Origin of the sequence: Limisphaera sp. VF-2 (assembly GCF_049537125.1) — a bacterium.
Lineage (GTDB): Bacteria > Verrucomicrobiota > Verrucomicrobiia > Limisphaerales > Limisphaeraceae > Limisphaera.
The window spans coordinates 57,672-103,950 of sequence record NZ_JBMVQY010000006.1 but is presented as its reverse complement, the minus strand read 5'-3'; the positions used below and the strand labels follow the sequence as shown (position 1 = coordinate 103,950).

The 46,279-nt window shown below is 65.5% G+C and carries 33 protein-coding genes and 1 tRNA gene (1 of these 34 running past the window's edge); 20 read left to right on the top strand and 14 right to left on the bottom strand.

All coding sequences use genetic code 11. The features are described 5' to 3' along the window. Positions 1-1,346, bottom strand: a 1,346-nt coding sequence (locus tag ACPDIT_RS14740) for an Ig-like domain-containing protein (protein ID WP_423444761.1), incomplete at its 3' end; no start/stop codon positions are given. Between the two features lie 269 nt (positions 1,347-1,615). Between ACPDIT_RS14740 and ACPDIT_RS14735 the strand changes: the two genes are divergently transcribed. The 4 genes from ACPDIT_RS14735 to ACPDIT_RS14720 all read left to right on the top strand — a co-directional run bounded on the left by ACPDIT_RS14735 (position 1,616) and on the right by ACPDIT_RS14720 (position 6,313). Continuing rightward, positions 1,616-3,139, top strand: coding sequence for a S8 family serine peptidase (locus ACPDIT_RS14735; RefSeq protein WP_423444769.1), 1,524 nt, complete (start codon positions 1,616-1,618; stop codon positions 3,137-3,139). Between the two features lie 221 nt (positions 3,140-3,360). Further along, entirely contained in the window at positions 3,361-4,116 is a 756-nt protein-coding gene (locus ACPDIT_RS14730; protein WP_423444767.1) for an adenylate kinase family protein, read from the top strand. Between the two features lie 208 nt (positions 4,117-4,324). Continuing rightward, on the top strand, positions 4,325-5,044 hold the full coding sequence (locus tag ACPDIT_RS14725; RefSeq protein WP_423444759.1) for an AAA family ATPase: 720 nt from the start codon (positions 4,325-4,327) through the stop codon (positions 5,042-5,044). A 396-nt stretch (positions 5,045-5,440) separates the two neighbouring features. Then, positions 5,441-6,313, top strand: coding sequence for a L,D-transpeptidase family protein (locus ACPDIT_RS14720; protein ID WP_423444757.1), 873 nt, complete (start codon positions 5,441-5,443; stop codon positions 6,311-6,313). 52 nt (positions 6,314-6,365) lie between these two features. On the opposite strand, the gene ACPDIT_RS14715 is transcribed toward ACPDIT_RS14720, so the two are convergent. Next, the gene (locus tag ACPDIT_RS14715; protein ID WP_423444755.1) at positions 6,366-7,223 is read right to left on the bottom strand and encodes a sulfite exporter TauE/SafE family protein; all 858 of its coding nucleotides are present in this window, start codon (positions 7,221-7,223) and stop codon (positions 6,366-6,368) included. A 48-nt stretch (positions 7,224-7,271) separates the two neighbouring features. Here ACPDIT_RS14715 and ACPDIT_RS14710 point away from each other — a divergent pair, with 48 nt between their 5' ends. Continuing rightward, complete coding sequence (locus tag ACPDIT_RS14710) at positions 7,272-7,826, top strand: hypothetical protein (protein WP_423444753.1); 555 nt, start codon at positions 7,272-7,274, stop codon at positions 7,824-7,826. 1 nt (position 7,827) lies between these two features. Then, positions 7,828-8,787, top strand: coding sequence for a glycosyltransferase family 9 protein (locus tag ACPDIT_RS14705; RefSeq protein ID WP_423444751.1), 960 nt, complete (start codon positions 7,828-7,830; stop codon positions 8,785-8,787). Between the two features lie 51 nt (positions 8,788-8,838). On the opposite strand, the gene ACPDIT_RS14700 is transcribed toward ACPDIT_RS14705, so the two are convergent. Then, the gene (locus tag ACPDIT_RS14700) at positions 8,839-9,936 is read right to left on the bottom strand and encodes a sugar phosphate isomerase/epimerase family protein (RefSeq protein WP_423444749.1); all 1,098 of its coding nucleotides are present in this window, start codon (positions 9,934-9,936) and stop codon (positions 8,839-8,841) included. Between the two features lie 682 nt (positions 9,937-10,618). Between ACPDIT_RS14700 and ACPDIT_RS14695 the strand changes: the two genes are divergently transcribed. Continuing rightward, complete coding sequence (locus ACPDIT_RS14695; RefSeq protein ID WP_423444747.1) at positions 10,619-11,614, top strand: YncE family protein; 996 nt, start codon at positions 10,619-10,621, stop codon at positions 11,612-11,614. A gap of 29 nt (positions 11,615-11,643) precedes the next feature. On the opposite strand, the gene ACPDIT_RS14690 is transcribed toward ACPDIT_RS14695, so the two are convergent. Next, on the bottom strand, positions 11,644-12,663 hold the full coding sequence (locus ACPDIT_RS14690) for a DUF3616 domain-containing protein (RefSeq protein ID WP_423444745.1): 1,020 nt from the start codon (positions 12,661-12,663) through the stop codon (positions 11,644-11,646). A 204-nt stretch (positions 12,664-12,867) separates the two neighbouring features. Here ACPDIT_RS14690 and recF point away from each other — a divergent pair, with 204 nt between their 5' ends. Beyond that, positions 12,868-13,959, top strand: coding sequence for a DNA replication/repair protein RecF (recF, locus tag ACPDIT_RS14685; RefSeq protein ID WP_423444743.1), 1,092 nt, complete (start codon positions 12,868-12,870; stop codon positions 13,957-13,959). A 181-nt stretch (positions 13,960-14,140) separates the two neighbouring features. Here recF and ACPDIT_RS14680 read toward each other — a convergent pair whose 3' ends face one another. Next, positions 14,141-14,374 carry an FmdB family zinc ribbon protein gene (locus tag ACPDIT_RS14680; protein WP_423444741.1) on the bottom strand — a complete coding sequence of 78 codons (234 nt, stop codon included), beginning with the start codon at positions 14,372-14,374 and terminating at the stop codon, positions 14,141-14,143. 294 nt (positions 14,375-14,668) lie between these two features. On the opposite strand from ACPDIT_RS14680, the gene ACPDIT_RS14675 reads away from it, so the two are divergent. Continuing rightward, positions 14,669-15,589, top strand: a complete 921-nt coding sequence (locus tag ACPDIT_RS14675; RefSeq protein ID WP_423444739.1) for a serine O-acetyltransferase — start codon at positions 14,669-14,671, stop codon at positions 15,587-15,589. 226 nt (positions 15,590-15,815) lie between these two features. On the opposite strand, the gene ACPDIT_RS14670 is transcribed toward ACPDIT_RS14675, so the two are convergent. Then, positions 15,816-15,889 (bottom strand) — tRNA-Gly (locus ACPDIT_RS14670). Between the two features lie 72 nt (positions 15,890-15,961). Between ACPDIT_RS14670 and ACPDIT_RS14665 the strand changes: the two genes are divergently transcribed. After that, positions 15,962-17,323 carry a dihydroorotase gene (locus ACPDIT_RS14665; RefSeq protein WP_423444737.1) on the top strand — a complete coding sequence of 454 codons (1,362 nt, stop codon included), beginning with the start codon at positions 15,962-15,964 and terminating at the stop codon, positions 17,321-17,323. 358 nt (positions 17,324-17,681) lie between these two features. Here ACPDIT_RS14665 and ACPDIT_RS14660 read toward each other — a convergent pair whose 3' ends face one another. Beyond that, positions 17,682-18,581: a PfkB family carbohydrate kinase gene (locus tag ACPDIT_RS14660; protein ID WP_423444735.1), complete on the bottom strand. Its 900-nt coding sequence runs from the start codon at positions 18,579-18,581 to the stop codon at positions 17,682-17,684. A 1,065-nt stretch (positions 18,582-19,646) separates the two neighbouring features. On the opposite strand from ACPDIT_RS14660, the gene ACPDIT_RS14655 reads away from it, so the two are divergent. Next, positions 19,647-20,507, top strand: a complete 861-nt coding sequence (locus ACPDIT_RS14655; RefSeq protein ID WP_423444733.1) for a menaquinone biosynthesis protein — start codon at positions 19,647-19,649, stop codon at positions 20,505-20,507. Positions 20,508-20,761: 254 nt separating this feature from the next. Here ACPDIT_RS14655 and ACPDIT_RS14650 read toward each other — a convergent pair whose 3' ends face one another. Next, positions 20,762-21,532 (bottom strand): nucleotidyltransferase family protein, encoded by a 771-nt coding sequence (locus ACPDIT_RS14650; protein ID WP_423444731.1) that lies wholly within the window; start codon positions 21,530-21,532, stop codon positions 20,762-20,764. Positions 21,533-21,711: 179 nt separating this feature from the next. Further along, positions 21,712-22,947: a DEAD/DEAH box helicase gene (locus ACPDIT_RS14645; RefSeq protein ID WP_423444729.1), complete on the bottom strand. Its 1,236-nt coding sequence runs from the start codon at positions 22,945-22,947 to the stop codon at positions 21,712-21,714. 191 nt (positions 22,948-23,138) lie between these two features. Between ACPDIT_RS14645 and hisH the strand changes: the two genes are divergently transcribed. The 4 genes from hisH to glnE all read left to right on the top strand — a co-directional run bounded on the left by hisH (position 23,139) and on the right by glnE (position 29,194). Further along, complete coding sequence (gene hisH / locus ACPDIT_RS14640; protein WP_423444727.1) at positions 23,139-23,762, top strand: imidazole glycerol phosphate synthase subunit HisH; 624 nt, start codon at positions 23,139-23,141, stop codon at positions 23,760-23,762. Positions 23,763-24,066: 304 nt separating this feature from the next. Beyond that, positions 24,067-24,693, top strand: coding sequence for a superoxide dismutase (locus ACPDIT_RS14635; protein ID WP_423444725.1), 627 nt, complete (start codon positions 24,067-24,069; stop codon positions 24,691-24,693). A gap of 398 nt (positions 24,694-25,091) precedes the next feature. Continuing rightward, positions 25,092-26,099, top strand: a complete 1,008-nt coding sequence (locus ACPDIT_RS14630) for a glycosyltransferase (protein ID WP_423444723.1) — start codon at positions 25,092-25,094, stop codon at positions 26,097-26,099. Beyond that, positions 26,096-29,194: a bifunctional [glutamate--ammonia ligase]-adenylyl-L-tyrosine phosphorylase/[glutamate--ammonia-ligase] adenylyltransferase gene (glnE, locus tag ACPDIT_RS14625; RefSeq protein ID WP_423444721.1), complete on the top strand. Its 3,099-nt coding sequence runs from the start codon at positions 26,096-26,098 to the stop codon at positions 29,192-29,194. The genes ACPDIT_RS14630 and glnE overlap by 4 nt, the downstream gene beginning before the upstream one ends. Here glnE and ACPDIT_RS14620 read toward each other — a convergent pair. Further along, positions 29,191-31,215 (bottom strand): 1-deoxy-D-xylulose-5-phosphate synthase, encoded by a 2,025-nt coding sequence (locus tag ACPDIT_RS14620; protein ID WP_423444719.1) that lies wholly within the window; start codon positions 31,213-31,215, stop codon positions 29,191-29,193. The genes glnE and ACPDIT_RS14620 overlap by 4 nt on opposite strands. Positions 31,216-31,274: 59 nt before the next feature. Next, on the bottom strand, positions 31,275-31,550 hold the full coding sequence (gene xseB / locus ACPDIT_RS14615; protein WP_423444717.1) for an exodeoxyribonuclease VII small subunit: 276 nt from the start codon (positions 31,548-31,550) through the stop codon (positions 31,275-31,277). Positions 31,551-32,394: 844 nt separating this feature from the next. Here xseB and ACPDIT_RS14610 point away from each other — a divergent pair. The 3 genes from ACPDIT_RS14610 to ACPDIT_RS14600 all read left to right on the top strand — a co-directional run bounded on the left by ACPDIT_RS14610 (position 32,395) and on the right by ACPDIT_RS14600 (position 40,237). Then, on the top strand, positions 32,395-34,083 hold the full coding sequence (locus ACPDIT_RS14610) for a ThuA domain-containing protein (protein WP_423444715.1): 1,689 nt from the start codon (positions 32,395-32,397) through the stop codon (positions 34,081-34,083). A 633-nt stretch (positions 34,084-34,716) separates the two neighbouring features. Further along, on the top strand, positions 34,717-39,309 hold the full coding sequence (locus ACPDIT_RS14605) for a LamG-like jellyroll fold domain-containing protein (protein ID WP_423444713.1): 4,593 nt from the start codon (positions 34,717-34,719) through the stop codon (positions 39,307-39,309). A gap of 103 nt (positions 39,310-39,412) precedes the next feature. Continuing rightward, complete coding sequence (locus tag ACPDIT_RS14600) at positions 39,413-40,237, top strand: type II secretion system protein (RefSeq protein WP_423444711.1); 825 nt, start codon at positions 39,413-39,415, stop codon at positions 40,235-40,237. 100 nt (positions 40,238-40,337) lie between these two features. On the opposite strand, the gene thrS is transcribed toward ACPDIT_RS14600, so the two are convergent. After that, on the bottom strand, positions 40,338-42,224 hold the full coding sequence (gene thrS / locus ACPDIT_RS14595; protein WP_423444710.1) for a threonine--tRNA ligase: 1,887 nt from the start codon (positions 42,222-42,224) through the stop codon (positions 40,338-40,340). Between the two features lie 75 nt (positions 42,225-42,299). Next, positions 42,300-42,860 carry a 3-isopropylmalate dehydratase gene (locus tag ACPDIT_RS14590; protein ID WP_423444709.1) on the bottom strand — a complete coding sequence of 187 codons (561 nt, stop codon included), beginning with the start codon at positions 42,858-42,860 and terminating at the stop codon, positions 42,300-42,302. A gap of 702 nt (positions 42,861-43,562) precedes the next feature. On the opposite strand from ACPDIT_RS14590, the gene carB reads away from it, so the two are divergent. Together carB and ACPDIT_RS14580 are read left to right on the top strand one after the other, a co-directional pair. Next, entirely contained in the window at positions 43,563-45,128 is a 1,566-nt protein-coding gene (gene carB / locus ACPDIT_RS14585; protein WP_423444707.1) for a carbamoyl-phosphate synthase large subunit, read from the top strand. A 120-nt stretch (positions 45,129-45,248) separates the two neighbouring features. Then, positions 45,249-46,076: an alpha/beta hydrolase gene (locus tag ACPDIT_RS14580; protein WP_423444705.1), complete on the top strand. Its 828-nt coding sequence runs from the start codon at positions 45,249-45,251 to the stop codon at positions 46,074-46,076. A gap of 73 nt (positions 46,077-46,149) precedes the next feature. Here ACPDIT_RS14580 and nusG read toward each other — a convergent pair whose 3' ends face one another. Continuing rightward, on the bottom strand, positions 46,150-46,279 hold the 3' end of the coding sequence (gene nusG, locus ACPDIT_RS14575) for a transcription termination/antitermination protein NusG (protein ID WP_423444703.1). It continues 458 nt past the right edge of the window; the window shows 130 of its 588 coding nt (coding positions 459-588); its start codon lies off the right edge, out of view — the gene reads right to left on this strand; the stop codon is at positions 46,150-46,152.

The window sequence follows — 46,279 nt, the reverse complement described above, 5'->3', positions numbered from 1 at the left end:
AACGACCCATCCGCACCCACCACCCCACCCACCCCCAACGACGTCCCACCCCAAAACGTGTCGTTCGAACGGTTCTCCACCTGAAAACTGCCGAGCCGTTCGAGGGTGAATTGCCGACTCAACGGGGGACTCAGCGGATTGCCGGCCCGATCCGTCACGGTGGCGGCGATGGTGAACCGCGTCGGCCCCAGCTGAAGGGGCCCATCCACGAGCGATACGCTCAGAGTGGTCCCTCCAGCATAGCTCAGCGTGACCGGGTAAAGCACATCATCGGCCGTATCGAATGTGTTGTCAGGCCCCGGCTGACGGAGGGAGTACGCGGAAAGATTGGTCACCGTCGACGGCCGCATCGGCTCGGAAAAGGTCACCGTAAACGCATTGATAATGTCCGAGCTGACGGATCCCTGGGCGGGCAGAGTGACATCCAGCACCGCCGGTGCCACGGAATCGGTCACGGCGATGGACAGGAGGTAACGTGCCATCAAATCCTGGTGTGAGGAAGCAGTGACCCGAGCCAGATAATCGCCCCTCTGCGAAACGGTGAAGGTGGTTTGCGTCGTGGTCTGTGTGACCGGATTGGTTTCGCCGGACCGGTAGAGCGCCACAAGCGCATCGCCGGGAACCAGGGTGCTCCAGGGTCCGGTTGTCAGTTGGAGCAAAACCGTGTTCCCCGGGTCCAGTGTACCGAGGGCGAACCAATCTCCGCTCGCATCATCCACAGGCAACGTGCCGGCGGCACGCAACTGAAAACTGCCGCCCAGGAAAACCGGGGGTGGGCTGTTCGCAGTGTTGGTGCTGTTGTTCGGCTCGGTCTCGAGGCCGGGCCCGCGGGTCAAATCGACCCGCAGGCGATAATCCGACACCTGATGATCCGTGTAAACGCGCACGCGGTAGCTGCCCGGCGCAGAAACGGCGGCATTATGGAATTCTGCGGTTCCGGTCACGCCGCCGTCGGCCGAGGCGATGATCTGGCCGGAGGGATTGACCAGGCGCAAGCGCGGCCGCGCCGCCCCGACGCTGGTTTCGATCCGGGCGCTGATCCGATCGCCCGCTTCCGCGTCAAACACCCAATCGTCTGCATTGGCCGTGCCCAGTCCGTCGAAACTGTTGGTTGCCCCGGCGACGAACCATGACGAAGCGGGAATCGCCTCGGTCAGCGTGAGCGACTCGACCCCGGCCTGCGTCCACAACACGGTCATGAACCCGTACAGCAGGCCTGGAAGCCACCGACACTTTTTCCGAAGTAAGGTCAGCGGCAGGCGTTGCCCGACCCCCTCGAGGAACGGCTTGCAATGCCGCCGAAACAAGGCCGCGGTGGCCAGTACCAGGCAAGGACGAGTGTTCATGGGATGTGGTGGTTCTGCAGGGAAAGCCAACGCCTCCCAAGCTGACTTGTCAAGATCCCGAGTTGGCATGCCGAGCTCGGAACAAACTCACTCTAGCTTCTCGTCCAGACTCTGCCCATCCGCAGATCATCGGAAGTTCCTTCCGTAGTCCACCCGACACTGCGGATCGGGTACACCGCCCCTCGTGCGGAGGGAAGGAACGCTCTCCGCGCGCCCGGATTTGCCGGGCGGACTGGCTAGGGAACGACAGTTTGCGTACCGTGGCGGCGATGCAAAAAGATGACACCCGCGTGGATCATGCACCACCGCTTCGGTGGTTGCTCGTCCTGGCACTGGCCTGTCTGCTGGTCTCGCGGGCCGATGGGTCCGTCGCTCCTGCTCCGAGCGCGTCCGCAACTTCCCGGCAACCGCGCAGCACACTGCCCGGGAGCGCGAATTCACGCCTGCTGGTGCTGCCGACTCCGGGAAAGGAAAGTGAGGCAGAAGCCCTCCACCAGACGTGGCGGGCCCGCGTGCTGCATCGTCTCCACCGGTTGGGGGGCTGGGAGGTGGTCGAACTGCCGAAGGACACGGAAGTGGTTCGAGCCCTGGAGACGTACCGGCGGAATCCCGCGATTCAATTCGTGGAACCCGATGCGCCCATTCGGGCGGCGCAAACCTTGCCCAACGATCCATTCTTCCAAAACGGGGCGCAATGGCATCTGAACAACTACGGCCAGAACGGGGGGCTGCCGGATGTCGACGTGGACGGGCCCGAGGCATGGGATGTGGTGCGCGAGGCCCCGGGCGTCATCGTGGCCATCCTGGACACCGGCATTCGATGGACCCACGAAGACCTGGCGCCCAACCTGTGGCGCAATCCGCGGGACGGATCGTTTGGCCTGAATCCGATTGGCCGCAGCCACGATCCCTGGGACGACAATGGTCACGGCACGCACGTGGCCGGGCTGATCGGAGCGGTGGCCAACAACCAACGCGGAGTGGCCGGAGTGGCATGGCGCGTCCAACTCATGGCCATCAAGGTGCTGGACAGCGCCGGGAACGGCTGGTTCAGCGATGCCGTGGTCGGTGTGGAGTTCGCGCTGACGAACGGTGCCCGGGTGCTGAACGTCAGTTGGACGAGCTCCACAAATTCCGCGGCGTTTTCGAACGCGCTTTGGCATGCCGGCCGGGCGGGGGCCGTGGTGGTGGCCGCGGCCGGCAACAGTCCCATCAACCTCGATATCATGCCCCTCTACCCCGCGGCGTTGCGGCTGCCGCACCAGCTGACCGTGGCCGCCTCGACGCGGAGCGACGATCGCTATCTCCAATCCGCCTACGGGCCGGCCACCGTGGACTTGTATGCCCCGGGTGTCACGATGTATTCCACTCTGGCCACGGGCAACGCCGCGTACGGAACCCTGAGCGGCACGTCGATGGCGGCCGCCGTCACCAGCGGAGCCGTCGCATTGACCTGCCAACGATTCCCCACCGCCCCTCCGGAGGAAATCGTCGCGCGCATCCGCGCCGCAGTGGAAGTGCGACCCGCGTTCGAGGGCCGGTGCCGCACAGGCGGCCGACTGAACCTGCGCAAAGTTGTGGACCTGCCAGGGCTGCGCATCCAGCCCGGTCCGACCCCTCTCCTGTGGGTGAGCGGCACAGCCGGCCACGCCTACGAGATCCACGCCACCACCAATCTGGTTCACTGGCAACCGGTGACCTCTCGCATCCTGACCGCCGCGGAAGAGCCGTGGATCGACCCGGAAGCAACGGCCTGGCCGGTCCGCTTCTACCGCGGAGTGCCCGCTCCCTAGGCCGAGCACGCCGGCCGTCCTCGGCCCGCAACCCCAGCCGTCCCTGCCGGCAGGCCCTGCCGCCTTCTGCAAACCCACCACGCCAACCGGCCCCTCACGCCCACAGTTGGCACTTGACGTTTTGGCCGTGCCAAGCTGCACTGGCGAGCGAGGCCGGATGGGCCGGCATCATTAGACGGGGCAAAAATACCATGGGTGAAAAAAGGATCGTCTCAGCATGGATCCGGGGGGGAGCGTGTGAATGGAATCCTGCCGACGCCACTCCGGCAAGACCCTGGCGTCTGGTCCTCCTGGGAGCGCCAGGGGTGGGAAAGGGAACCCAGGCAGAGCTGCTGGCCGACCATTTGGGAGCGGTCCATTTGTCCACGGGCGACCTGTTCCGGGCTGCCAAGCAGGCGGACAGTGCCCGCTCCGCAGCCATGGAGGAGGCCCTGCAATACATGCGACGCGGCGAGCTGGTGCCCGATGACATCGTCATCCGGCTGGTGGAAGAGCGACGTGCCTGTCTGCGACTGCCCTGCGGGTTTTTGCTGGACGGGTATCCGCGGACGGTCGCCCAGGCCGAAGCACTGGACCGGTTGCTCGAGCGCGAGGGACTGGTCCTGGACGGGGTGCTGGACTACGAGCTCCCCTTGGACGAGGTGGTGCGGCGGTTGAGCGGTCGACGGACCTGCGCCCGGTGCCAGGCGGTGTTCCATGTCGACACACGTCCGCCGCGACGCGAGGGCGTCTGCGATCACTGCGGAGGTCCCCTGTTCCAACGCGAGGACGACCGGCCCGAGGCCGTCCGGGTCCGCATGGAGGTGTATCAGCGCAGCACCGCCCCTCTCATCGACTACTATCGGCAGCGCAAACTGCTCATCCCCGTACCGGCCCACGGCACCCCGCAGGAGGTGTTTGCCCGAAGTCTGGAGCTGCTGAACGGACGCCACCCCGGAGCGGCCGTGACCGCGGCCACGCCCATTTCCGCCGCGTAGCTTTCGCCTCCGCCCCATCCGGCGGACCTCCCACCCCGGGCCCTCACCGGCGCGTCGCCCCATCGTTCCCAAGGACCGGCGCGCCGGTGGTCTCCCGGCGGCTTTCGCGAACACGGCGGTCGCATTGGCCGTTGGCTCAAGGATGGGTTAGATTGTCTCGGTCATGAGGCAGTTGTGATTCAACAATCCGCAACCTCCAAAGCATCTTATGAGCAAGCAACTCACCCTCGAGCAGTGCATGACCTTCCTGAACTGGCAGTGGAGCGGCAGTGGCCGATCCCGCCCGCCGGGCCCGCCGCTGACGCGCACCGCCATTACGATTTCCCGCCAGACCGGGGCCGGAGGACACACGATTGCGATGCGTCTGGCCGAGTGCTTGCAGGCGTTGTCCCCGGCCGGCAGTCCTCCCTGGACCGTCTTCGATCGGAACCTGATCGAGCAGGTCTTACAGGATCATCATTTGCCGGCCCGCCTGGCGGAGCATCTGCCCGAGGACACCGCCCCCCAACTGGAGGATATTTTGGACGATCTGTTTGGGCTGCGTCCCGATTCGTGGACGCTGGTGCAGCAGACAGCGGAGACCTTGCTGCGCCTGGCGATGTTGGGACACGTGATTCTGATCGGCCGGGCGGGCGCGGTCGTGGCTGCGCGTTTGCCTCACGTGCTCCACGTCCGGCTGGTGGCGCCCTTGGAGGTCCGCGTGGCAAGGGTTCAGGCGGATCGGAAACTGAGTCGCAAAGCGGCCGAGGAGACGGTCCTCCGCGAAGATCGGGGCCGGGCGCGTTACTGGAAGCGCTACTACAACGCCGACATCGAGGATCCCCTGCTCTATCACCTGGTGATCAATACCGGACGCCTAAGCTGCGACGAAGCCGTGGCACTGATCGTCCAGTCGATGCGCACGCGCCCCGAGGCCGGACGCACTTGACCCGCCCCTGCTGCTGAGGAATTGCTTCCCGGCATGGGCCGAAGGTCGGGTAGCCGTCAGCGGTCGCCCCGCAAAGCGCGGGGGCGGCGGAGGCCGGGCGCAGCGCGGTGGTGTCTGCTCATCATCAGCGCGGCGGCGGCCGCGATCGTTTGGTGGAACCGGTGGCCCGTGCCGGATCGGACAAAGCTCGTCTCCGGCACAGAGCGAGGATCTGCTGGTCACGCGATCCAGGCGGGGCGGGAAGACTCGGGATTGCACGTTCCTTCGGAACCTGATGCCCCTGCTGCCCCCGAAGCAGCCCGTGCTGAGTCGGCTCCTCTCGGCCCCCTGAGCAAAACGGAGCCCCAGCCCCCGCCGCCGGGGGTTCCGCCGGCCCTGGCGCACCGCGACGTCGGCGTGCAGGAAACGTATCCGCGCCCGGCCCGCACCATCCTGGAGGCCCAGGTCGCTCTGGCGCGCCAGGGGATCTCCCCGGGGTCCATCGACGGTGTCTGGGGCCAGAGCACGCGGCTCGCGGTGCTGGCCTTTCAAGAAAGGGAGGGGCTTTCCAGGACCGGCGAGTTGGATGAACCGACCCGGGCCCGGTTGTTGCTGGAGAGACCTGCTATCACCACCCACGTAGTGGACCCGGACGACTTCCTCGGGCTGCAGGCCCTGGCGCCCACTTGGGCGGGCAAAGCGCAACAGCCCGCTCTGGAGCACGAGACCCTCTTGGAACGCCTGGCCGAAAGAACCAAGGCGTCCCCGGGATTGTTGCAGAGATTGAACCCCGAGGTGGACTGGGACCGGCTGCGCGCCGGCGCCGTGGTTCGCGTGCCGGATGCCGCTTGTCCGGCGCCTGCGGGCCCGGCCGCGTACCTGGTCATTCGGTTAAGCGAGAAATGGGTGCGCGCCTACGATGCCGGGGGGCGGCTGCTGGCGCATTTTCCCTGCAGCATCGCGGCCCGGGCAGAAAAGCGTCCCGTGGGCCGGATGGAGATTGTGACGGTCGCAGAAAACCCCAATTACACCTTCGATCCGGCCATGTTTCCGGAGTCGGAGGAGGGTCGGGCTCTGGGGCGCAAGTTGATCCTGCCGCCCGGCCCCAACAATCCGGTCGGTTCGGCCTGGATCGGTTTGAGCCTGCCGGGTTACGGAATCCATGGCACGCCGCATCCGGAACGCATCGGCCGGACCGAATCGCACGGCTGTTTTCGGCTGACCAATTGGGATGCCGCGCATCTGCTGCGTTTGGTCCGGGTGGGGATGCCCGTGGAAGTGGAGCCATGAGAGGTCCGCCTTCGCTGCGCGCAAGGCGTGGCCGGGTGGCAATGGATGCGTGTCAGTGGCAACAGGGGGCGCCTCCAACCGCATCCCAATGCGGACTCAGGTAGGGGATGCCCAGCGACAATCCTCGCAACATCAGCAGCACGCCGGCCACAGCGACCGTCCACGGCACGAGTTGTTGCCAGCGCAACCGCCATGACCCGGGCAAACTTCGGGGAAGCAGGCTCAAGGCCAGCATCATGGGCAGTGTCCCCAACCCGAACGCAATCATGAAGCCAACGGCGTGGATCAAACTTCCGCTGGCGGTGGCCGCCGCTCCTGCCACGTAGACCAGACCACAGGGCAGAAACCCGTTGAGCAGGCCCAACCCATACATGGCCCCCAGCGAACGCTCGGCGAGCAACTCCTGCATCCCACGGGTGAGCCACGCGGGCGCGCTCCAGCCTCCCAGGACGCCGCGGCGCGATGTCTTCCAGACCACACCCAGCACCAGCGCCGCGCCGAGTGTCAGACACACCCAGCGCTGGACGCCCGCAGCGGCGAAGGTTCGCCCCAGGCCGCCGAACACACAACCCAGCCCTGCGTACGTGGTCACTCGGCCGAGGTGGTAGATCAGCCGGCTGGCGATCCAGGTCCCTCGGTGCCAGCCCTGCAGGGGCAACGCCATCATCAGCGGGCCGCACATGCCTGCACAATGGAGGCTGCCGGCCAATCCAAGCAGGAAGGCCGCGCTCGCGAGGGCCCAATGAGAACTCGTCTCCACGATTGTGGTCCAATGCCACCGGGGCTGGTGCGTGGGATGTCGGCCCCGGCGGATCGCATGTTGGGAAAGGTTCGGCCCCGCGGCAAGTACGGGAACACCCGGCGATTGCGAGCGCCGGCACGAGTGGGAACCGCCGATTGCGTCTTGCATCAGGCAGGCATTGCGGCATGCTCGGCGGGCCCGGTGCTCGGGCAGGCAATGAAACTCTCGTGGTTGGCGTTGGTTTTGGGACTGCTGTTGGGAGGCGCGGGGTGGTTCGGTTGGAAACGGCCCGCTGCTGCCGTGGCGGCGGCACGTCGGTTTCCCCGATCGGTGCCCTGGGGTACCGGATTGATGTTACTGGCCACTGTGTGGTTCCTCTACTACGTGGCGCAGGAGAACATCGCCGATTTCGCCGCGATCAAGCCCCATCTGATGGTGGCTTTCGGGGTGATCGGGATTGGCGCCTGTCTGTTTGTGAAGGACTATCTGGGGGCCCGTGGTCTGGCCGTCCTCTGGTTGTTGCTGGCCAAGCTGATGGTGGACACCGGCCGGCCTCACCTCGAAGATACGTCGTGGGTGTTGGTGAATCAGACACTGGCGTATGTGCTGGTGGTGGCGGGCATTTGGGTCACGATCTCGCCCCAGCGACTCCGGGACTGGATTCTTTGGGCGACGGCGACCGAAGCCCGGTGGCGGGGGACGTCTCTTGCGACGCTGGCCCTGGGAGCAGGGTTGGTGGTGCTGGCATTGACAGCCTATCGCGGACTGTGACGTGAGCGGGAAACAGGGAAAGATCCTGGTCATTCGCGGGGGCGCCATCGGCGATTTCATCCTGACCCTCCCGGCCATTGCCGCGCTGCGTCAGCATTTCCCCAGGGCGCACCTGGAGATCCTGGGCTATCCCCACATTGCGCAACTGGCCCTGGCGGGGGGGTGTGTGGACGCCGTACGCCCCATCGAAGCACGTGCCTTGGCGGGCTTTTTCGCCCGCAACGGCGAGCTGTCCGAGGAGCTGCGCGATTATTTCTCCGAGTTCGATCTGATCATCTCCTACCTCTACGACCCGGACCAGATTTTTCAAAGCAACGTGCGGCGCTGCACACCGGCGCAATTCATCGCCGGGCCCCACCGGCCGGACGAAGCCGCCGGCGTTCACGCGACCCGCGTCTTCCTTCGACCCCTGGAACGACTGGCGATTTTCGACGCCGACCCGGTGCCGCGATTGCGCCTGCCGCCGGACCCGGAGGGACCGACCGGGTGGCTGGCTCTGCATCCGGGGAGCGGCAGCGAGCGCAAGAACTGGCCGGAGGCACGCTGGGCGGATTTGTTCCGGCGCTTGTTGGAGGTACCGGAACGGCGCTTTCTCCTGGTGGGAGGCGAGGCGGAAGGAGGTCGCCTTCAACATCTGGCCGCCGCGGCCCCGCCCTCGCGGCGCCAGGTTTGCCAGAGCCTGCCCCTCGCCCAATTGGCCCGCCGGCTGCAAAGCTGCCGGGGCTTCGTGGGGCACGACTCGGGCATCACGCATCTGGCAGCGGCGGTGGGTTTGCCGGTGGTGGCGCTGTGGGCGGACACCTCGGAGGCGGTGTGGCGTCCCCAGGGAGAGCGGGTGCGATTGATCCGATGGCCCAAGGGCCTGCGCGCACTGCCGGTGGAGGAAGTCCAGAAGGCCGTGGAGGCCATGTTGGCAGAGCACGCCGGACAGGAGCACGCTCCGACGGCAACCCCCGGCTGAGCCGGACCCGGAGCCGAGCCGGCAGGTAACCCCAGGTCCCGGTGGCCCGGGCTAGCTGCGCCGCCCCATGCCCAGCTCTTGGCGACAATAGCGCAGGCTCCGTTCCAGTTCGGCCCGCTGGTAGGCACGCTCCTCTTCTGCATTGGCGAACCGCTGGCCCGGCAGCGCCCGACCCCGTTTGGCCAGGGCCAGGAACGCGGCAAAATCTGCGGCACGGGCTTTGGGGTACGCCTCCCAAAAGTCGGCCCGCAGATAGGGAAACTCGCGGGCAAAGCCGGAGATGGTCTCGATGTGGACGGGCACCTCGGGGCAAACCTCGGCAAACCGCTGGAACAGGGTCTTGAGATCGAGACACCCTTCCCCCATGGCCGTCCACTGCACCTTGGCCCCCTGCTCGGATTCCCAGACCATGGCGTCGCGCAGGCTGGTACAGATTGTGTACGGGCCCAGGATCTCGAAGCTTCGCACGGGATCCTCCAACGTCCAGCAGGCGTTGCCCGAATCGAAGTTCACCCCCACGTAATCGCGGCCGGCGGCTTCGACCAACTGAGCCAGCTCCCATGCCTGCATGTCACCCGCGTGATTCTCGACGGCAATGCGGACGCCGGCGTCCAGGGCGCGGGACCGACACGCGCGCAACACGCGGACGGTGTCTTCGATCCGCGCCTCGATGCCCCCCGGGGTCCGGCGGTCTTCCAAAGTGCCCAACACCACCCGGAGCACAGGCGAGCCCAGGTCGCGGGCCATGCGAATGCCCAACGCCAGATGCTCCTCCGCCGTGCCCCACTTGTTCCGGAAGGCGCGTGAAGTGGGGCAAATGCTCCAGGTGCCGAGGTACAACTCCAGCCCCAGATCCCGGGCCCGCGCACGCAGTTCGCGCAGGTGCGCAGAGTCGTGGCTCTCGAAGGCATCCAAATCGCTGATGAAAAGGGAGTCGAGTTTGAGCTGTGCGGCATAGTCCATGAGCTGAACCGCCTTCCAGCCCATGGCCCGCACGGCGAAGTTGTCGAAACCGAGTTTGAGACGCGGGCAGGAGTTGTTCTCTGCAGCCCGGGACACGAGGCGGGAACCTGCCAGGCAGGTGGCTCCCACAGCAGCCAGCGCGCTTTGCAGAAACTCGCGTCGACGGCAGGGACCAAGACCGGACATACCCTTTTGCATGAAAGCACTACTAAAGAGCCGGTGGCCCGGCGGCCAGAAAATTTCCTCGGCCGCAACAAACGAAACCTCCAGGTGCAGATGAATCGCAGCTGCCCTACGGCCGCAGTTTTTACCGAGCGTCGCCCGGTCACGTTTCCGGCGCCTCGGAGCGTCCGCGCCGCTTGACCTTTCCCCTGCCCGGGCGCACCGGCACGGCCTTGCCGCTCCCGGTGAGCGCGTCCCCGGGCGCGGAGCTATGTCTCATGAAACCCCAGGGCCACTTGCGGTCCCTTACAGACGAATGGCTCCGTCTCCAGCATGTGAGGCAAAAGCTGTCTCGCTACAAGAAAGCGTGCGAATGCCCTCGAAGAACCGAGGGGTTTGCCCAATATCCCCACTTCTGGAGCGGCGCGCCGACCGCTGGCGCCGTGTCCACAGCGCGGGACGGCCGGTCCACGCACGATCGGCACGAATCGATCGACTCACCCGCGGCCCGAGGGACCGAAGGGATCGCCCATTGCGGAAAGTGGCCACCGCGATGGTTCGCCCTGCGCGCGCACGCACCGAGGCATCCGGGTTCGAGGTCCTTCCACCCCGTCACTCCCTTGCAAGGGCGGCGAGGCGACCCGCGCTGTCTGCCGCAAACCCATTTCCGACTGACAAAGCGACGGGGCCCCGATAGCGTGGGCCCATGAACATGCACAGGGGTTGGATCTGGCTGGCGGTGGGGAGCTTGCTCGGTGGGTTACAGGCAGACGCGGCTTCCGCAGCGCTCGAAGCGGTGGCCTCCTGGCCTCTGCCCTCTGATGCCCGGCCTCCGACCGCCCTGGCGTGGGATCCGGTCGAGCGCCGACTCTTCGTGGCAGCGGAGCAAGCGGATGCCGTGTGGGTCCTGGACACGGAACGAGGGCGCTGGCTCCGCCCGCTCTCGGTGCCCGCGCCGCGGCACCTGTTGTTCGAGGCGCGGCCGGGACTTCTGTACGTCAGCTCGGGGGCCGCAGGCGGCCAGGTGAAGATTCTGGATGTCAACGCGCGCCGAACGCTCAAGACCATCGGCAATCTCCCGGAGGCGGGTCGGATCCACCGTGATGCGCCTTCCACGCGCATCTACGTGGCCTATGGAGCGGGTGCGCTGGCAGTGATCCACGGAGTCACCGGGGTCCATACGCTGTCGGTGCTTTTGCCCGATCGACCCGCCGATTTCGCCATCGAAACCGTGGGCCATCGCATCTTTGTCAATCTCTTCCGTTCCAACGCCGTTGCAGTCGTGGATCGTCTGGCGCGAGAAATGACGGATGTCTGGCCGCTTCCCGAGGGCCGCGGCAACGAATCCATGGCCCTGCACGAGCCCCGGCAGCGCCTCTACGTGGGTTGCACAGATCCACCTCACATTCAGGTTCTCCACACCTCCTCGGGTAAACGGGTGGCACGGTTGGAAACCCCGACAGTCGTGCAATGGCTGTACGTGGACACGGCGCGCGACCGGCTGCTGGCGGGCCCGGTTTCGGGTCCGTTGCGAGCGTGGCAAATCGAGGGCGAGGATCAGCACCGACCCCTGCCCGCGCCTTCGGAATTCAGCAACGCCCACCCTGCCTGCTACGATCCCGAGACCGGAAGGTTGTACGTGGTGATCCCGGGCTCGCCCGGGCAGCCCGGGCTGATTCGGTGTCTGGCGTGGAGCAACTGAGCACCTGCGGCCGGCGGCGGGGCCGCGACTCAGGGGCCGGGAATCTGCAGCGTCATCGCACGAAACTGGCGCTGGGGGCGGGGGAGATCCTTGCAGTCCTGCCCTTGCAGCCGGCGGGTACCGTCATCGCTCACGACCAGCAACCGGCGGGATGCCGCCGCCGACCAAAAGGCCAGGCCCTCGGGATTGAAGCCTTTGAACACCTCAGAGTTCAGTTCTCGAGGGGCCTCACCAGCCCGTCCCGACCAGGCAAAAAGCCGAGACCGGCCGCCGCCATCGGTCGGGCCCGCCACCAGCAAATAGCCGCCTTCCCATTCGAGCGCGCCGCGCAAGCCCAGGCCGCCCAGGGACAGGAAGATCGGGTCGCCGAATCGCGGTGGCTCGGCCCCATCCAGAACGGCATGAGGATTGAGCAGAGGCACGATTAACGCTCGTCCTTCGAACAACGGGCTCCGGAAGCCGATCAGCAGGCCTCCCTCGGCCGAGCGTGCCAGGGCTTCGATGTTGAGGCCGCCCTGCGCCTTGGGCGCTCGGGCCGCTGCCTGATCCAGTCGCAGCCCGCCATAACGCGGGTCACGGTGCAACGCCGCGAGCAGATCGGTATATCGGCCCGGCGGGCTGGAGGCCGGAACGTTCCCGTCCACCCACTCCACCGGAATTCGCACCAGCGCGTGGCGCCGCGGGGCCGCCCGTCCCTCCGCGTTGCGCCCGTGCGAACTGATCCAGAACAAGTGCCCGTCCAGGCGGGCCACCCCTTCGAGATCCATCTCCCGACCCGACCCCTCCGCCGGCCAGAACCGATTCAGATCCAGGGTGCGAACCGGCCATCCGGGTTGGTTCCAATTGTACACCCGCAATTCGTTGTCCTCATCGTTGGCCACCACGAACCGGTCCTCACTCAACGTCTCCACCGCGGAGGCGTCACACATGCCGGCGAAAACCCGGATCTCGGGCCCTGAATCCCCCGCGGCAAATCCGGCAAGGGTCCACAGCAATCCCGTGACGATGAGAAGAAACGTTACCCGGCGGGAGTCTTGTATCTGATGCATGGACAGTCACACTCCTTTCGCCGTGAAAACTTGACCTGTTCCTCTGCGGCGTCAAGAGACACGGGCAGACCCGGGCGTTTGCAAGGTTCACCCGGTCGGGCTGGCGCGGCTCGCCCTGGCAGATCCGGGGCGGCCCCGGCGCGGGCGCACCGTGCCGTTCCGAAAAGGCTGGTCCCGTCCCGGAGGAATTCTCAGATTGAGCACGTGCATCTGGCACGGCTGCGGCTGCGCGACTTTCGGAACTACACCCGGCTGGACGTGACCTTCGAGCCGGGCTTCCACCTGCTGCTGGGCCGAAACGCCCAGGGCAAAACCAACATCCTGGAGGCCATCTATTTGTTGGCCACCCTGCGATCGTTTCGGGGCGTGAGTCATGCCGATCTGGTGCGGTTCGGCCAGAAGGGGTTCCTCGTCGCCGCTCGCATCGTAAGTACCGCCACGCATGACGTGCGCCTCTACTGCTCGGCCCACGAACGACGATTGACCCTCGACCACCAGCCGGTACGACGTCTCACCGATTATTTGGGTACACTCCGCGTCGTGGTCTTCTGCACGGAAGACCTGCAACTGGTCAAAGGGACCGGCCGGAATCGCCGCCGGTTCCTGGATCTGCTGCTGACGCAGACGCAGCCCGACTACCTTCCGCTGCTGCAGAGGTACATGCGGGCGCTTCGGGCCCGAAACGCACTCTTGAAGCAGTCCGCCGTGGACCTGACGGCGCTGGACAGTTTCACCGCAGAACTGGTGAATTGCGGCGAGGAAATCCGACGCCGGCGCCAAGAACTGGTCCCGGCCCTGGCCGAACGTGTCCGGTCTGCCTACCGTCGCATTGCCGGAACTGCCGAGGAGGTCCGCGTCAGCTACCAGCCCTCGGTGCGAACAGATTTCCAAGTGGAACTCGCCCGCGTCCGTACGCGGGAACTCGCGCGTCGCACGACCCTGTTGGGGCCGCACCTGGACGAACTGGAGCTGACCATTCAGGAGCGCCCGGCGGACGCCTTTGCCAGCGAAGGCCAGAAACGATCCCTGGCCCTGGCGCTAAAAATGGCCCAGGCGGAATTCCTCACCCAGGTCCACGGCGCGCCCCCCGTCCTGCTCCTCGATGACGTGATGGGCGAGCTGGACCAACAACGGCGGGCCGCCTTCCTGCCTCTGCTCGAGCGGGCCGACCACGCGCGGAGTCAGGTGTTCATGACAGCCACCGAAGAAAGCTGGCCCCGCGAGCTGGGGCGTCGCCTGCACCGATGGCGAGTGGAAAACGGCACACTCGCACCCCTGCCGGGGGTGCCCGGGTGACTGCCGCCCGCCAAGTCTCTGTCTGGTTCGGACTGATCCGACCTCACGTCGGAATCCCGGCACCCCGCCGACCAGAGCGGGGCACTAAAAGCCACGGACGAGCTCCCTGTCCCGCGCTCTGGTGCTCGGCCCGTCAGGCCAGGCCGCGAAACGGGCCAAACCCACGTTCACCGGCCCACGCTCAATGGCCGCACCCGCATCCACAGCCGCAGCCACCGCCGCTGCGGCGCGGCGAGGTCGAACAGCAGGCATCCTCTCCCGCCCCGCTCCCGGAGCCGGAAGCGAAGACGGAGAACTGTTTGGTCAGCCGCGTCGAGCCGCAGTGCGGACACTGTGTGCCGGTCCAGTCCGTGGATCGAACCAGCACCTCGCTGTCGCGATGACAGTCCTCGCAATGAAACTCGTAGATCGGCATGGACTCAAGGTTAACCAAACGCCGCGCACGCGCAACCGGTTGGATCCTCGTCCCGCCTGCGAAAACGAATCCGTCAAGATCCCAAGGCCCTTGGACGGGCTCTGGCGCTGGCAGGCGCCCGCAACAGCGACTCGGACCCCGGAACACCGGGCCCGACTCCCGACCTTCGTCGACCTGACGAGGCACACTTCGGGAAGGTCCTTTCCCTCCGGGGGGCCCGCGTGGAGCCAGCGTGACGTTTCGCCCTGCCCCAGCCTCCTTGCCAGTGGGACGCAAACCAAAGATACTTCGTCTGTGGAGAACACCATTGCGCAGCTGACGGAAAAACTGCTCGCCTCCTACCGCGAGGTGGGCGGCATCAACCACTTGGACGGACAGAATTTGCCCTCGAAACGGGCCATCGTTCGGATCACGCAGGAGCTGCTGTGTTTGCTGTTCCCCGGTTTTTTTGAAGAACGACCCATTCCGTCGGCGCAAATCAAGACGGTGACCGCGCGGCGACTGCGAACCGTGGCCACGGCTCTGGAACGGGAGATCTATCGCAGCCTGGTCTACATGCCGCCCCCGGAGTATCCGCGCAAAAGCCTGCGCTCGGCCGCCCGATCCATCACTTTGGGCCTGTTGGACAGCCTGCCCCGGCTGCGGGAAATTCTGCAGACCGACATCGAGGCCGCCTACAACGGGGACCCGGCGGCCCTCAGTCGGGAGGAGGTCATCGTGGCCTACCCGTTCGTGGAAACGATCGCCGTCCAGCGACTCGCGCACGAGCTGTATCTGGCCAAGGTGCCCTTGATCCCGCGGATCATGACCGAGTGGGCGCATAGTCGGAGTGGGATGGATCTGCACCCGGGGGCGCAAATCGGGACGCACTTCTTCGTGGACCATTGCACCGGCACGGTCGTGGGGGAAACTGCCGTCATTGGCAACCACGTGAAAATGTATCAGGGCGTCGGCCTGGTGGCGCGGTCGCTGGCCGCCGGTCAGGCACTCAAGGGCCAAAAGCGGCATCCGACGATTGAGGATCATGTGACCATCTATGCGGGAGCCACGATCATGGGCGGGGACACGGTCGTCGGTGCCGGCAGCACCATCGGCGCGAACGTGTTCTTGACGACCAGTGTGCCGCCGCGGTCCCTGGTGGTCCAGAAAGACGCCAACATCCGCGTCATGAGCAAGGGCGAGCACGTGCGGCCCGAGCCGGATGTGCAGATCTGAGGTGCTGGCGGCCGGGCCACTGGCCGTTCGCGGGAAAGACAATCTTGCGGCACAACGGCTCGTCAGGCGGTCTCGCCTGCGCCCACCCTCCTCCCCCGGCGCGAAGGTTCCAGCGACGACCGATTCGGAGGTGCCGGCCGCGCTGAGATTGCGGGAATCCGTGGCTCCAAGAGGCAGCCTTTCAGGTCCGCTTCCCCGGGCAGGCGGCGAATCGAGAAGAAAAAACTGGAGCGGGCGAAGGGAATCGAACCCTCGCGTGCAGCTTGGAAGGCTGCCGTTCTACCACTGAACTACGCCCGCTCTCCAAGGACACTTCCATGGTAACCCGGGCGCTTGCCTTGTCAACGGTCCAACCGTAGCTTCGCCTCCCGGATGAACGCACTGCTGCTCACCGGGGGACGCGTGGTGGACCCGGCCAACCAGTGGGACGGTCCCGCCGATGTGCTGATCCGGGATGGGAAGATTGTCGCTGTGGGCCCGGAGGCTGCCGCCCTTTGCCCGCCCGGGGCGGAGCGCATCGACGTCCGGGGTTGTGTGGTGTGTCCCGGGCTGATTGACATGCACGTCCACTTGCGGGAGCCCGGGCAGACCGCCAAAGAGACCATTGCCACCGGCACGGCCGCCGCCGCCCGGGGCGGGTTCACTTCGGTGGTCTGCATGCCCAACACCTCGCCGGTTGTGGACAACGCCGGCACGGTTGCGCTGATCCATGAGCGGGCGGCGCGCGAGGGGCGGGTGCATGTGTTCGTGGCCGGTGCGATCACGAAGAACCTGGCGGGCGAGGAGCTCGCCCCCATCGGCGGTTTGAAGCGGGCCGGGGTGGTCGCCATCACCGACGACGGTCACTGCGTCCAAAACCACGAGCTCATGCGGCGCGCCATGGAATACGCCCGCATGTTCGATTTGCCCGTGCTGGATCATTGTCAGGATTATTCGCTCGTCAGCGATGGCGTGGCCCACGAAGGACTCTGGAGCACGTTGTTGGGATTGCGCGGATGGCCCGCCGTGGGAGAGGCACTGATCGTCGCCCGCGACATCCTCCTGGCCGAGTTGACCGGCTGCCACGTGCACTGCCAGCACTTGAGCTGCGCCCGCAGTGTGGAACTGGTGCGCGAGGCCCGTCGCCGGGGTGTTCCCATCTCCGCCGAGGCCTGTCCGCACCACTTTGTGCTGACCGACGCCGCCCTGGCCGGCAGCGACAAGTTCTGGAGGCACGACGGCGCCGGCGTGTACGGCATGGCCGGCCGGGCCGAGCTGCCCCAATGGCCGGCCTATGACACCCGCTTCAAAATGAATCCTCCGTTGCGGTCGGCGCGGGATCGCGACGCGATCCTGGAAGGGCTGGCCGATGGCACCATCGAGGTCCTCTGCAGTGATCACGCCCCCCATTGCAGTTTCGAAAAAGAGGTCGAGTTCGACTACGCACCCTTCGGCATCACCGGCCTGGAGACCGAACTGCCATTGGCCCTGATGCAGCTCTACCATGCGGGGCGACTCGGCCTGGCCGAGGTGATTGCACGATTCACCGTGGGGCCGGCGCGCATTCTGCGGTTGAACAAGGGCACCCTCAGCCCGGGCGCAGACGCGGACATTACCGTGTTCGATCCGGATCGCGAATGGGTGTTCACCCCGGAAAGCACCCGCAGCAAATCGAGGAACAGTCCGTTTTACGGTTGGCCCTTGAAGGGACAGGTGTTGATGACCTTCGTCGCCGGCCGACGGGTTTACCCGTGAGCCGGACGACCCGGCTGCCGGTCGCAGTCGGAGCGGGGCGCGTCGACCAGCGGAGCACATCCACGCTGCCTGTGGCGGGCAGGGCTCTGTCTGGCCGGCCACAAGCCCGGCAGGCCGGACGAGGCGGCCAGAAACCCCATACGCGACGCCCGAAAGCGGGGCCTCCCGAGGGCAGCCTCGGATCGCGTGGGAGCTGCCGGTCTCTCCTTCAGGGCGCGCGCGCCCGAAGAACCCTCTGCGCGCCACCAAGGGCCGGATCGAGACGACCCAATTCTCATCCGAAATGTCGCAAAGCCCGGCGAACCTGCTGCACCACCCTCAGGCAGACACCGGCAGGGCCTGCCCCGCGGGTACGGATTCAAAAACGGGTCATTTGCTGGAGTTCTCGGACGCGTGCTTCGATGGCCTCCCGGTTCAACCGGGCGAGCCGTGTCAGACCGAATCCCTCACAACAAAAACTGGCCACCGCGGCGGCGTAAACCATCGCCTTGCGCAATCGGGTCTGCCAAGCCCCCCGCCCCGCCGCCAGAAAGCCCAGCAGAGCGCCGGCGAAGCTGTCTCCGGCGCCGGTGGGATCGACCACGCGCCGGAGAGGATACGCGGGTGCGATGAACATGCCCTCCAACCCGCTCAGCAGGGCGCCGTGCTCGCCCTTTTTCACGATCACCCAGCGCGGCCCCAGAGCACGCAACCGGGGCAGGGCAGCCACGGCGTGGTCTTCGCCTGTCAGTTGTGCAGCCTCGCTGTCGTTGAGGATGAACAGATCGACCCGCCGCAGGAGGCGCAACAGGTCCTCCCGCGCGGTTTGCAGCCACAGGTCCATGGTGTCGGCCGCCACCAGGACAGGCCGGTTCATCTGCTCCAGCACGTGCATTTGGAGCGCAGGCGCAATGTTGCCCAAGAGAACGAACGGGGTTTGCCGGTACGAAGGCGGCAGATCGGGTCGGAACTGCTCGAAGACGCCCAGCTCGGTGTGCAAGGTGCGGCGCCGGTTCATGTTGGCTTCATATTCTCCTGCCCAATGAAACGTGCGCCCGGGGCGGCGCTGCAGCCCGGCCAAATCGATGCCGCGACGCCGGTAAAGCGCAAGGTACGTGCGGGGAAAATCGTCGCCCACCACACCCACCATGCGGACCGGGACGAAAAAACTGGCGGCCACGGCCGCGTAACTGGCTGAGCCGCCCAGAAGTCGATCCCGTTCGCCGCGCGGGGTGCGGATGGAATCCAGTGCCGTCGAACCCACAATCAAGACGCTCATGACAAAAAATGGTTTTGCCGGCGCGCCGGAAGTCCGCCGCCCGAATCATCGTGGCGGGCACGCTAGTGGAATCCTGCCCATCGGGCAACTCAGCAAACAGGCGCCCCGCGGCCGAAGCGCATTGCATTTTCAACACGGGATGATTGGTTCGCAAAGAAAGGCCGGCTCCCCGCGGCCTTCCCGTGCCAACACCGGAAAAACTTCGGCGGGCCCTGGAAGGGTTCCAAACCTGAAATGCGCCAGACTGGAGATCTGCGGCGCCCCGGGCCCTGCTTGCGCCAGAGCCGCGCACGACAATCTTCCAGATCAGCCCGCTTGCGAATTCGATCTCACGCAACCCCTCAAGTGCGGGGAAAGGCTGCTCGCCTCCACCACGCTCTGGGTTTGCCCCCGTGGGACGCGGACGCCCCGGTTTAGACCAGCCGCTCGGGCACGGGGGCGCCTCACTGCCGGGTGCACCGCTGCGCCTCCAATGCGCCACACGGCAGCCCCATCGGGGCATGATTCGTCGGCCCGGGGCAACGCCGCGGATAACCGGGTTTCCGCAATTCCTCCCGCTTTGAAAGGGCGGAATTCGGAGGGGCACGCCCGGTCCTCGGCATGAAAGCCCTCGCGTTGCGGCTCTTCAGGGCACGGTGGGCTCGGCCGTTGGAGGTCCTCGGGGCGTTCCGCCGGGCCGGTGCATGGAAGGCACCTTCGGCGTGTGGATGGGCCCGCGCGATTCGTGCCGGGCAGGGCGCATCTCCCATTTTTCCCGGGCCCATGAACCGAGTTCGCGAGGGGAAACCTGAGTCCAGGCCGAACGACTGGTCCTCCCTGGTTGGGCTTCAAGACAAAGGACCAAACGCGCTCGAGGGCAAATGCACCCGCCCGGTTGGGGTCGGGCCATTGACCCGTCACGGGTGGGGTCCGTAGGATGCAGGCCCGCTCGGGGAACGGGAACTCTTCTGCCGATTCGGAGCCGGCGGGATCGGAGTCGGGCCCAATTCCAGACGCGCATTCCTTTGGGAATCGGTCGAACAAAAACGGTGGCCAGGAGCGGGCGAGAGACGGCGATTGCCAGATATGAGTGGGGCATTCAGAGAGCAGGACCGGAAGGACGAAAACGACGGCCGCAGCGGGAGAGCCGCGCCCGGCAGAACTCCTGGTTCGGCGGAGCCCGGCCCGTTGCATCCGTTCCGGGTCGGTTGCGTCCGCGCGCTCAACACCGTGCCTTTGTGCCGCGGACTGGAGGCGGACCTGGTCTTCGCGTCCCCGGCCGAGCTGGCGCGGCGACTGCGCTCGGGAGAATTGGACGCCGCCCTGGTGAGCGTGGTCGAGCCTCTCTGGCATGATGATTACGACATTCTCGACGGGGTGGCGGTGGCCTGCCTGGGGGAGGTCAAAAGTGTGTTCCTGGCACATCGCCAGCCCCTGCAGCAGATGAAGCTGGTGTATCACGACGCCGGGTCCCTGAGCAGCGTGGCGCTGTTGCGCGTGTTGTTGGCCGAGCAGGGACTTGAGCCGGAGTTCCAGCCCCTGCCCGAGGTGGCGGCGGCGGCAGAGGTGGACAACGTGTTGCTGATCGGGGATGCGGCGCTGGATTTCCTGTTCGCGCCGCACGAACACGCGATCTACGACCTGGGCGTCGCCTGGTATGAACTGACTCGGCTCCCGTTTGTCTTCGCGGTATGGGCTTTGCGACGGTCGCTGGATCACGAGCCCTTGCGCCGTGTCCTGCGCGAGGCCCGCGATTTCGGGATGGAAACGTTGGACCACATTGTGCGGGAGCGCACTGAATACACCATGGATTTCCGCAAGGATTACCTGGGCTGGCACATTCATTACCACCTGGGCGATGACGAAAAGCGCGGGATCAGCCGGTTCATGGAGCTGCTGGAAAAGCACGGCTTGGGACCGGTGTACCCGCCGCGCTACGTTTGGTAGGCGGAAGGGGCCGGCCGATCCCCCGGTGGTTTCTGCGGTCCCCGAAGAGTCGATGCCCCGGTGAGGGACGAGATCCGGCGCCGGCCCGCCGGGCTTGAGGCAACTGAAGCGCTCCTCCCCCCTGCGAGGCACCTTCGAGTGCCCAATGCCGGACCGGTACCCGCCAGACCGGGAGACTCGGCAATCATGCGCGGGGACGAACTTTCCGCTGGGGGCCCGCCGAGTGTGCGCCGGGAAGCCCTCGCGGCAGCCGCTCAGGTTGCCGGAGATTGCGCGGCCGATTCGGCCTCCAAGCGGGCCAGGACCTCCGGATCCCGCACGTCCACCCAACGCCCCTGAATCTCCAAACCCAACAGGCTGTGTCCGGCTCGTGCCATGGCGTTGACCGCGTCCGTCAGTTCATATTCGCCGCGCGGCGATAGTTCCAGACGCGCCATGAACTCGAACACGACCGGTCGAAATGCATAGATGCCGGCGTTGTACCAGACGGGCTGTCCGGGGCGCAGCCACCCATCGCGTTGCAAGGCTTCGAGTTCGGTGGCCGACGGCTTTTCCACAATGCGGTGCAAACGGAAGGCACCGTCGAACAGGGCCAGGCCACCCTGTCGAACATCCTCTCCCCGCGTGACGGTCACGACGCCGTCGCAGGAGTGACTTTGAAACCGGGCGACGACGTCCTGATAGGTTTGCGGGCGAACCAGGATGTCGCCGTAGGTGAGCAAAAAAGGAGAGTCTCCGATGAACGGGCGCGCGGGTTCGGCGGCCCGACCCGTGCCGTTTTGCACCGTTTGCCGACCGAAGACGATGCGGGCACCCCAGCGCTGTCCATCGGCAAAATGAGATTCGATCACCTCGGCGCGGAATCCCGTGACGATGAACAGGTCCCGAATTCCCGCGCTGACGAGTCCTTCGACGATGTGTTCCAAGATCGGCCGACCCTGGACACGGAGCATGGGCTTGGGCAAAGCCTGCGTCAGATCCCGCATGCGCGTGCCACGGCCGGCGGCCAGAATCACAGCCTTCATGCGCTTAAATTGATCGGCCCCGGCCGCGGAAGTAAAAGTTTTTCGCGCAGCCCAACCGGCGCCAGGCGAGTCCGGGCCGCATGGACAACGCCGGTTTGGCGGAACCCCCATCACCAAGGGGCCGAGATGCCGCACCCGCCCGGGGGCCGGGCTGCAAGACGGCTGCCCCGCTGCGAAGATCAACGCCGGCGCCGTCCCGGCGAGAAATGATACCCCCCGCGAATCCGGCCGCCCCTGACACCGCCGGTGTACCGGGACTGGCCATTGGCCTGCGAAGGATCCAACAGGGTGGTGTAACGGTAGCTGAATCCCTCGAGCTGTTCCTGAGGAATGCGACGGGCGATGAAGTGTTCAATAGCCCGGATGTAACGAGCCTCCTGGGCGGTCATCAGCGTGAAGGCCTCGCCCCGGGCTTCGGCCCGGCCCGTACGGCCAATTCGGTGGACGTAATCCTCCGGGTGAAGCGGCACATCGAAGTTGATGACGTGACTGACGTCCGCGATGTCCAGCCCTCGGCTGGCGATGTCGGTGGCCACCAACACCTCGTAGCGACCGTCGCGGAAGCCGCGAAGGGCCTGCTCGCGTTCCGCTTGCGTGCGGTTCGAATGCAGGACCGCCACCGCATGGTTGTGCTGGCGCAGCAGATGGGCCACACGGTCGGCTCCCTGTTTGGTCCGGCAAAAAACGATGACGGACTCGTAGTGAACCCGCTCCAACAAGGCGAGCAGCAGGGCCTCCTTTTGCGACTCGGCCACCGGGTACAACACATGGCGGACGGTGTCCGCCGGTGAACGTCGGACGCCCACTTGCACGGTCTCCGGATCGCGCATGGCCCAGCGAATCAGCGTTTCGATGGCAGGCGGGATGGTGGCCGAAAAAAGCAGGGTCTGCCGCGGTTGCGGGCACTGCTGAAGGATCTCTTTCACGTCCGGCAGGAATCCCATGTCCAGCATGCGATCCGCTTCGTCGAGGACCACGTGGCGGACGCGGTCCAATCGACAAGATCCCCGTTCCATGTGGTCCAGCAATCGCCCCGGAGTGGCCACGAGGACGTCCACCCCGCGCCGCAACGTGTCCAGCTGGCGCCCGTAACCGACGCCCCCGTAGACCACGCCGATGCGGAGATCGGTGAACCGGGCATAATCGTGGAGGGCCGTCTCCACCTGGGCGGCCAGCTCGCGCGTGGGCTCCAGCACCAAGAGACGCGGCCCGGGGCCGTGCCGGTCCAAAAGCTGGAGCAACGGGAGGCCGAACGCCGCAGTCTTGCCGGTGCCGGTTTGTGCGCTGCCGATGAGGTCGCGGCCGGCCAGGATCAGAGGAATGGCGCGCAGTTGGATGGGCGTCGGCTGAGCATAGCCCATGGCGGCCACTCCTTTGAGGAGGGCCGGACTCAGCCCCAGTTTCGCAAACGACATGGCTTTCAATATGGCTCACGAAGGGGAGGTTGTCCAATGACGCTTTTGGGGCTGAAAAGCAGCCGAACGGGGAAGCCTCCATGGCCAGGCCCGATTTTCCTGCTGCGATTCGCTGACATTTCTACGGCAACCCCCCGGCCGGTCCAGTCCCGCCTTGAGCTGATCCCGCCAAAGTTTCTAGCTTCGCCCCCGTGATTGCACTGGTGGATTACGGCAGTGGGAACCTGCGCAGCGTCTGGAAGGCCCTCCGCTACGTGGGAGCGGAGGTGCAGGTGGTGCGGCGGCCCGAAGAGCTTGCGGCGGCCCGCGCGGCCGTCCTGCCCGGGGTCGGGGCGTTCGACGACTGCATGCAGGCGCTGCAGCGGCAGGAGCTGCTGGAAGCCCTCCGACAGTTCATTGCCGGGGGTCGGCCGTTTCTGGGCATTTGCGTGGGTTACCAGGCCCTGTTCGAGCGCAGCGAAGAGTTCAACAGCTGCGCCGCCGGGCTCGGGTTGTTCCGGGGACGCGTCGTCCGGTTTCGGGAACAGCCGGGCCTGAAAATCCCCCAGATTGGCTGGAACCAGATCGAGATTCTCCGTCCTGACTGTCCGCTGTATCGGGGCATTCCGTCCGGCTGCCATGTGTACTTTGTCCACAGTTTCTTTCCCCGGCCGGAATCGGAGGAGATTGTCGCCACGCGCACGGTGTACGGAGAGCCCTTTGCCTCCTCGATCTGGGCGGGCAACGTGTTTGCCACGCAGTTTCATCCGGAAAAGAGCCAGCGCGTGGGTCTGCGTCTGTTGCGCAATTTTGTGGATTTGGCGGAGGCAGCCTGAATCAGCGCGTTGCCGCGTTTGACCGTGGAGTCGGGAACCCCAGGGGAGCGCCCTTTTCCCTTGGCTTTCTCGTGCCGGGAAAAACCCGACACTCCGCCGAGCGTTCAAGGTTGACCAAAACCTGAAAGTTCCACGGCTGAAGCCTTCTGTCGCCGGCCACTTGACTCGAGATCGGAGCGTGCTTTTTTAAGTGGACCCTTGCGGTTGGGTGGACGCGCGGTGCGCGCAGTCGACGCGCGGTCCAGGGCAAGGGCCCGAGACGTTGAACCGTAAAGACAGAACATCGTAGCGGAGAACGAAGACCATGGCACACGAACTTCCTCCCCTGCCCTATCCGGCAGATGCACTGGAACCGCACATCGACCGGCAGACGATGGAGATCCATCACGGCCGGCATCACAAGGCTTACGTGGACAATCTGAACAAGGCGCTGGAGGGGCATCCGGATCTCCAGGCAAAGTCGTTGGAAGCCCTCCTCAAAGATCTGAATGCCGTCCCGGAAAACATCCGGACCGCCGTGCGGAACAACGGAGGTGGCCACTGGAATCACACCTTCTTCTGGCAGATCATGGCGCCCAACGCCGGCGGTGCCCCCGGTGGCCAGCTGGCGCAGGCCATCCAGACCACGTTCGGAAGCTTCGACGAATTCAAGGCCAAATTCGAGGCCGCCGGACTGGGGCGCTTCGGCAGCGGCTGGGCCTGGCTGGTGGTGAACGGGGGCCGGCTGGAAATCGTGTCGACCGCAAACCAGGACAATCCGTTGATGGGCCGCGCGATCGCCGGCTGCGAAGGCACACCGATTCTGGGCGTGGACGTCTGGGAGCACGCCTACTACCTCAAGTACCAGAATCGGCGGGGGGACTACCTCAAGGCCTTTTGGAACGTGGTCAACTGGAGGGAGGTGGAGCGCCGCTACGCGGCGGCTCGCTGAAGCCTGTTCCTCCGCTGCCACGGAACGGCGGGGCCGGTTGCCGGCACGAACGGCGACCGGCCTTTTTGTTGTCTGGAACGCTGGCGGCCCTCGGACCGGATCGGCGTCCGGGGGCTTGGGCTGTCGCAAAGGTCGTGCCCGATGGGAAGGCCGCCGAGCTTTCCCCCGAACCGCACCATTTCCCCGCGCCAGAAGTCGGGAGCCGCACGGCCGCACGCCGGGCGCCGGCGGCGGTCTTGCAGGGAGACCCCTCTGCCCGCGGGAAGGCGCGGGGCGTAAATCCGCGGCGATCGCAGCGGACCCGTCGGGTGCATCACTCGCCCGATCCTGTCGTTCGTGGCATTGTTGTCCGCATTGTGCCTTGCCCTTGCGAGCCCGACTTTTAGGCTTGCAAGGGCGTGAGCGCGAGGTTGCCCACGATCTCGATCATTATTGCGGCCCGCCCGGAGCAGACGGAGGTGCAATCGCTCCGGGCGGCGCAGCAATTGGACTATCCCCGTGAGCTGCTGGAGGTGCTCCTGGCGCGCGGCCGCCAGCCTTCGGTCCAACGCAACGCGGCATTGCGCCTGGCGCGGGGTGAGCTCGTGTATTTTTTGGACGACGATTCGATTCCGGACCCGGCCAACCTGCGCCGCGCGGCTGCGGCGTTTCAGGACGAACGTTTGGAGGTGCTGGGCGGGCCCAATCTCTGTCCGGCCGACGCCCCGGAGCAGGAGCAGGTATTTGCCCTGGTGCTCAGCAGTTGGCTGGCGTTCGGTCCCAGTCGGGCCCGTTACACGCCCGTGGGACCGGCACGGGACACCACCGAGAAGACCCTCATCCTCTGCAACCTCGTGGCACGCCGGAAAACGCTTCTCGAGCTGGGAGGATTCGACGAGACGCTCTATCCCAACGAAGAAAACGCACTGCTGGACGCGATTCTGCGGCGCGGCGGCCGGTTGCGCTATGATCCGGCGTTTGTGGTCCATCGGCGGCCCCGGCCCGACCTGTGGAAGTTCGTCCGCATGTTGTGGACGTACGGCCGCGGCCGTGCCGAACAATTCCGTCGGCTGCCCACCCGGGGTTCCCTGCTGAACTTTGTGCCGCCCCTGTTTGTGGCCTATGTGGCCGCGCTGGTTCTGAGCGGGCCGTTTTGGCCGGCAAGCTGGGCAGGCGGGTGGCGCGTGGCCGCGTTGCCGCTGGGCGCGTATGGCAGCCTGTTGGCCTTCCATGCGCTGAGCTTGTGGCGCCGGCATCCGTGGCGGCGGGTGTGGCGGGCCACCGCGCTGGTCGTGCTGGCGCACTGCGTGTATGGAGCCGGGTTTTGGCGGGGCTGTTTCACCTCGCTGCGGCCGCCCAGTGCGCGCACAACCCAGGAGGTACGGGTCGAGGTCATATCCCCCGCACCCGGGAGCACTGCATCATGAGAATCCCTGCGATCTGGGCTGCGGCATTTCGCACGTGTGCCGATCCGGCACGGGCTCGACGGCACTGGGAACAGCTCTGCGAGGGACCGGCGCGGGAATGGCTCCTGCAGGCCGGGCCGGAACAAGCCCGCGTCTGGAGCGCCCTGCTTTCCGGATCTCAGGTGTTGCCGGCATGGTTGCAGCAACACCCCGACTGGTTGGCGGATCTGACACTGGAGGCGTTACGGCACCCGCGTCGACGCCAGGGCCTGGAAACGGAGTTGCGGAAACGCCTGGCCTCGGCGCCCCCGGATCTGGCGGGTGCCCTGGGCGAGGTGCGCCGCTTCAAACGCAAAGAACAGCTCCGCATTGCGACGCGCGACCTGGCCGGGCTGGCTCCGCTGGAGGAGGTGATCGAGGAATTGTCCGACCTGGCCGATGCCTGTCTGAGCACGGTGTGGGAGCGATGCTGGCAGGAGGCCGTGCAGCGGTATGGAGTCCCGTACCAACAGGATCCCGACGGCCGCTGGCGACCGGCCACCGCGTGCCTGCTGGGCATGGGAAAACTCGGCGGGCGGGAGCTGAATTATTCTTCGGACGTGGACCTGCTGTTTGTTTACAGCGGAGAGGGTTGGGTCTACGCCCAGCCTCCCAAAGGCCCGCGCCCGCCGACCCCGCGCCTGAATGCTCACCAGTTCTTCAACCGGCTGGCAGAACTTTTCATTGCCGAAGTGACGCGGCTGACCCCCGAGGGGGACCTGTACCGGGTGGACATGCGACTCCGCCCGGAGGGCGAGGCGGGCCCGCTGGCCCGTTCCCTGAGCAGTTACGAAAACTACTACGCCCAGTGGGGCCAGACCTGGGAACGGATGATGCTGATCAAGGCGCGCCGCGTGGCGGGCGATCCCGAGCTGGCCGCGGACTTTTTGGAAACGGTGCAGCCCTTTCGGTATCCGCGCTCGATCAGCCCCGCGGTGCTGGAGGAAGTGGCGGCGCTGAAGCTGCGCATCGAGTCCGAGGTCCTCAAGCCGGAGGAGTTGCACCGCCATGTGAAACTGGGGCGTGGCGGGATCCGGGAAATCGAATTCCTCGTGCAGGTCCTTCAACTCTTGCACGGGGGACGCCAGCCGTTTCTCCAACAGTCCAGGACGCTGCCGGCACTGGAAAAACTGGCGCAATACGAGCTGCTGCCACCGGCCACGGCGCGCAGTCTGGCCGAAGCCTACCGGTTCCTGCGACAGGTGGAGCACCGGCTCCAAATGGAAGCGCATCAGCAGACGCATTTGCTGCCGGACCGGGCGGAGGATTTGAAGCGGCTGGCGCGGCTGATGGGGTTCGGCGACGCCCGTGAGTTCATGGCCGCCTATGAACGGCACACGGCGCTGGTGCGGGAGGCCTATGATCGGTTGTTTGGCCCCGCGCAGGTCCGCCCCCAGGCCCGCCCGCCGTTTCCCGATCGGTTCCGCGGCAGGGAATCAGAATGGCAGGCGTTGCTGGCCGGACACGGTTTCCGCGATCCCGCACAAGCCGTACGTCGTTTGCAGGAGTTCGTGGAGGGACCGGGGTTTGTGCATGTCTCGGCCCGGACCTCGGAGCTGGCCCTGCGGCTGGTGGAACGGTTTTTGCAGCGTTGTCCCGGAGGCACCGGGCAGATGGTGAGAGCAGGTTCGGCCCAGACGCAGTTGCTGGCCGAGCTGCCGGTGTTGTCCGACCCGGACCGGGTTCTCACGCGTCTGGACAGTTACGTGCAGGCCTACGGGGCGCGGGCGACGTTGTACGAGACCTGGCACAGCAACCCCACACTGTTCGATTTGTTGCTGCTGCTGTTCGACCGGTCGGAGTTCCTGGCCGAGGCGGCCATTCGCACCCCTGATCTGGTCGAAGACCAGGTCCTCAGCGGTCGGCTCAAGCGGCGTCGGACGGCTGCCGAGATTTTGCAGGACTTGCGCCACGGGCGGGAGGACCCGGATCAGATGGCCTGGTTGCGCAAGTACCACCAGGCCGAGCAAATGCGGATCGGGTTGCGCGACATCCTGGGTCTGGCGGATCCGGAACAGTACCTGGAGGAGCTCACGGCACTGGCCGAGGCCTGCCTGCAGTACGCCGTGGAAGTGGTGATGCGACGCCACGGGCTGCCGCAGCCACCCTTTGCCGTGATCGGGCTGGGCAAGCTCGGCGGGGGCGAGATCGATTACGGTTCGGATCTGGATGTGTTGCTGGTGAGTTCGGTCCCGGCCCGGAACTTGGCGCGCTGTCAGAAATGGGCGGCGGAATGGATGGAATTGCTGGGCACGCGCACGGAGCATGGACTGGTCTTTCCGATGGACGCCCGGCTGCGTCCGGACGGAGAGAAAGGCCTGCTGGTGAACACGCTGGAGGCGCACGAGGATTACTATCGACGGCGCGCCCAGTTGTGGGAGATCCAGGCGCTGAGCCGCAGCCGCGCCGTGGCCGGCGATTTGGAACTGGGCCGGGTGTTCGAGTCCATGGCGGCAGCGTTGACAAACTTCCGAGCCGAGCATGTAGCGGCGGGGTTCCCGTGGCGCGACCGACCGCGCACGGCCGCCGGGCGGCGCCGAGGCGCTTCAACCTCGGGCCTGGCGGCGTGGTCGCCGGATTGGAAACAACGAATTCACCAGATGCGGCTGCGGATCGAAAAGGAACGCACCCCGCCGGGGCAGGACGAGCTGGCCATCAAAACGGGGCGTGGAGGGCTGATGGACGCCGAATTTGTGGCCCAAGCCTTTTGTCTGGAGCAGGGCTGGCGTGAGCCGAACACCCTTCGGGCTCTGTACCGGGCGCGGGACTCGGGCTGGCTGCCAAACGCCGACCGGCTCATCGAAAACTATCGCCGGCTCCGGCGGGTCGAAGGTGTGTTGCGCCGCTGGAGTTACGAGGGCGAATCGGTCCTGCCGGTGGATCCGGCGCCCTACCGGCGGGTGTCGGTGCGGTGCGGCTTCGAAACCCCGGAGGCGTTCCGCGCGGCACTGGCCCAATGGCGGCAGGCAATTCGCGAAGTGTACGAGCAGGTGTTCGGAGCAACCCCCGGCGCGCCACTCCCAGGCGGCCCCGCAGCCAAGCGGCCCTTCTCGTCCACGCCCGACGGCTCCCGCTAACCTGCCGAGGCGCACTCGGCCACCAGCGCCGGGGCCGGGATCCGTTCCGGTTGTTGAACGCGCTCCCAGGCCGCCTGAATCTGTTCCACCAGCCGTTCCGCGGTCAAACCGTACTTGCGCCGCAAGTGCTCGACCGTGCTGGCGTGTTCGATGAACTGGTCCGGCCAGCCCAGGCGCACCACCGGCGTGGTGATGCCACGGTCGCTGTAAAGCTCGAGCACAGCCGACCCGTACCCGCCCATGAGCACGTGGTCTTCCAACGTGGCCACCACGTGCGCCGTGCGACCAAAGAACTCGTGGGTGCCGGCGTCCAGGGGCTTGAAAAACCGCGGGTTGATCAGAGCGACGTCCCAGCCCGCCGCCCGAAGAAGCTCCGCAGCTTTCCGCGCCACTGATTGCATGTTGCCCAGGGCGAACAAGGCCGCCCGGGGATGTCCCTGGCCGCTGAAAGGTTGAAGAACCTCGGCCTTTCCGATTTCCAACGGCTGCGGCTGGTCCTTCAGGGGCACCCCTTCGGCCGGGCCGCGCGGGTAACGGATGAAACAGGGGTGGGACTGCAGGGTGGCGGTAAAGAGCATGTCCTGCAGTTCGTCCTCGTCCTTCGGAGCCATGCCAATGACGTTGGGCAGGCAGCGGAGATACGCGATATCGAACAACCCGTGATGCGTGGGGCCGTCGTTGGCGGACAAGCCGGCGCGGTCCATGCAAAAGATGACCGGCAGATCCTGCAGGCAGACATCGTGGTGGATGCAGTCGTACGCCCGCTGCAGGAACGTGGAGTAAATGGCGCAAACCGGGCGGAATCCCATGGTCGCCATGCCGGCGGCAAAAATGACGGCGTGCTCCTCGGCGATCCCGACGTCGAAGTAACGATCGGGAAAGGTTTTCTCCAGCAGCTTCAGCCCGGTGCCACTGGGCATGGCCGCCGTAATGCCCACCAGGTAGTTGTTTTGCCGACAAAGCTTGACCAGCACCTGGCCAAACACGTCCTGCCAGTTGGGGGGGGTGCCGGCCTTGGGTGGGGGTGAGTCGCCCGTGCGAATGTCGTACGGACCCGACCCGTGGAATTTCTCCGGATTGCGAATGGCGGCTTCGAATCCCCGACCCTTCTGCGTCAGCACGTGGATCACAATCGGCTCTTCGCAGGTTTTCGCGAACTCCAGCGTGCTGATCAAAAGGGGCAGGTCGTGTCCGTCGATGGGGCCGAGATAGCGCAGCCCCATTTCCTCGAACAACACCGGGTTGCCGTAGCCGCCGCGACCGTCGGCGTCCTGGGGCCGGCCCGACACTTCCGAGGTGGGCCGAAGCCCCACGCCCGCCAGGGCCCCCTTGAAGCCCTCCTCGGCTTTGTGGGCCAGTTTCAGCGCCAACTCCCCCTTCGGCAGTTTCAGCAGGAACTTTTGAAACTCCCGAGAAAACGCGTTGTATCGCGGATGGGTGATGAGACGGTTCAAATACCTGGCAATGGCGCCCACATTTCGGGCGATGCTGTATTCGTTGTCGTTGAGGATGCCGATGAACCGGCGGGTCGTTTGGGCGATGTTGTTGAGCGCCTCGTACGAAATGCCGTTGGTGAGAGCCGCGTCCCCGAAGATGCAGACAATGTGTTCGTTGGTGCCCAGGCGGTCCCGGGCGGCGCACATCCCCAGAGCGGCGGAGAGGGCGGTGCCCGCATGGCCGGCGCCGTAGCAGTCGTGCGGGCTCTCGCTGCGGCTGGCAAAGCCGCTCAACCCGTCGGTGGTGCGGATGGTGTGAAATCGATTCTTCCGCCCGGTCAGGATCTTGTGCACATAACACTGATGACTGACATCCCAAACAAACTTGTCGCGCGGGGTCTCGAACACCCGGTGCAGGGCCAGGGTCAATTCGACCACGCCCAGATTGGGGCCCACATGACCGCCGTTGACCGACAGCACGCGAATGAGTTCTTCCCGGATTTCCTGGGCCAGTACCGCCAACTGCTCCAGGGTCAAGTTCTTCACGTGCTGCGGATGGTCAACCATGTCCAGGTATCGTTTCATGGGGTACGGGCGCAAAGTCGGCCGGGCCAAACCGGAAAGAATGAATCTGCTCCCAACCGTCAGCCCTCCGGGGTTTCCTCCGCGGCCAGGGGTTTCAGGCGAAACTGCCCTTCCGACGTCTTTTCCAGCTGCTGCACTTTCAGTTCCGCTTCCGCCAGTTTGCGGGCACACACCGAGGCCAGTTTCATGCCCTGTTCATATTCGGCCAGGAGCTTCTCCAGGGGCAGGTCGCCACTCTCCATGGCCTCGACAATGCTTTCCAGGCGCTCCAAGGCTGCCTCGAACGACAGGTCCTCGAGCGCCGGCACGGGATCGTTGTTGGACGATTTCGCCATACTGCAATCTGGGCGCAGCTTAGGCCAAAGGAGCAAGGTCGTCCAGTCCCCAGCCGGCGGGCCGCAAACCGGAGCCCGGGCTTCCTTCGCTTGCGTGGTAGTGTGGCGGCATCGAAGACAAGAAGGCACCGGGCGGTCGCGCAAAGCGCCATCCAGCCCCCCAAAACTGCGGCGCGGATCCCACTCCGGGGCGATCCGAGCCGGTTTGCAGTCGGCGGGATAATCGCCGATGCGTCGCTTTCGCCATGGTTTTGGCCAAGCCGCGCCCACCGCAATTTCAACCCACTACCTGGAAACCGCTCTGAATGGACCCGCTGGGAAGGCGCGGGGGAGCCCCAGCCCCAGCGGGATAGACGGCAGCCCACAGGTGGCATCCCCGCTTTGCCGGGTTCCCGAATGCGACGGGAAAGGCCCTTGGATCCTGGAGGCCGTCGGCAGGGCATCTCCGACCAAACGCGCTCCGCGACCGCGTCCGTCTTCGGACCCCGCCGCAACGTGCGACGCCCCGGGGCTCTTCATGGGCTTCGATGTTTCCTCGTCCAGGTTCGCGCGGCCTCCGAAAGGTGGGCGGGTTCCATCGGCGCTGCGTCTGTTCCGTCTGTAGAGGCAATCCCTGGCCGATCTATTTGGGCGCGCACGGGGCCGCCTCCACCCCGGCTTCATGCTCGGGGAACTCCATCCCATGGCAACATGGCGACGATCCCCGTGACAACCCGATGCCGACCGGCCCCGGTCCGTGCGATCGGGGAAGCCATGACCCTGCAGTTCGCCCTGCGGCTGGAAAAAGCCCACGGTTGCTTTTGCTTTTCGCGGCCGCCGGCGATAGTGTCGCCGACGGCGAACCATGAAAACGACGCGTTTGGCGGTGGCAATGTTGGGCTGGGCCTTGACCGGGGGCGGCCTGCGGGCCTGGGACTACGAGGTGCACCGGGCCATTGTGGATCTGGCGTTTGCAGCGTTGCCCACGAATTATCCCGGTTTCGTGTTTGAACCGGCGGCTCGGGAACGCGTCCGGTTTCTCTCGGGGGAACCCGACCGGTGGCGCAACGCCGCCTCGGACGTCGTTTTCAGTCATGCCACCGCCGCCGATCATTACCTCGACCTGGAGGATTTGGAGGCGCTGGACTTGAAGCCGGACGACCTGCCGGTCTTTCGCTATGAATTTGCCGCCCGCGTTCTGGCAGCGCGTGCGGCCCATCCGGAACGTTTCGAGGCCATCGATCCGGCACGGGATCGGGATCGCACGCGTGCGTTTCCCGGATTTCTGCCTTGGACCATCGCCGAGGGCGTGGGCCATCTGAAGTCGGCCTTCTCGTATCTTCGTGCGTACGAGACCCTTGGGGGCACGTCCGAAGAGATGGATAACGCCCGCCAAAACGTGCTCTATGCGATGGGCGTCCTGAGTCACTTCGTGGGCGACGCCACCCAACCCCTCCACACCACGCGGCATCATCACGGCTGGGTCGGCGAGAACCCCAAGGGATACACCACAGACCGCGGAATCCACGCATGGATCGACGGAGGGTTTTTCGAACGCACCGGGGGAGTGCAGGTGGAGTCTCTGCGATCCCGACTCCGACCGGCCCGGGTGTTGGAGGGGACCCGCTCTCCGGAGGAACTGTTTCGCACCATCACAGCCTGGCTGATGGAACAACACCGACAGGTGGAACCACTCTACCAGCAACACAAAGAGGGCAAATTCAGCGGCATCGGCGTGGACGGCCAGGCGGGACGGCTCCTGCTCGAGGAACAGTTGGTGCGGGCCGCCCAGATGCTGGCGGACCTTTGGTTCACGGCCTGGGCCCAAGCGCCCGCCGACAGCTACCTGCAACGCAAACTCCAGGAGCGCCTGCCGCGTCCGAGCGGGCCGCTCCGCCTCTTGGTGGTCACCGGGGGACACGGGTTCGACCGACTCCCCTTCCATGCCATGTTCGCCGGTTTCAGCAACATGACCTTCCGCATCGTCGAACACCCGCACGCTCATGCCTGGTTCCGTCCCGAGCACACCAACCTGTACGACGTCATCGTCCTTTACGACATGTGGCAGCAGATCAGTGCCGAAGCCCGGCTGGATTTCGTCCGGGTCACGACCAGCGGCAAGGGTGTGGTGGCCCTGCACCATGCGCTGGCCGGGTACAGCGACTGGGACGACTACGCGGAACTGCTGGGGGGCCGGTATCTGTTCAAACCCATGACCCTGGAAGGTCGTCCCCACCCGGCCTCAAGCTATAAACACGACGTCCGCTTCCGCGTGCGCGTGGCCGATCCCCATCACCCCGTCACGCGCGGAGTGTCGGACTACGAGGTGCTGGACGAAACGTACAAGGACTATTGGGTGGCCAACGGCGTCAAGCCCCTGTTGACGACCGACGAGCCCACAAGCACCCCCGTGGTCGGCTGGGCCAAAACCAACGGATTGTCCCGCTGGGTCTATCTGCAGGGAGGCCACGACCGGAACGCGTGGGAACATCCGGCCTACCGCAAGCTCGTGGAACAAGCCATCCGCTGGGTGGCCGGGCAGACGGGAGACTGATCTCCGCTCTCTTCGCGGGCCCCCTGGCAGGGTCGCTTTGTCAAGGTGGTCTCTTCGGCCCGGATTCCTCCACTGTGTCCCCGCGCCCCCTGTAGCCTTCCAAAGCCCAACAACCCGCACCGGCCGGGCCGGCCTTGCCGGACCCTGCCCTGGCCGCGACCAAGCCTCACGGGTGACTCAACGGGGAACGATGACGCGATGGGCGCAGCCGGTGCATGATGAGGGATTGTGCCACCCCCGGGGCCTTTTGCTGCAGTCGCCTGTTGAGTCGAAACAGGGCCAAAGTCTGCCCCTCGAGCCGCCGATTCATGCCGGTCGCAGCCGTGCGACCCACCCCCTATCCCCGCGCGTCAGGGGGCCGTGACGCCGTTTCTCGGAGCCCGCGGGGCCGGCGGTTCGAACAAGGGGTCGGAACGCCGTCGAGATGCCCACCCCGCCATGTGGCCACTTTATGCCACATGACGAATGGCTTTGACCCGCTAAAGTTGGCACCGTGCGAAATGCAACCCGGGTTCAGCAAGGCAGCCGCTCTCCGCGCCATCCGGCCAGCCAGGGTTCCGGGCGGCCGACCGGAAGTGGCGTTGCCGCCGGGCTTTTGGCACGTGTGCGCACAACTGCCGCTTGGTTTCTCCCATGAAAAGCCGAATTCATTCCGCTGCGGACACGCAGGCACGGCTCGCGGGCCGTCTCGGCCTGCTTGAACACACGCGCGTTCCCGCGCTTCAGGTTCTCGTCGTCGCCGCTTGTATGGCGGCAGGATTTGCGGCTTCGGCTGCGACCGTCATCCATTTGGACGCGACCTCGCAGCCGCCGGGGCCCCTTCCCGTCTGGCCCAACACCGGCACGATCAGCGGCGATTTCGTGCCCTGGGCGGACACACCCGAAGTGATCGAGGTCGACGGCGTGCGCGGGGTGGCGTTCCGCGGCGGCACGCCGGGGCTCCAGGGCACCTCCTATTACGGACCCAACGTGCCGGAGAGTCTGGCCGGAAATGCCAGCCGCACGATCGAAGCCTGGGTCTGGGATCCGTCGCCGCAGGATGAAAAAACGGTCTTCTCCTGGGGGCGCCGCGGTGGTCCAGACGGGTCCAACTGCACCTTTGGCCACGGCGTCCACCCCGTTTGGGGCTGCCTGGGCGGCTGGGGCTGGGCCGATTTGGGGTACAGCAACGCCCTGACCTTTTCACGTTGGGCCTACATTGTGTACACCTACGACGGTTCCACCCGTACCGCCCGGGCCTACTACAACGGACAACTCAGCAGCACCGAGACCTATGCCACCCCACTGAACACTTGGGCGGTCGATGCCAGTGGCTTTCCGATTCCCTTCCGGGTGGCCCGCCAGACCGACGCCAACGGGAATCCCAGCAACGCCGGCGTGGGCACCAACGTGATTGCCAAGATCCGGGTCCACGACGTGGCCCTGACACCCGAGCAGGTCCAAGCCCAGTTCGAAGCCGAACGGGTCCAGTTCGGTCTTTCGGACGTGGACGCCGACGGACTGCCGGACTGGTGGGAACGCCGCTACAGCCTGAACGTGGGCGCCAACGATGCGAGCGCAGACCCGGACGGTGACAGTCTCACCAACACCAGCGAATACCAGCTCGGGACCAATCCCCGTGCGGCAGACACCGACGCCGACGGGTTGGCCGACAACGTCGAAACCAACACCGGCGTCTGGGTGGATCGCAACAACACCGGAACCGATCCGCTCAATCCGGACACGGACGGTGACGGTCTGTTGGACGGCGTGGAGACCAACACCGGCGTTTATGGGAGTGCCACCAACACCGGGACCCACCCGCTGAATCGCGACACCGACGGCGACGGCTGGCAGGACGGCGCCGAGGTCCAGTTTGGATCCAACCCGACCAATCCTCAAAGCACGCCGACCCCGCCGCCGGTGATTCACTTGGACGCCACCAGCCTGCCCCTCGGCCCCTTGTCGGCCTGGCCGAACACCGGCACGATCCCGGGCGACTTCTTCCCTTTGATGGACGTACCCGAGGTCATCGAAGTGGACGGGGTCAAGGGCGTGGGTTTCCGCGGCGGCACAACCGGTCCCGAAGGAACCTCGTATTACGGCCCCAATGTTCCTGAACGCATGGCCGGCAACGCCAGTCGAACAATCGAAGCCTGGATCTGGGATCCCTCCCCGCAGGACGAAAAGACGGTCTTCTCCTGGGGCCGCCGGGGCGGGCCCAACGGGTCCAATTGCACGTTTGGCCACGGCGTTCATCCGGTTTGGGGCTGCTTGGGCGGCTGGGGATGGGCCGACCTGGGTTACAGCAATGCGCTGACCTTCTCGCGCTGGGTTCACATCGTGTACACCTACGACGGCGGCACCCGAACGGCCCGTGCCTACTACAACGGCCAGCTCAGCAGCACCGAAACTTACACGAGCCCGCTCAATACCTGGGCCGTCGATACCAGCGGGTTCCCGATCCCGTTCCGTGTGGCCCGGCAAACCGACGACAACGGAAACCCGAGCAATTCCGGCATCGGGACCAATGTGATCGCCGTCATTCGGGTCTATGACGTGGCCCTCCCTGCGGCCCAAATCCAGGCCCACTTCGAGGCCGAGCGGGCCAAGTTCGGTCTCTCCGATGTCGATGAAGACGGCCTGCCCGACTGGTGGGAACGCCGTTACGGCCTCAACGTCGGCGCCAACGATGCCGCGGCCGATCCGGACAGCGACGGTCTGAACAGCTTGGCCGAATATCAGGCCGGGACCCATCCGCGCAACCCCGACACCGACAGCGATGGCCTTCGCGACGGTGTCGAGACCAATACCGGTGTCTGGGTCAGCAACCAGAACACCGGAACCAATCCCCTCAACTCGGACACGGACGGCGACACCCTCTTGGACGGCGTCGAAACCAACACCGGCGTCTATGTCAGCCCGACCAATACCGGCACCAGCCCGTTGAGACGAGACACGGACGGGGACGGCTGGGACGACGGTGGTGAAATCCGATCCGGATCCGACCCCACCTCGGCTCAGAGCCAGCCGCTTCCGGGCAACTGGGTCCAGGAAGTCACCCGGTCCAATCCCAAGTATTGGTATCGGTTCGAGGAAGGCGACCCCACCCAGCCCGCCCTCAACTCCGGCTCTGCCGGCACGGCCTTCAACGGTTTCTACGGCCCCGGCATCACGGCGGAGAATTTCGTCTCCTCGGTGATCATTTCGCCGGCCGGCAAGGCCCTGGAATTCACCGGTCCGGCCGCGCCCAACTCCACCACCAAGTATGTGGAGATCCTGCAGGAAATCCCGGAGCTGGTGAACTATCGGCCGCCCGCAACCGAAAAGGTCACCACGGTTGAATATTGGGTCAGGACCACTCAGCGCGGCACGCACGGCAACAATGCCTGGCAGAGTCCGTCCATCCTGGCCCGGGAGAGCCCCGGCGACGGAGACATGTACTGGGGCAACATTACCGCAACCGGAGATTTCGTGTTCAGCACCTCCGACCTGCACGAAATCCGCACGGTCCGCGACCGCAATTACGCCGTCACCGACGGTGCCTGGCACCATGTCGTGATGGTCAAGAAGTGGTACGTGAACCAACCGTGCGTCTCGATTCTCTACGTGGACGGTGGCGCGGAGGAGGGCGGCATCACCATCACCGCCACCACGCCGGCCGGCAACCCGAGTTATCAGGACCTGGACGCCGGGATCCGTCGGATCGGCCTGACGGACAACGGCGAACTGGAAAACGTCCAGTTCATCGGCACGCTGGACGAAGTGGCCATTTACGATCGGGAACTCACCGCCACGGAGGTCCGATTGCATTACCGGTCGGTCTATCTGGGCGACACCGATGGCGACGGCATGCCCGACTTGTGGGAGGTCAGCTACGGTCTCGACCCGTTCCGCAACGACGCCGCCGAGGATCCCGACAACGACGGTCTGAACAACCGGGGCGAGTACTTCCGGAAGACCGATCCGCGCAATGCGGACACCGACGGTGACGGCCTCCTCGATGCCGTCGAGACCGGTACCGGCGTCTGGACCAGCGCCACGGATACCGGCACCAACCCGCTCAATCCCGACACCGACGGCGACCGACTGCTCGACGGCGTGGAAACCAACACCGGTGTATATGTGAGCCCGTCCAACACGGGCACGCATCCCCATCGGCGGGATACCGATGGCGACACCTTCAGCGACGCGGACGAGATCGCCATGGGCTTCAATCCCAACGATGCTGCCTCCAAACCGGCTCAGCCCGCTTCCTGGGCGGAGGCGGTGGCGGCGGACCGGCCCATCCACTGGCTGCGATTCGAGGAAACCACCACCGCGCAGCCACTGGCCAACCTCGGTTCGCATGCCAGTCGGTACACCGTGACGTTTGGCCCCGGCATCGCGCCCACGGACCTGGGCAAGCCCAGTGCCTTCCCCGGGCTGGGTCGGGCCATCGAATTCACCGGTCCTCCCGCCCCCGCCTCCACGCTCAAATACATCGACTTCGGCGCTGAAATCCCCGAGCTGATCAACCTGCGCGTGGATGAGCTCGGGCAACCGAAGGAGCTGGAACAGGGCAAGGCGGCCACGGTCGAATACTGGTTCCGCACCACGCACGTCGGCAGCCAGGGCAACAACACGTGGCAGAATCCATCCATCCTTGCCCATGAAAGCCCCTTCGATGGAGACATCTACTGGGGCAACTTCAACGCGGCCGGCGACTTCGTCTTCAGCACCTCCGATCTGCACGACATCCACGTGACCAACAACTACGCCACGGACGGTCGTTGGCATCACGTGGTCATGACCAAGATCTGGTATAACGACCGGCCGTGCGAAAGTCGCCTGTTCATGGACGGCGGGGCCGAGGCGGGCGGCATCACCATCTACGCCACCACGCCGGCTGGCGCCGCCAGTGGACAGGACCTGGATGCCGGGTTGCGCTACCTCGGTCTGACCCAGGCCGGCGAACTCGGCAACGTCCAGTACATCGGTTTCCTGGACGAATTCGTGGTGTACACCAACGCCTTCGTCGAGGCCCAGGCACGACTCCATTACCTGGCCGCGCGCGGCGCGCCCGAGCCCGCCCGACTGGGCTTCCGATGGGAAGGCCAGACGTTGACCCTGGTCTGGACCCAGGGCCGTCTGCAATCGGCGGACGAAGTGACAGGACCGTGGAGCGATGTGCCGGGTGCGACCTCGCCCTACGAAGTGTCGCTCACGGCCAATCCGCGCAAATTCTTCCGGCTGGTCCTACCGTAAGTCGGGGTTGATGGGGCCGGCTGGCCGGGACCTGAACCGGTCAGCCGGCCTCTTGCCGCCCCGCCGGTTGCAAGTCCACCCGCCCCGGACGATGTTGAACCCGATGAGAATACCGAATACGGAGACAGCACGCGCCCGTTGCCCCGGCAGACGCGGTTTTACCTTGATCGAACTGCTGGTGGTCATCGCCATCATCGCCATTCTGGCTGGCATGTTGTTGCCGGCCCTGGCCAAAGCCAAGGCCCGGGCCAAACAGACCGGTTGCCTGAACAACATGCGCCAGGTCGGCATCGCCACCTTGATGTACCTGCAGGACTACCAGCGGTATCCGGGCTGCCTCTGGCTCAACGCCACGTTTTATTACGTGTGGCCCGTGCGGCTGTTCACGCAATTGGGCACCAATCGCGCCGTGTTCTACTGCCCGGCCGCCAACCCCAACAGTGCCTGGGACACCAACGCCAACAACAGCCTCGGTGCCACCATGCCCACCGGGGGGTGGGATCCGTGGGGTGTCAGCTCCCGAAGCCGGTTCTCCCTTGGCTACAACGACTGGGGCCTCCGAGATCCCGGCGACAGCGTCGGCGGCCGTCAGTTGGGTTTGGGAGGCGACATCAACGTGGTGGGCGAAGTCAAAGAGAGTGCCGTACGCAAGCCCGCCGAGATGATCATGCTGGGCGACAGCAAGCCGGATGGGAGCTTCGACGGCAACATCGATCCGAAAAATCCGCTCGAGTGGCCCTCCAACCGCCACAATCGGCGCACGGTCATCCTGTTTGCCGACGGCCACGCAGAAAGCCCCAAACGCGCCGATGTGATCAACCCCAGAAACGGCCTGTGGCGGGCCCGGTGGAACAACGACAACGATCCCCACTGGGAGATCGGCTACTGGGTGGTCAACCCCGCCCAGGAGGCCATCATCGATCCCTGAGAACCCCGCTGGATCGGAGCGACCAACGGGCTCCCCCCCCTCGCCGCGGTCTCCAGCCAACCGGAAGCAGACGGCCCGGGCCTCACGGGGTGCCGAGCCCTCACGGCCTTCGCTCGCGGATCGCGGCCAGAATGTCCGCGATCACCTCCGCCTTCGGTCGGGCGCCCAGGTTTCCCCGACCGTGCACTCGGACGCTGACCTGGCCCGCCGCCCGATCCCGCGGCCCCACCACCAGCATGGTGTGCACGTGCGCCGCCTCGGCCGCGGCAATCTTGGCCCGGATCGGCACCGGCTCGTAATCCGCGCTCACCCGTACAAAATGGTCGCGCAGTTCGCGCACAATGGACTCGGCGTACTCCCGCAGGGCCGCGTCGTCGTTCACCGTCAACACCCGGACCTGCTCCGGCGACAACCACAGCGGAAAGTTGCCGGCATAATGCTCGATGAGAAACCCGATGAACCGCTCGTGCGTGCCCAACGGCGCCCGATGAATGCAGAGCGGTGTCTTGTCGGTGTTGTCGCGGTCCCGATAGACCAGGCCGAACCGCTTCGGCACGGCAAAGTCCACCTGGTTGGTGGCCAAAGTGAATTCGCGTCCGATCACGCTCCAGACCTGCACATCGATTTTCGGACCGTAAAACGCCGCCTCGTTGGGCACTTCGACATACGGAATGCCCGAATCCTTGAGCACCTGACGCACCATGTCCTCCGTCTGACGCCACAGTTCGGGCTCGTTCACGTATTTCTCGCCCAGCCGGGCCGGGTCATGGGTGCTGAAGCGCATCACGTACCGTTGAATGCCAAAAATCTTGAAGTACTCCAGGTACATCTGGTTCACCGCGTTGAACTCCTCGGCGAACTGCTCCGGCGTGCAGTAGATGTGCGCGTCGTTCATGTTCAGGCAGCGGACGCGCATCAGGCCGAAAAGTTCCCCGCTCTGCTCGTAGCGGTAGCAGGTGCCGTATTCGGCCAACCGCAACGGCAGGTCCCGGTAGCTGCGGGGCTCGGCGGCGAAGATGCGATGATGGTGCGGACAATTCATCGCCTTGAGGTAGTACCGCACCCGCGGAGAGGTCTCCTGGCCGCCCGGCTCGCCTTCGTCCCCCAGTTCCATCGGCGGGAACATGCTGTCTGCGTAGTACGGCAAATGGCCGGAGGTCACGTACATTTTTTCGCGGGCCACATGCGGCGTTTTCACCCGCACGTAACCGGCGCGGAACTCGGTTTCCTTGGCCAGCTTTTCCAGTTCCTCGCAAAGCACCGCCCCCTTGGGCAGCCACAGCGGCAGACCCGGTCCCACGTAATCGGGGTCCAATACAAACAAACCAAGCTCCTGACCGAGCTTGCGATGGTCCCGCTTGCGGGCCTCCTCGAGCATGGCAAAGTACTGCTCCAGTTCCTCCTGCGTGAAAAACGCCGTGCCGTAGATGCGCTGGAGCTGGGGATTGCGGGCATCCCCCTTGTAATACGCACTGGCCACCCCGGTGAGTTTGAAGGCGCCGATCTGGCCCGTGGAAGCCACGTGCGGCCCGGCACAAAGGTCCACAAAATCGCCGTTTCGATAATAGGTGATGGGCTCACCCTCCGGAATCTGCTGGATCAGATCCAGTTTGTACCGACTGGGCTGTCCGGGCCGCTCGCTCAACGCCCCCAGCCGCCCGCTTTGCGCATCCCGAATGGCCTGTTCCCGCGTGACCTCGATCCGCTCGAAGGGATGATTGGCCTCGATTTCTTTCCGCATCTCCGCCTCGATCCTCGGAAAGTCCTCGGGCGTGATGCGATGGGAACATTCCAAATCATAATAGAAACCGTTCTCGACGGGCGGTCCGTAGGCGAATTGCGCGTCCGGCCAAAGCCGAAGAATCGCCGTGGCCATGACATGGGCGCACGAATGACGCAGCCGTTCCAGCTCCGACATTCGGGCCCGCTCATCCAGAGTTTTGCGCTCCGTGCCCTGGGGAGCAACGATCGCTTGTTCTTCCGACATGGCTTCCAGAAATGACCAGTTTGGTGAGTCGCGGCCGACCGGTCGGCATGTCCGTGACATGCGCTGCGGCGCAAATCAGCACCCGGGATTGCTCGCGATCATGCCGGTTTTCCTTGCGTAGTTGAAAAGCCCTCCTGCGTCAATGACCGGCCGGACATCGCCAAGGGGCTTGATCCGGTGTACCTGGCCCGTGGCGACCTCGGTAACCGTGAGCTCGTCCAGGTTGACGGTCACCACATCTCCCGTGCGGAGCCGGTCGCACAACCGCTCCACCAGTTCACACGGGTACAGCTCCCCCGTGGCGACGCAATTCCGAAAGAAAATCCGGGCAAAACTTTCCGCCAGGACCACGCGGCATCCGGCCGAGCCCAACGCAATCGGTGCGTGTTCCCGCGAACTGCCGCAGCCGAAGTTGCGGCCCGCCACGACAATGGGGTACTCGCTGTCCAGGGCCCCCGGCCGCACGTAGCGCACGGGATACAGCGACTCGGGCAACCCGCTCAGTGCGTAACTGCCAAGCTTCTCGTACTCTTCCGGGATCGTGGGCACCAGGTTCAGATACTGGGCCGGAATGATCTGGTCCGTATCGATGTTGTCCCCCACGACATACACCGGTCCTGTGATTACACTCGTCATGCGCAAGAACTTGCCGCGGCTCGCGGTCGCAACGCAACGCCGATTTGCAAGCGCCACTGCAAACACAGGCAGCAGCGGGCTCGCCCGGTGCTCGAGCTCCAGAGCCGCCCCGCCCACGGCGCCTGCCCCCGACCCCGGCTGCGTTCCCGGACTCAAACGCCGCCACCTCCCGCCCGGACACCCCACCCGGCAGAGCGGCTTCGGTACCTCCATCGCCCTGTCCACGAAGAGTTCACCGACCGCGAAGGCTTCGCCAGCCCTGACCACGCCTCGGCCGAACTTGCCCCTTCGCAGCGATTCTTGAACCACGACCGTCCCAACCGCCCCAAAAGGCCGCAAAATCCACGGCTGCTCCTTCGAAGCCGGAACTCAACCCGGGCAACAGCTCGGGGGACGGGATCCCCTCGAATCTTTCCCGACTCCGGCACATCTTGCTGCCTACAACCTCCCGATAGGATCAGGATGCGCCCGGTTGTCCGTGCCCATTCACCCCTTCCACGCTCTCTGCGGAAAAGGGGCTTCTCATGCGCACTACGGCAAATGCCTGCAGGAAAAGGCCTTGTTGGCTCCGGCCCTGCCGGTCCCCGCGCCCACAGAACCGCGGGGCGGCCTTTTCAGTCCTGTAATCCCGGATCCGGTTTGCCGGAATTGCGATTCTGGCCCTGACAAACGCAGCGGTTTCGGCTTAACTGCGGCCTGCCTATGCCGAAGCGCAAGGACATCCACACCGTGCTCATCATTGGCGCGGGCCCGATCGTGATCGGTCAGGCCTGCGAATTCGACTATTCCGGCACCCAGGCATGCAAGGCACTCAAGGAGGAGGGCTACCGCGTGGTGCTGGTGAACTCCAATCCGGCCACCATCATGACCGACCCGGAGTTCGCCGACCGCACCTACCTCGAGCCGATCACCCCCGAGTGCGTGGAAAAAATCCTGGTGCGCGAGCTCCAGGAGTTGCGTCGCCAGGGCGTCCCGCTGGACGGCGCACCCCCCGACGTGCCGCACAAGCTGGTCATCCTGCCCACCCTGGGGGGACAGACCGCCTTGAACACCGCCATGGCCCTGCACCGGTCCGGCGTTCTGCAGCGCCTGGGCATTGAATTGATCGGAGCCAAACCCGAGGCCATCGAGCGCGGCGAGGACCGCCAGATCTTCAAGGACCTCATGCTCAGCATCGGCCTCGACGTACCGATCAGCGGCACGGCCCACACCCTCGAAGAGGCCCGCAGCGTGGCCGCCCAAATCGGCCGGTTCCCCCTGATCATCCGCCCCGCCTTCACCCTGGGCGGCACCGGGGGAGGCGTGGCCTACAACCGCGACGAATTCGAGGAAATCGCGCGGCGCGGTCTCGAGATGTCGCCCGTCTCCGAAATCCTGATCGAGGAGTCACTTCTGGGCTGGAAGGAATTCGAAATGGAGGTGATGCGCGACCACGCGGACAACTGCGTGGTGATCTGTTCGATCGAGAACTTCGATCCCATGGGCATCCACACCGGGGACTCCATCACCGTGGCGCCCATTCAGACCCTGACCGACAAGGAGTATCAAGTGATGCGCGATGCGAGTTTCGCCGTCATCCGCGCCGTGGGCGTCGAGACCGGCGGGTCCAACATTCAGTTCGCCGTCCACCCTAGGACCGGCCGCATGGTGGTGATCGAAATGAACCCCCGCGTCAGCCGCAGCTCCGCACTTGCCTCCAAGGCCACCGGCTTCCCCATCGCCAAGATCGCCGCCAAACTGGCCGTCGGCTACCGGCTGGACGAGATTCCCAACGACATCACCCGCGAAACGCCCGCCTGCTTCGAGCCGACCATCGACTACGTCGTGGTCAAAGTGCCCCGCTTCGCCTTCGAAAAATTCCCTGATGCCGACCCCACGCTCACCACGCAGATGAAAAGCGTCGGAGAAGCGATGGCCATCGGCCGCACCTTCAAGGAAGCCCTGCAAAAGTGCCTTCGGTCCCTCGAGATCGGTCGCTACGGGCTGGGGGGCGACGGCAAACCGTGGCGCGTGGACGGCCAGGTGTTCGGGGACAGGGACATTTTCCCGCGGGAGATCCTCGTGCGAAAGCTTTCGATTCCCAATGCCGACCGCATTTTTTTCATCCGGCACGCCTTCCGCGCCGGGTTCAGTGTCGAGGAAATCCACCAACTCACCCACATCGACCCCTGGTTCCTCAACCAGATTCGCGAGATCGTGGAGTTCGAGGAACGGCTGGCCGCGTCGGCGGTCAACCGCCCGGCCGTGCCCGAAGTCACCCGCCGCTGAGTCCCGCCGGGCAGCCATCCAGGCGTCGCGCCCACGGCTCCCATGTCCGCACGCCCCGGCCGCCATCCAGAGGCAGCCCCGCAACCGCCTCCGGCCCCTGCCCTCCGCCGTGCGAAAACCGTGTTGCGGTGGCTTCTGCTTCTCGTTTTGCTCTGGGGGATGCTCCGGTGGTTCGAACATCGGCAAATCTACTTTCCCACCCGCACGCTGGAAGCCAGCGGACGGGAACTGGGGCGGCCGGTGGAGGAACTGGAGCTGCGCACCCCGGACGGACTGCGCCTCCACGGCTGGTATTTCCCCGCGGATCCGCACTCGCCGCGGGCCTCTTGGGCGATGCTGGTCTGTCACGGCAACGGCGGGAACATCAGCCACCGGTTGGACCTGGCCGGGGCACTGCTCCAGACGGGCGCGGCGGTTCTCCTGTTTGACTACCGCGGTTACGGACGCAGTGAGGGGCGTCCAAGCGAAACCGGTACCTACCGGGACGCCCGCGCGGCTTACGAGTGGCTCCGCGGCCGGGGTCATCCACCCGGGCACATCGTGGCCGTGGGCGAATCTCTGGGCGGTGCCATCGCCGCTCATCTGGCCACCGAGGTGCCCGTGGGCGGTCTGATTCTGTTGGGGGCGTTTACCAGCATCCCGGACATCGGCAGCGAGCTGTATCCGTGGCTCCCGGTTCGGTGGTTGGCACGCACCCGCTACGACACCCGGGCCCATCTCCGGCAAATCCAGGTACCCGTCCTCATCCTTCACAGCCGCGAGGATTCCCTGGTCCGCTATCATCACGCGGAAGCCAACTTCGCGGCCGCGCCCGGTCGCAAGTGGCTCCGGGAGCTGCGGGGGGATCACAATGAATCTCTGACCGACACCGAGCGCATCACCGCTGCTGTCGAAGAGTTTTTGAGGAACTTGGAAGCGGACCTCCAAGGCACAAGCCCGACCCCCTGAGAGCCGTCGGCGTGATTGCCACCGCATACAAGCCCCGCATTGCGGGCCGGGAAACCACGCCCGCTCCCGGTGTTTACCACCGACGCCGCAGATCCACGCAGGGCGCCACCTGGTCCAGGGCCATCTCTACGCTCACCTGACGGCCCAAAAACTCCAGCAGCACCCGCACCCGTTGTCGAGCCGGCAAGACCCGGGTGACCACC

What these genes read in the sequence shown, in the direction of transcription:
- ACPDIT_RS14735 (WP_423444769.1), top strand. Translation starts at nt 1,616, where the DNA reads ATGCAAAAAGATGACACCCGCGTGGATCATGCACCACCGCTTCGGTGG.
- ACPDIT_RS14725 (WP_423444759.1), top strand. Translation starts at nt 4,325, where the DNA reads ATGAGCAAGCAACTCACCCTCGAGCAGTGCATGACCTTCCTGAACTGG.
- ACPDIT_RS14715 (WP_423444755.1), bottom strand. Translation starts at nt 7,223, where the DNA reads ATGCAAGACGCAATCGGCGGTTCCCACTCGTGCCGGCGCTCGCAATCG.
- ACPDIT_RS14710 (WP_423444753.1), top strand. Translation starts at nt 7,272, where the DNA reads ATGAAACTCTCGTGGTTGGCGTTGGTTTTGGGACTGCTGTTGGGAGGC.
- ACPDIT_RS14700 (WP_423444749.1), bottom strand. Translation starts at nt 9,936, where the DNA reads ATGTCCGGTCTTGGTCCCTGCCGTCGACGCGAGTTTCTGCAAAGCGCG.
- ACPDIT_RS14695 (WP_423444747.1), top strand. Translation starts at nt 10,619, where the DNA reads ATGAACATGCACAGGGGTTGGATCTGGCTGGCGGTGGGGAGCTTGCTC.
- ACPDIT_RS14690 (WP_423444745.1), bottom strand. Translation starts at nt 12,663, where the DNA reads ATGCATCAGATACAAGACTCCCGCCGGGTAACGTTTCTTCTCATCGTC.
- ACPDIT_RS14680 (WP_423444741.1), bottom strand. Translation starts at nt 14,374, where the DNA reads ATGCCGATCTACGAGTTTCATTGCGAGGACTGTCATCGCGACAGCGAG.
- ACPDIT_RS14665 (WP_423444737.1), top strand. Translation starts at nt 15,962, where the DNA reads ATGAACGCACTGCTGCTCACCGGGGGACGCGTGGTGGACCCGGCCAAC.
- ACPDIT_RS14660 (WP_423444735.1), bottom strand. Translation starts at nt 18,581, where the DNA reads ATGAGCGTCTTGATTGTGGGTTCGACGGCACTGGATTCCATCCGCACC.
- ACPDIT_RS14655 (WP_423444733.1), top strand. Translation starts at nt 19,647, where the DNA reads ATGAGTGGGGCATTCAGAGAGCAGGACCGGAAGGACGAAAACGACGGC.
- ACPDIT_RS14650 (WP_423444731.1), bottom strand. Translation starts at nt 21,532, where the DNA reads ATGAAGGCTGTGATTCTGGCCGCCGGCCGTGGCACGCGCATGCGGGAT.
- ACPDIT_RS14645 (WP_423444729.1), bottom strand. Translation starts at nt 22,947, where the DNA reads ATGTCGTTTGCGAAACTGGGGCTGAGTCCGGCCCTCCTCAAAGGAGTG.
- ACPDIT_RS14635 (WP_423444725.1), top strand. Translation starts at nt 24,067, where the DNA reads ATGGCACACGAACTTCCTCCCCTGCCCTATCCGGCAGATGCACTGGAA.
- glnE (WP_423444721.1), top strand. Translation starts at nt 26,096, where the DNA reads ATGAGAATCCCTGCGATCTGGGCTGCGGCATTTCGCACGTGTGCCGAT.
- ACPDIT_RS14620 (WP_423444719.1), bottom strand. Translation starts at nt 31,215, where the DNA reads ATGAAACGATACCTGGACATGGTTGACCATCCGCAGCACGTGAAGAAC.
- xseB (WP_423444717.1), bottom strand. Translation starts at nt 31,550, where the DNA reads ATGGCGAAATCGTCCAACAACGATCCCGTGCCGGCGCTCGAGGACCTG.
- ACPDIT_RS14610 (WP_423444715.1), top strand. Translation starts at nt 32,395, where the DNA reads ATGAAAACGACGCGTTTGGCGGTGGCAATGTTGGGCTGGGCCTTGACC.
- ACPDIT_RS14605 (WP_423444713.1), top strand. Translation starts at nt 34,717, where the DNA reads ATGAAAAGCCGAATTCATTCCGCTGCGGACACGCAGGCACGGCTCGCG.
- ACPDIT_RS14600 (WP_423444711.1), top strand. Translation starts at nt 39,413, where the DNA reads ATGAGAATACCGAATACGGAGACAGCACGCGCCCGTTGCCCCGGCAGA.
- thrS (WP_423444710.1), bottom strand. Translation starts at nt 42,224, where the DNA reads ATGTCGGAAGAACAAGCGATCGTTGCTCCCCAGGGCACGGAGCGCAAA.
- ACPDIT_RS14590 (WP_423444709.1), bottom strand. Translation starts at nt 42,860, where the DNA reads ATGACGAGTGTAATCACAGGACCGGTGTATGTCGTGGGGGACAACATC.
- carB (WP_423444707.1), top strand. Translation starts at nt 43,563, where the DNA reads ATGCCGAAGCGCAAGGACATCCACACCGTGCTCATCATTGGCGCGGGC.